This is a genomic window from Serratia sp. YC16 (assembly GCF_009707615.1).
In the GTDB taxonomy this organism is placed as follows: domain Bacteria; phylum Pseudomonadota; class Gammaproteobacteria; order Enterobacterales; family Enterobacteriaceae; genus Serratia; species Serratia surfactantfaciens.
In genome coordinates this window covers 1,078,193-1,134,891 of record NZ_WLYN01000001.1, presented here as the reverse complement: position 1 = coordinate 1,134,891, position 56,699 = coordinate 1,078,193, and the positions used below count along the sequence as shown (strand labels likewise).

52 protein-coding genes, 3 tRNA genes, 1 pseudogene and 1 riboswitch (2 of these 57 running past the window's edge) are annotated in these 56,699 nt (G+C 57.5%); of the genes and pseudogenes, 38 read left to right on the top strand and 18 right to left on the bottom strand.

The window, feature by feature from the left end:
• From GKN89_RS05340 to GKN89_RS05330, 3 genes are all read left to right on the top strand, one after another.
• On the top strand, positions 1-167 hold the 3' portion of the coding sequence (locus tag GKN89_RS05340) for a LysR substrate-binding domain-containing protein (protein WP_154746480.1). It extends 730 nt beyond the left edge of the window; only the last 167 of its 897 coding nucleotides appear in the window; the start codon falls outside the window, past its left edge; its stop codon occupies positions 165-167.
• Between the two features lie 69 nt (positions 168-236).
• Positions 237-824 carry a nitroreductase family protein gene (locus GKN89_RS05335; RefSeq protein ID WP_063917901.1) on the top strand — a complete coding sequence of 196 codons (588 nt, stop codon included), beginning with the start codon at positions 237-239 and terminating at the stop codon, positions 822-824.
• A gap of 130 nt (positions 825-954) precedes the next feature.
• The gene (locus tag GKN89_RS05330; RefSeq protein ID WP_063917902.1) at positions 955-1,248 is read left to right on the top strand and encodes a DUF2623 family protein; all 294 of its coding nucleotides are present in this window, start codon (positions 955-957) and stop codon (positions 1,246-1,248) included.
• 13 nt (positions 1,249-1,261) lie between these two features.
• On the opposite strand, the gene GKN89_RS05325 is transcribed toward GKN89_RS05330, so the two are convergent.
• Positions 1,262-1,831 (bottom strand): XRE family transcriptional regulator, encoded by a 570-nt coding sequence (locus GKN89_RS05325; protein WP_154746478.1) that lies wholly within the window; start codon positions 1,829-1,831, stop codon positions 1,262-1,264.
• Positions 1,832-1,869: 38 nt separating this feature from the next.
• Between GKN89_RS05325 and GKN89_RS05320 the strand changes: the two genes are divergently transcribed.
• Genes GKN89_RS05320 through GKN89_RS24385 form a run of 3 tightly spaced genes read left to right on the top strand, consistent with a single transcriptional unit; the run spans position 1,870 to position 3,027 of the window.
• The gene (locus GKN89_RS05320; protein WP_019452493.1) at positions 1,870-2,388 is read left to right on the top strand and encodes a GNAT family N-acetyltransferase; all 519 of its coding nucleotides are present in this window, start codon (positions 1,870-1,872) and stop codon (positions 2,386-2,388) included.
• Between the two features lie 17 nt (positions 2,389-2,405).
• A complete protein-coding gene (locus GKN89_RS05315; RefSeq protein WP_154746477.1) occupies positions 2,406-2,846 on the top strand; it encodes a DMT family transporter in 441 nt (146 codons plus the stop codon).
• Positions 2,740-3,027 (top strand): TIR domain-containing protein, encoded by a 288-nt coding sequence (locus tag GKN89_RS24385; protein ID WP_230328920.1) that lies wholly within the window; start codon positions 2,740-2,742, stop codon positions 3,025-3,027. The genes GKN89_RS05315 and GKN89_RS24385 overlap by 107 nt, the downstream gene beginning before the upstream one ends.
• Before the next feature lie 16 nt (positions 3,028-3,043).
• Here the strand turns inward: GKN89_RS24385 and GKN89_RS05305 are convergent, their stop codons facing one another.
• The 4 genes and pseudogenes from GKN89_RS05305 to GKN89_RS05290 all read right to left on the bottom strand — a co-directional run bounded on the left by GKN89_RS05305 (position 3,044) and on the right by GKN89_RS05290 (position 6,177).
• Positions 3,044-3,562 carry a shikimate kinase gene (locus GKN89_RS05305; protein ID WP_154746476.1) on the bottom strand — a complete coding sequence of 173 codons (519 nt, stop codon included), beginning with the start codon at positions 3,560-3,562 and terminating at the stop codon, positions 3,044-3,046.
• A gap of 147 nt (positions 3,563-3,709) precedes the next feature.
• Positions 3,710-4,585, bottom strand: coding sequence for a toll/interleukin-1 receptor domain-containing protein (locus GKN89_RS05300; RefSeq protein ID WP_154746475.1), 876 nt, complete (start codon positions 4,583-4,585; stop codon positions 3,710-3,712).
• A gap of 77 nt (positions 4,586-4,662) precedes the next feature.
• Positions 4,663-5,910 (bottom strand): annotated as a pseudogene (locus GKN89_RS05295) (tyrosine-type recombinase/integrase).
• A gap of 191 nt (positions 5,911-6,101) precedes the next feature.
• A tRNA-Asn gene (locus tag GKN89_RS05290) sits at positions 6,102-6,177 on the bottom strand.
• 338 nt (positions 6,178-6,515) lie between these two features.
• Between GKN89_RS05290 and nac the strand changes: the two genes are divergently transcribed.
• Positions 6,516-7,439, top strand: a complete 924-nt coding sequence (gene nac / locus GKN89_RS05285) for a nitrogen assimilation transcriptional regulator NAC (RefSeq protein WP_019452497.1) — start codon at positions 6,516-6,518, stop codon at positions 7,437-7,439.
• A gap of 36 nt (positions 7,440-7,475) precedes the next feature.
• Here the strand turns inward: nac and GKN89_RS05280 are convergent, their stop codons facing one another.
• Positions 7,476-8,939 (bottom strand): AMP nucleosidase, encoded by a 1,464-nt coding sequence (locus tag GKN89_RS05280; protein WP_019452498.1) that lies wholly within the window; start codon positions 8,937-8,939, stop codon positions 7,476-7,478.
• Positions 8,940-9,076: 137 nt separating this feature from the next.
• Entirely contained in the window at positions 9,077-11,380 is a 2,304-nt protein-coding gene (gene opgB, locus GKN89_RS05275; protein WP_154746474.1) for a phosphatidylglycerol--membrane-oligosaccharide glycerophosphotransferase, read from the bottom strand.
• Between the two features lie 284 nt (positions 11,381-11,664).
• On the opposite strand from opgB, the gene GKN89_RS05270 reads away from it, so the two are divergent.
• The gene (locus tag GKN89_RS05270) at positions 11,665-12,408 is read left to right on the top strand and encodes a transporter substrate-binding domain-containing protein (protein ID WP_154746473.1); all 744 of its coding nucleotides are present in this window, start codon (positions 11,665-11,667) and stop codon (positions 12,406-12,408) included.
• On the opposite strand, the gene GKN89_RS05265 is transcribed toward GKN89_RS05270, so the two are convergent.
• The 7 genes from GKN89_RS05265 to tenA form a co-directional block, all read right to left on the bottom strand.
• On the bottom strand, positions 12,401-13,225 hold the full coding sequence (locus GKN89_RS05265; protein ID WP_154746472.1) for an aldo/keto reductase: 825 nt from the start codon (positions 13,223-13,225) through the stop codon (positions 12,401-12,403). The genes GKN89_RS05270 and GKN89_RS05265 overlap by 8 nt on opposite strands.
• 5 nt (positions 13,226-13,230) lie before the next feature.
• On the bottom strand, positions 13,231-13,629 hold the full coding sequence (locus GKN89_RS05260; protein ID WP_049242564.1) for a cupin domain-containing protein: 399 nt from the start codon (positions 13,627-13,629) through the stop codon (positions 13,231-13,233).
• A 204-nt stretch (positions 13,630-13,833) separates the two neighbouring features.
• Positions 13,834-14,745, bottom strand: a complete 912-nt coding sequence (locus GKN89_RS05255) for a LysR family transcriptional regulator (protein ID WP_049242366.1) — start codon at positions 14,743-14,745, stop codon at positions 13,834-13,836.
• Between the two features lie 109 nt (positions 14,746-14,854).
• The gene (locus GKN89_RS05250; RefSeq protein ID WP_154746471.1) at positions 14,855-15,790 is read right to left on the bottom strand and encodes an ABC transporter substrate-binding protein; all 936 of its coding nucleotides are present in this window, start codon (positions 15,788-15,790) and stop codon (positions 14,855-14,857) included.
• Positions 15,791-15,825: 35 nt separating this feature from the next.
• Positions 15,826-16,593 carry an ABC transporter permease gene (locus tag GKN89_RS05245; protein ID WP_019452502.1) on the bottom strand — a complete coding sequence of 256 codons (768 nt, stop codon included), beginning with the start codon at positions 16,591-16,593 and terminating at the stop codon, positions 15,826-15,828.
• Positions 16,590-17,330, bottom strand: coding sequence for an ABC transporter ATP-binding protein (locus tag GKN89_RS05240; RefSeq protein WP_154746470.1), 741 nt, complete (start codon positions 17,328-17,330; stop codon positions 16,590-16,592). The genes GKN89_RS05245 and GKN89_RS05240 overlap by 4 nt, the downstream gene beginning before the upstream one ends.
• Positions 17,327-18,010 carry a thiaminase II gene (gene tenA / locus GKN89_RS05235; protein WP_154746469.1) on the bottom strand — a complete coding sequence of 228 codons (684 nt, stop codon included), beginning with the start codon at positions 18,008-18,010 and terminating at the stop codon, positions 17,327-17,329. Before tenA ends, GKN89_RS05240 begins: the two co-directional genes overlap by 4 nt.
• Positions 18,011-18,072: 62 nt before the next feature.
• Positions 18,073-18,175: riboswitch (TPP riboswitch) on the bottom strand.
• A gap of 149 nt (positions 18,176-18,324) precedes the next feature.
• On the opposite strand from tenA, the gene GKN89_RS05230 reads away from it, so the two are divergent.
• The 4 genes from GKN89_RS05230 to gap all read left to right on the top strand — a co-directional run bounded on the left by GKN89_RS05230 (position 18,325) and on the right by gap (position 22,284).
• Positions 18,325-19,347 carry an LLM class flavin-dependent oxidoreductase gene (locus GKN89_RS05230; protein ID WP_063917911.1) on the top strand — a complete coding sequence of 341 codons (1,023 nt, stop codon included), beginning with the start codon at positions 18,325-18,327 and terminating at the stop codon, positions 19,345-19,347.
• A gap of 13 nt (positions 19,348-19,360) precedes the next feature.
• Positions 19,361-20,095, top strand: coding sequence for an SDR family NAD(P)-dependent oxidoreductase (locus GKN89_RS05225; protein ID WP_154746468.1), 735 nt, complete (start codon positions 19,361-19,363; stop codon positions 20,093-20,095).
• A 126-nt stretch (positions 20,096-20,221) separates the two neighbouring features.
• Positions 20,222-21,196: a GlxA family transcriptional regulator gene (locus tag GKN89_RS05220; RefSeq protein WP_154746467.1), complete on the top strand. Its 975-nt coding sequence runs from the start codon at positions 20,222-20,224 to the stop codon at positions 21,194-21,196.
• Between the two features lie 77 nt (positions 21,197-21,273).
• Entirely contained in the window at positions 21,274-22,284 is a 1,011-nt protein-coding gene (gene gap, locus GKN89_RS05215) for a type I glyceraldehyde-3-phosphate dehydrogenase (protein WP_154746466.1), read from the top strand.
• 54 nt (positions 22,285-22,338) lie between these two features.
• Here the strand turns inward: gap and GKN89_RS05210 are convergent.
• Positions 22,339-22,414: transfer RNA gene (locus GKN89_RS05210), tRNA-Asn, on the bottom strand.
• Between the two features lie 99 nt (positions 22,415-22,513).
• Entirely contained in the window at positions 22,514-23,314 is an 801-nt protein-coding gene (mtfA, locus tag GKN89_RS05205; RefSeq protein WP_154746465.1) for a DgsA anti-repressor MtfA, read from the bottom strand.
• Between the two features lie 92 nt (positions 23,315-23,406).
• Here mtfA and GKN89_RS05200 point away from each other — a divergent pair.
• From GKN89_RS05200 to GKN89_RS05180, 5 genes are all read left to right on the top strand, one after another.
• Positions 23,407-23,496, top strand: a tRNA-Ser gene (locus tag GKN89_RS05200).
• Between the two features lie 440 nt (positions 23,497-23,936).
• Positions 23,937-25,424 carry a UbiD family decarboxylase gene (locus tag GKN89_RS05195; RefSeq protein ID WP_154746464.1) on the top strand — a complete coding sequence of 496 codons (1,488 nt, stop codon included), beginning with the start codon at positions 23,937-23,939 and terminating at the stop codon, positions 25,422-25,424.
• On the top strand, positions 25,414-25,884 hold the full coding sequence (locus GKN89_RS05190) for a MarR family winged helix-turn-helix transcriptional regulator (RefSeq protein ID WP_063918632.1): 471 nt from the start codon (positions 25,414-25,416) through the stop codon (positions 25,882-25,884). The genes GKN89_RS05195 and GKN89_RS05190 overlap by 11 nt, the downstream gene beginning before the upstream one ends.
• A gap of 119 nt (positions 25,885-26,003) precedes the next feature.
• Positions 26,004-26,636, top strand: a complete 633-nt coding sequence (locus GKN89_RS05185) for a helix-turn-helix domain-containing protein (RefSeq protein ID WP_154746463.1) — start codon at positions 26,004-26,006, stop codon at positions 26,634-26,636.
• Positions 26,637-26,918: 282 nt separating this feature from the next.
• The gene (locus GKN89_RS05180) at positions 26,919-27,881 is read left to right on the top strand and encodes a hypothetical protein (RefSeq protein ID WP_025160317.1); all 963 of its coding nucleotides are present in this window, start codon (positions 26,919-26,921) and stop codon (positions 27,879-27,881) included.
• A 49-nt stretch (positions 27,882-27,930) separates the two neighbouring features.
• Here GKN89_RS05180 and GKN89_RS05175 read toward each other — a convergent pair whose 3' ends face one another.
• Positions 27,931-28,365, bottom strand: coding sequence for a DoxX family protein (locus GKN89_RS05175; RefSeq protein ID WP_019452514.1), 435 nt, complete (start codon positions 28,363-28,365; stop codon positions 27,931-27,933).
• Between the two features lie 1,678 nt (positions 28,366-30,043).
• Here GKN89_RS05175 and GKN89_RS05170 point away from each other — a divergent pair.
• From GKN89_RS05170 to GKN89_RS05085, 18 genes are all read left to right on the top strand, one after another.
• Positions 30,044-31,009: an ImpA family type VI secretion system protein gene (locus GKN89_RS05170; protein ID WP_074053768.1), complete on the top strand. Its 966-nt coding sequence runs from the start codon at positions 30,044-30,046 to the stop codon at positions 31,007-31,009.
• 24 nt (positions 31,010-31,033) lie between these two features.
• Positions 31,034-31,591 (top strand): type VI secretion system contractile sheath small subunit, encoded by a 558-nt coding sequence (tssB, locus tag GKN89_RS05165; protein ID WP_019456176.1) that lies wholly within the window; start codon positions 31,034-31,036, stop codon positions 31,589-31,591.
• Complete coding sequence (tssC, locus tag GKN89_RS05160) at positions 31,588-33,114, top strand: type VI secretion system contractile sheath large subunit (RefSeq protein WP_019456177.1); 1,527 nt, start codon at positions 31,588-31,590, stop codon at positions 33,112-33,114. The genes tssB and tssC overlap by 4 nt, the downstream gene beginning before the upstream one ends.
• A 231-nt stretch (positions 33,115-33,345) precedes the next feature.
• Positions 33,346-33,870: an Hcp family type VI secretion system effector gene (locus GKN89_RS05155; RefSeq protein WP_004935369.1), complete on the top strand. Its 525-nt coding sequence runs from the start codon at positions 33,346-33,348 to the stop codon at positions 33,868-33,870.
• An 82-nt stretch (positions 33,871-33,952) separates the two neighbouring features.
• A complete protein-coding gene (locus GKN89_RS05150) occupies positions 33,953-34,399 on the top strand; it encodes a type VI secretion system baseplate subunit TssE (protein ID WP_071532884.1) in 447 nt (148 codons plus the stop codon).
• 11 nt (positions 34,400-34,410) lie between these two features.
• Positions 34,411-36,252, top strand: a complete 1,842-nt coding sequence (tssF, locus tag GKN89_RS05145; protein ID WP_025160410.1) for a type VI secretion system baseplate subunit TssF — start codon at positions 34,411-34,413, stop codon at positions 36,250-36,252.
• Positions 36,245-37,273 (top strand): type VI secretion system baseplate subunit TssG, encoded by a 1,029-nt coding sequence (tssG, locus tag GKN89_RS05140; protein WP_025160409.1) that lies wholly within the window; start codon positions 36,245-36,247, stop codon positions 37,271-37,273. Before tssF ends, tssG begins: the two co-directional genes overlap by 8 nt.
• Positions 37,274-37,289: 16 nt before the next feature.
• Positions 37,290-39,875, top strand: a complete 2,586-nt coding sequence (tssH, locus tag GKN89_RS05135) for a type VI secretion system ATPase TssH (protein WP_370520161.1) — start codon at positions 37,290-37,292, stop codon at positions 39,873-39,875.
• A 64-nt stretch (positions 39,876-39,939) separates the two neighbouring features.
• Complete coding sequence (gene vgrG, locus GKN89_RS05130; RefSeq protein WP_154746462.1) at positions 39,940-42,201, top strand: type VI secretion system tip protein VgrG; 2,262 nt, start codon at positions 39,940-39,942, stop codon at positions 42,199-42,201.
• Between the two features lie 12 nt (positions 42,202-42,213).
• On the top strand, positions 42,214-44,439 hold the full coding sequence (locus GKN89_RS05125) for a DUF2169 domain-containing protein (RefSeq protein WP_195933986.1): 2,226 nt from the start codon (positions 42,214-42,216) through the stop codon (positions 44,437-44,439).
• Positions 44,429-45,583 (top strand): pentapeptide repeat-containing protein, encoded by a 1,155-nt coding sequence (locus GKN89_RS05120; RefSeq protein ID WP_230328919.1) that lies wholly within the window; start codon positions 44,429-44,431, stop codon positions 45,581-45,583. The genes GKN89_RS05125 and GKN89_RS05120 overlap by 11 nt, the downstream gene beginning before the upstream one ends.
• Positions 45,576-46,190: a DUF3540 domain-containing protein gene (locus GKN89_RS05115; protein ID WP_019456420.1), complete on the top strand. Its 615-nt coding sequence runs from the start codon at positions 45,576-45,578 to the stop codon at positions 46,188-46,190. The genes GKN89_RS05120 and GKN89_RS05115 overlap by 8 nt, the downstream gene beginning before the upstream one ends.
• Positions 46,191-46,195: 5 nt before the next feature.
• Positions 46,196-46,561 (top strand): PAAR-like domain-containing protein, encoded by a 366-nt coding sequence (locus GKN89_RS05110; protein ID WP_025159873.1) that lies wholly within the window; start codon positions 46,196-46,198, stop codon positions 46,559-46,561.
• A gap of 9 nt (positions 46,562-46,570) precedes the next feature.
• Complete coding sequence (locus tag GKN89_RS05105; RefSeq protein WP_019456422.1) at positions 46,571-47,077, top strand: type VI secretion lipoprotein TssJ; 507 nt, start codon at positions 46,571-46,573, stop codon at positions 47,075-47,077.
• A gap of 1 nt (position 47,078) precedes the next feature.
• A complete protein-coding gene (gene tssK / locus GKN89_RS05100; RefSeq protein WP_019456423.1) occupies positions 47,079-48,437 on the top strand; it encodes a type VI secretion system baseplate subunit TssK in 1,359 nt (452 codons plus the stop codon).
• The gene (gene icmH / locus GKN89_RS05095; RefSeq protein ID WP_019456424.1) at positions 48,434-49,945 is read left to right on the top strand and encodes a type IVB secretion system protein IcmH/DotU; all 1,512 of its coding nucleotides are present in this window, start codon (positions 48,434-48,436) and stop codon (positions 49,943-49,945) included. Before tssK ends, icmH begins: the two co-directional genes overlap by 4 nt.
• Positions 49,946-49,980: 35 nt before the next feature.
• Positions 49,981-53,460 (top strand): type VI secretion system membrane subunit TssM, encoded by a 3,480-nt coding sequence (gene tssM, locus GKN89_RS05090; protein ID WP_025159872.1) that lies wholly within the window; start codon positions 49,981-49,983, stop codon positions 53,458-53,460.
• 25 nt (positions 53,461-53,485) lie between these two features.
• Positions 53,486-53,839: a DUF6277 family protein gene (locus GKN89_RS05085; RefSeq protein ID WP_004935323.1), complete on the top strand. Its 354-nt coding sequence runs from the start codon at positions 53,486-53,488 to the stop codon at positions 53,837-53,839.
• 266 nt (positions 53,840-54,105) lie between these two features.
• Here the strand turns inward: GKN89_RS05085 and GKN89_RS05080 are convergent, their stop codons facing one another.
• Entirely contained in the window at positions 54,106-54,333 is a 228-nt protein-coding gene (locus GKN89_RS05080) for a hypothetical protein (protein WP_019453435.1), read from the bottom strand.
• A gap of 246 nt (positions 54,334-54,579) precedes the next feature.
• Here GKN89_RS05080 and GKN89_RS05075 point away from each other — a divergent pair, with 246 nt between their 5' ends.
• The 3 genes from GKN89_RS05075 to GKN89_RS05065 all read left to right on the top strand — a co-directional run.
• Positions 54,580-54,870, top strand: a complete 291-nt coding sequence (locus tag GKN89_RS05075) for a hypothetical protein (protein ID WP_019453436.1) — start codon at positions 54,580-54,582, stop codon at positions 54,868-54,870.
• A 700-nt stretch (positions 54,871-55,570) separates the two neighbouring features.
• The gene (locus GKN89_RS05070; protein WP_019453437.1) at positions 55,571-56,146 is read left to right on the top strand and encodes a LuxR family transcriptional regulator; all 576 of its coding nucleotides are present in this window, start codon (positions 55,571-55,573) and stop codon (positions 56,144-56,146) included.
• Positions 56,147-56,255: 109 nt separating this feature from the next.
• On the top strand, positions 56,256-56,699 hold the 5' portion of the coding sequence (locus GKN89_RS05065; RefSeq protein WP_154746460.1) for a hypothetical protein. The gene runs 426 nt beyond the window's last position; 444 of the gene's 870 nt are visible here — the first part of the coding sequence; it begins with the start codon at positions 56,256-56,258; the stop codon falls past the right edge of the window.

Genomic DNA, 56,699 nt, shown 5'->3' with positions numbered 1-56,699 from the left:
CCGATATGGTGGACAACGGTCTGTTGGTGGCGTACCGGCCGGAGGTGAGCGTACCGGGCGCCGCGTACAGCGTGTTGTGCGCACCGGGGCGCGAACGGCATCCGCCGGTCAGGGCATTCCTCGCCTGGCTGCAGCAGGAACTGCCGCAGGGCAATGGCACGAAATAAAAGTTTTATCGTCCTAAGCTGTGGGAATATCAGCGAACTTTTGTTTTTACTTCACTGCGAGAACCTACCATGAGCCAGCCAAGAACTTCCGATTACCCGATTGATGCACAATTTATTGAACGCTGGTCGCCGCGTGCCATAGCCAACGACGCCATCGACGATCAGACGCTGCTCAGCTTCTTTGAAGCGGCGCGCTGGTCGCCTTCGGCCTACAACATTCAGCCGTGGCGCTTCGCCTACAGCAAGCACGGTTCCGACAGCTGGGAGAGCTATCTGGAGTTTCTGATCGACTTCAACCGCGGCTGGGCGCAGCACGCCTCGGCGCTGGTGGTGATCGTCTCCAAAACCACCAGCCTGAACGGCGAGCGGCTGGTGGACAATCCGACTCATGCGTTTGATACCGGCGCCGCCTGGGCCAACCTGGCGCATCAGGCGCACCTGAAAGGCTGGCTGACCCACTGCATGAGCGGCATCCACCACGATAAGATCAAAGCGGCGCTGCAGCTGCCGGACGACTATGCGGTGCACGCCATGGTGGCGATCGGCAAACCGGGCGACAAAGCTCGCCTGCCGGATTTTCTGCAGGAAAAAGAAACGCCGTCGGGTCGTCTGCCGCTCGGCAAGACCGTCAGCGAAGGGCTGAACTTCACGCTGTGATCGCTTGCGCTCGCCGAGGCCCGCCTGGCGGGCCTTTTTTATGCGGCGAGTAAAACTTTGGGAGTATATTCTCGCTCGCCTATTCGCTGTATATTTCGTTATATAGCGATTGCATGATGAGGAGGAAACCGTGGGGGATCATTTTGGCAAAGGGCTGTTGGCGGGGTTAAAGGCGGAGAATCTGCAGCCGGAGGCGGAGCTGTCGCGCTTTTGCTCCGACTACAAGCGCGGTTTCGTGCTCGGCTATGCGCACCATTTGGCGCAGCGCTGCGGCGACGAGAACCGGGCGGCGTTTGAGGCCGGGCAGCTCAGCCGCGCCTATGGCCTCGGCAGCGAGCCGATGAGCGAGTTCTTCTCTGGCGGCGATAACCGGCTGGCGGAGAAGTTTTTCCGCGCCGGCTATAACCGACCGATGCAAAGTTAACGCAGGCAAGCCGTCAGGCGGCGCTCAGCACCGCCACCATATACACGCACGGTTGGTCGCTACGGTTTTCAAAGCGGCAGTCCGCCGGTGGGCCGAGCTCCAGGCAGTCTCCCTCGGCCATTTGGTGGCGCACCTCACCCTCGACAAACAGCAGCTCACCGGATAACACCCAGATCAGTTGACGCTTGAACGCATACACCGAAGCCGGCATCGGGATCGCCGCGCCGGCCGGCAGTTCGATGCGCACCAGATCGAGCGGCAGATCGGTGCGCGGCGAAACGTGGCGCCGCACGTAGCCGCTCTCCGGATCGACCCACACCGGTTGTTCTTCCCGGCGCAGCAGTCGGCCTTCCTGCGTTTCCGCCCGGGCGATCAGCTTGGACATGCTGAGACCGAACGCGCCCGCCAGTCTGCCCAGCAGCATCGCCGTCGGGCTGCTCTCGCCGCGTTCGATCTTATGAACCATCGCCCGCGATACGCCCGCCCGTTCGGCCAGATCGGACAGCGACCAGTGGCGCGCCTCGCGTTCAATGCGAATGCGCGCGCCGATCAGCTGATTTAGATTGTCTAATTTAATATTCATATCGTAGTATTATAGTGGACAATTGGCCGGGGTAAACCATGATTATACGAAATGCGACGCTCAACGACAGCGCGGCGATTGCCGCTATCTATAACGACGCGGTGTTGAACAGCACCGCCATCTGGAATGAACAAACCGTGGATGCGGCCAACCGCGCAACCTGGATCGGCGAACGCCAGGCGGCGGACTACCCGGTGCTGGTGGCGGTGAACGCCGCGGACGAGGCGATCGGCTATGCGTCGTTCGGCGACTGGCGCGCCTGGGACGGCTATCGGCATACCGTGGAACATTCGGTGTATGTCCATCAGGCGCATCGCGGAGAGGGGATTGGCAAAGCGCTGTTGATCGCCCTGATCGCACGGGCGCGGGAGATCGGCAAGCACGTGATGGTGGCCGGCATTGAATCCGGCAACCAGGCCTCCATCAAACTGCATCTGGCGCAGGGATTCCATGAGGTGGGGCGTATGGAGCAGGTGGGCGCCAAATTCGGCCAATGGCTGGATCTGACCTTCCTGCAGCTGAAGCTGGACGAGCGGGCCACGCCGCCCGCGCGCTGATCCCGGGAGACAGAGCGATGAATATGCTGTTGCTGCTGGTGGCGGCGGGGATGGGGCTGGTGGTGCAGAATCTGCTGATGGTGCGCATTACCGAAAGCGTCTCGACCATCCTTATCACGCTGGTGATCAACTCCAGCGTCGGTTTGCTGCTGCTGATGGGGCTGCTGCTGGCCAAAAACGGTCTCGGCGCTGTGGCGGAAGTGACCGGCGCCGCCAGGTGGTGGATGCTGTTGCCGGGGCTGTTGGGATCGCTGTTCGTGTTCGCCGGCATTTTGGGTTACCAAAAGCTGGGGGCGGCGGCCACCATCTCGATCCTGGTCGCCAGCCAGCTGTGCATGGGGCTGTTGGCCGATGCCTATCGCGCCGGTCCGGCGGCGCTGCGTGAGAATCTGCCGGCGCTGGTCGGCGCCTTATTGCTGGTGGCGGGCGCCTATCTGGTGGCGAAACGCAGCTTTTGACGGAACGGTTTGCCGCCGCCGGGATTTGGTTTTGTATACTGCTTGTGATTTAGGTCGTTCTATTGATGAACCTAACCCTCCGCATAACCGTGCTTGGCAAAATGTGGTATTTGAGCATGGATATTTAATGGCTAAGTTAGGTAGGGAAAATGTTTTCGCCTTAGTTAACCCCCACGCATGAGTATGTATTATATACGTTAGATATTTTCTTCCAATCGTTCGAAAACAATATCTGCATTATGTTGAGGACTCATTTCCAAAATATATCGATAATCACTTGCATGAGGTTCAGGGATGTTATCTATGTCAATAACTCTCTCCTTAAGATCCTCTAATGTATTTTCTTCTATCCATTGATATGATGTTCTTGATACGTATTTTATGTAAATGAATATTGATTCTTCAGATATTTTAGCTAATGTTAATATTTTTCTAAGACATATGCCAGCAATAATCTTTTTACCTTTTTCTTCAATTAGTTCTTTTGATAGTTTTGCAATGTCCAGCATATCTTCATATGTGTTAATAACATCTGAAGTCGGATCTTTAATTATATAGCTATCTGTATCGAAAAACTTGGCTCCAAACTTTTCTGCTATTTTCTTTCCAGCAGTTGTTTTCCCAGAGCCAGTATGTCCCTCGATGCAAATCGTTTTAGGTTCAGATAAGATTTCAAATAAACATGTTGCATCTTCACCTCTAATGGTAATACTCATTTAATATACCTCGTCGTTATTGCATTAAAAAATAATTCCAATGATACATTATATCCAATCTATAGTTCATAAGGTATAAGAATTTCAACATTTCTTTGTAAATATAATGGCATCCAATTATAACATTGAATGCCTACATGCAAAATATTACATGCCGTAATATTTAGAGCTAAACGATACGGTTATTGGTGCTTCATCATATAGACAACTTACAGTTATTTTTAATTTCCGCCGGTGATCATAATATGCATGACTATGTGATTTCTTGCCAACTAGATCTAGCTCTGATAAGCCTATGCTCAACGCTCCAAGGAAAATTTCTGAATCGAATTCTTTGTTTTGGTAATGTAGGGCGGTTTTTTTGAAATCAACTTCTATATAACTAATGAAATTACCTTCTGCCTCAAGGTACATACGACAATCATCGTCTTCAACAATAATGCTTCCAATTTCATTGCCTTTACACTCAAGAATTTTTTCTGCTTGTGGGACTTGCATTCCCATGTATTGAAATGGTCTGTGAAATGGTTTACACATCATGGGGATACTTGCATGAGATGCTTTATCTAAAGCTGTGCCAAGATTATCAAATGTTTTATCGTTGCTCATGACGTTTTTATTAAAAACTATCCCTATGCTTTGAATTAACCGTTTAAACGCCTCTACATAGTTATCTTCATTTCTAAAATCCGCATACAGTTTACCGATGAGAAAACCCGGAAGCTCACATTCTTTCAGCATAATAGGTAATACTTTTGTTTTTTTACCGCTTATTTGATAATTCATTGCTACATCAAGTTCATTGACTACCCAAGGTGCATTTATTGAATCGGGTGATAGAACAACAGCAAAGTAATCAACACTATCAATACCCTCCCTAATTTTTTGAATTAGAGAATCGCCAATTTTCATTTCTGCCTCATCAAGCCAATAACGGATGCCGTGATTTTCAAGGTCTCTTGCTAACTTTCTGACAAACGGTTTGTCATTATGATTATGGCTTAAAAAAACTCTAATATTCATAGGTCCCTCAACAAGCAGTTATGTAATGACTTACAACTCTGTAATAATATCAGTAAAATACTTCCTTGTGTCTTAAATTAGTGAATCTTTTTCTGAGCGAACTCAAACGACCTGACCATCCTATCCCTATTTGCATCAAGAAAACCAGCCCACCACTGAAACATTAACCTTCGCTGATCAATGTGTTTGGCCTTATGGGTATAAACAGCGCGAACGCTGTTGCTTTCCTTATGGCTCATTTGAAGCTCTACAGCATCTTCTGACCATAGAACAGACTCAATTAAGGCACTACACGCTAGTGTTCGGAAACCATGGCCGCAGATGTCTTGTGTGGCGTCATAACCCATCTTACCCAGTGCCTTGTTGATGGTGTTTTCAGTCATGGGTTTGCATGAGTCATAACAATCCGTAAAAACTAATCCCGCCCATTACCTTCTTCATAGGTAAGCTGACGGATCTCTTTCAGTATCGTAATGGTCTGTTGGCAGAGGGAACGAAGTGATGGCGTTTCATTTTTGCGCCACGAGTGGAATGTTTGGCATTCTCAACCGCTTCCCGCTGTTCGGGGATCACCCATAACTTACTTTTGAAGTGGATTTCCGGCCACTGAGCGAAAAGAAGTTTGCTGGAACGAATGAAGATCAGCAGATTGAGTTTAATCGCCAGCGTAGTCAGTTAACGACCTTTGTAGGCATCAATACGATCAAGCAGTAGTGGGAGCTCTTCCTGCTCCAGTGCAGGGCGGTGTTCAGTCTCAGGCTTTTGGACTGTACCTTCCATATCATAGGAGGGGTTATGGCGCATAAGCTTTTGCTAAACAGCGTGACGCAGGATCACGGTGATGTATTTCTTAATCCGTATGGCAATTTCAAGGTAGCCAAGTGGTTCCGCTTTTTTGACCGGCACAAGCAGGTCACCCGTACCCAGATCTAAAATGTTGTTGCCGCCAATATCCGGGAAGAAATAAGTTTCCATACGGTGTCAGCGTAATCTACTGACCATTTTGTTTTAGTGGCAAACCAGCTTTTTGCGACGACACGGAACGAACGGGTTTTATCGCGCTTTTCTTGACGGACTTTTTCACCAGCCTGTTTTTTAGCATTCGGATCAATCCCTTTAACCAACAGTCTTTTAGCCTCGTCACGACGTCGTCTGGCATAGGCAAGCGATACAACAGGATAAACCCCAATGGAAAACACCTTCTGTTTGCCATCAAAGCGGTAGCCTAACTGCCGGTATTTAGAACCGTTGGGATGCACCAGCAGATAGAGGCCAAACCCGTCAGTGAGCTTGACGACCTTTTCCGATGATCTGGCATTTTTTATTTTGGTATCAGTAAATTAAATGACGGTTCTCTCCGCGTGCTGGTAAAACGCAAATAGAACCAGCTTTACCAGCAAAAGGGTATAGCTTCGAGTGGTTTTTAGTGAACGAGGGTGAATCTGAGGAAGGGGTAACCAATTTATAGAAAGGCAAAAAGCCCGCTCGGGTTTCCCTGAGCGGGCTTCTCTAAATATGGCTCCTCTGACTGGACTCGAACCAGTGACATACGGATTAACAGTCCGCCGTTCTACCGACTGAACTACAGAGGAATCGTGTGAACGGGGCGAATAATAGCGGGGCGGTTGCGGCTTGTAAAGCCTGAAAGCGCCCGATGCGTTCGTTTGCTGCAAGATTGCCCAACCTGCTGCTTTTTCTCGCTTTTGTCGCTTATCCCGCGCGCAGTGCCGGCGGATTGCCCGTTGTTCGGGGCCGTTGCCTGCCGATGGTGCAACGCCTGCCCTGCGTTGTGGCGCGTGCCGCCCGGCGAACGGCCGTTTGCCGCCGCGTATCCCGCTTCTCGGGGCATTTACCGACTCTGGCCCGGATCTTGCTGCGATTGAATAACCGGATTTCGGCATTCTCAATTTAGCGGCTCGCTGGAGGCACTATGAATTTCAGACGTCTGAAGTACTTCGTGAAAATCGTCGATATTGGCAGCCTGACCCAGGCGGCGGAGGTGTTGCATATCGCCCAGCCGGCGCTCAGCCAGCAATTGGCAACGCTGGAAGGGGAGTTGAAACAGCAACTGCTGATCCGCACCAAGCGCGGTGTGCAGCCGACCGAGGCCGGCAATATTCTCTATGCCCACGCGCAGACCATCCTGCGCCAGTGCGAACAGGCGCAGAGCGCGGTCAACAGCGCCGGGCAGGCGATGAGCGGCCAGGTGTCTCTCGGGCTGGCGTCGGGCAGCACTGCGGCGCAGCTGGCGCTGCCGCTGCTGCAGACCCTGCGCGATCAGCAGCCGGGCATTCTGCTCAGCCTGCATGAAAACAGCGGCGCGGCATTGGCCGGGCAGGTAGCCAATCAGACGCTGGATATGGCGATGATCTACGGCGCCAAAATGCCCGCCGGTCAGCACGCTATCGCGCTGATGCGGGAAGATCTCTATCTGGTGGCGACGCGTGCGGTGCCGCATCCCGGCAACAGCGTCGAGCTGCTGGACGTGGCGCGGCTGAACCTGTTTCTGCCGCGCGAGGGGGATGCGGTGCGCAACCAGCTGGAAGAGGCGATGGCGCTGCGCAAACTGGCGATCAACGTGGTGGGAGAGATTGAATCCTCGGGCGCGCTGAGCGCCGCGATCGCCAGCGGGTTGGGGGCGACCGTGCTGCCGGAATCGGTGGCGCGCGCGATGATCGGCCCGGCCAAGGCCTGGATGGCGCGCATCAATGCGCCGACGATGTCGGTGCCGCTGTCGCTGTGCATGTCGGGCCAACAGGCGCTGTCCGCCCCGGCATTGCTGGTGAAAGACCTGCTGTTGTCGATCGCCGGCGGCCGCAGCCAGGAGAAGCGCGCGCTGGCGCTGGTGCGTTGAGGAAAAAACGGCCCGCCGCAGCGGGCCTGTGCACCGTTAGCGGAACGGTGGTTCGTTGAAGGTGCGCAGCTTGCGCGAATGCAGGCGATCGCCCTCGGCGCGCAGCAGATCGATGGCGCAGATGCCAATCTGCAGGTGCTCGGAGATCGCCCCTTCGTAGAAGCGGTTGGCCTGGCCCGGCAGTTTGATCTCGCCGTGCAGCGGTTTGTCGGAGACGCACAGCAGTGTACCGTACGGCACCCGGAAGCGGTAACCCTGGGCGGCGATGGTGGCGCTCTCCATGTCGACCGCCACCGCGCGGCTGAGGTTGAAGCGGCGCGCCGAAGCGGAGTAGCGCAGCTCCCAGTTGCGGTCGTCGGTGGTGACCACGGTGCCGGTGCGCAGGCGCTGTTTGACCTCTTCGCCAGGCATGCCGCTGACCATTTTGGTGGCGTCATACAGGGCGCGCTGCACCTCGGCGATGCTCGGGATCGGGATATCCGGCGGCAGCACCGCGTCCAGCACGTGATCGTCGCGCAGATAGGCGTGGGCCAGCACATAGTCGCCGATCGCCTGGCTTTCGCGCAGGCCGCCGCAGTGGCCGATCATTAGCCAGGCGCTCGGGCGCAGCACCGCCAGGTGATCGCAGATGGTCTTGGCGTTGGACGGGCCGACGCCGATGTTGATCAGCGTGATGCCCTGACCGGTGCGCGAGATCAGGTGATAGGCCGGCATCTGGTTGTTTTTCCAGGCCAGATCGGACACCGTCTGCTCGGGCGCGCTGGTTTCGGGCGTGATGTAGGCGCCGCCGGCGCTGGAGAGCGCGATATATGGGCTGGCCGGATCGGCGATCTGCGCGCAGGCCCAGCGTACGAACTCGTCCACATAGCGGGTGTAGTTGGTGAACAGCACGAACGGTTGGAAATGCTCCACCGGCGTGCCGGTGTAGTGCCGCAGGCGCGCCAGCGAGAAGTCCGCGCGCAGCGCATCGAAATGCGACAGCGGGAAATGATTGTCGGTGGCGTGGTACAGGCCATCGGCGGTTTCGTCACCGATCTGCGCCAGCTCGGTGGTCGGGAAATGCTGGGCGATGCCGGCGCTCATTGAGCGGTCGAGCGCCAGGCTGGAGCCGTCGATGACATAAGGGAACGGGATCTCCTGCTGTGACGGCGCTACTTCGATATGGGCGGCGTAATCGTGTTCCAGCATCGCCAGCTGTTCGGCCAGATAGTGGCGGAACAGCTGCGGCCGGGTCACGGTGGTACTGTAGCTGCCGGGATGGGTAAAGCGGCCGAAGGCGCGGGTTTTGCTCGGGCCGGATTGCTGCCCGTCCCAGCTGACGCGCAGCTCGGGGTACACGAACAGCCCGGCGGCGCGCGCCTGCGGATCCGGCAGCGTGCCGTGGCTGATAAAGTCGCTGACCGCCTGACGCAGCGCGTCTACCGCGGCGTCATACAGGGCTTCCAGTTGATCGAGTGCCTGATCGGCGCTGAGGCCACTGCGAGGTGGGGCATAGCTCATACTTTCTCCTTGGATGTCCCGGCTCTGTGGCGGGGCTGCGGCGTTTCACCGTCACAGGTTAGCCGAAGAAAGGCGTAAAAGCTTGGTCGAAATGACGGGCGCGGCAAAGAAAATACCGCGCCCGCGGCGCAGGGGGATCAGGAAGCGGGGTCGGCCGTTTCGACCTTCAGCGACACCAGGCCGATGCCCAGTTTCTTCGGCGTGAAGCCGCCGCTGGCGCTCTCTTTCGGCTCGGTCGGCGCCGGCGGTGTAATGCTGATGTTTTGCGCGCCGCGCGGGTTATCGAAGTGCAGGGTGACGGTGCTGTCCTGTTCGCCGAGCGACACGAAATGCTCTTCGTCGCCGACGCGCACCGAAATCGGTTCGCCGACGTTGTTGCCGTAGGCGCGGGCGCGCAGCACCAGATCGAAGGTTTTAGGCAGCGGATCGACGTAATCGATGTTCACCGCCGGCGCCAGATTGGCGTCGGACCAGCGGCCCCATTCCTCGACGGCGGAGACGCCGGTGATGGCCTTCACCTGTTCCGGCATGCCGGGCAGCATGAACTCGATGGCGTCCGCCCGGTATTTCACCGCCGCGTCGTCCACCTGCAGGCGGGCGACGGCGTTTTGGTAGTCGGCGACGCTGTCCGCCGTCGGGGCACCAAAGTTTACCTTGCCGCGAAAGCGCTCGCCGCTGGCCTGCGCGATCTGCGGCGGCGAGGCCAGGGTACCTGAGGCCACGCAGATGTCGGTGCTCAGCGCCAACTGCGGCGCCCAGACCCGGCCGATCTCGTAGCATTTATCGACCCAGACGAATTTCTCCCCCGCCCCCAGCTCGGCCAGCTGCTTGCGCAGCGGGGTGGAGAGATAGACGTTGAACATCGGTTCGATGCGGTTATCGCCCACCCGCAGGATGAACGGCACCTTATAGGTGACGCCGGAGAAGCTGAAGCTGCGCTGGCGTGTATCCACGCTGTAGTCGCTGATGCGGTTCGGCAGACCCCACTGGTTGATCACCGCCGGTTTCCAGCCGTTGATCTTCTCTTCGATGTTCAGGAACACCGTAGACAGCGACGGCGCCGACAGGCTGCTGCGGCCGAGGCCGATGTAGTTGTCGCCGCCCATCACGTCCAGCACCGTGGCGCCGTTGTCCAGTGTGCTGCGCTTTTCGTGGCGCTGCTCCGCCTGCGGCCGGGTGCCGTCGATGATGAAGAACAGGTTGCGGCGCTTCTGCTTGGTCAGAATGTCGTAGGCGGTGTTGTTCATCGCCAGGTGGTCGGAAGACACCACGATCACGGTATTGCTGAAGTACGGCGAGCGTTTGATCTTGTCGATCAGCGCAGCGATGTGCTGCTGACTGCAGGCCACCGCGCTCAGCGAGCGGTTGTCCTTATTCTGCCAGGCGTAACTTTGCTTGCTGCAGCCGGCGGAGATAAAACCGTCCGGGTGATGGGTGTCGACGGTCAGGGTAAACAGCGAGAACGGTTGGCGCTGTTCGGACAGTTCGACAAACTTGCCGTACACCACGTCCAGCACGGTGTCGTCGTACCAGCCCCAGTCGTTTTTATAGCTTGGATCGGCGACCCGATCGCGCAGCTCTTTGAAGCCGTAAACGTGATCGAAGCCGTGGGATTTCAGGAAGGTGTCTTTACCGGCGAACGCCAGCTCGGCGCCCTGGTAGAAATAGTTGCTGTAGCCGGCGGCCTTCAGCACATCGCCCAGGCAGACGTTCTCCGGGTAGAAGGTGGAGACCGCGCTGGAGGCGTTACCGTCGAAGGGCGCGAACAGCGGAATGCCGCACTGCGAGGCGACCATGCCGGCGATGGTGTAACCGGTACCCGGCAGCTGCTGGGTGTTGCTGAAGTCGATGCTGTCGGCGCGCAGGGCATTCAGTTCGTCGGCCAAACCGGGAAACAGCTCGGTGTCGAAGTAGGTGCGCTCCAGGCTCTCGGCATAGATATACACCAGGTTCGGCCGCTTGCCCTGCACGGTCTTTTTCGGCGCCTTGTAGTAGGTGGTGAAATCGGCGGTATCGCCGACGATCTGGCTCTTGACCAGCAGCGAAATGTCCTGAAACGCCGGGGTGGTGCCGACCGAAAACAACGCCAGCAGCACGGCGACGACGCTGTAGGCCACGCTGCTGCCTTTGGCCTTGCGGCGCAGCAGGCTGCGGGCCAGCACGGCGAAAATTCCCCCCAGCGCCGCCAGCAGGCCGATAAACGGCAGCACGTATTTGCTGACGCCGGCGCCCTTGAGGCTACTGGTGACGGTGTAGATCACCGCATCGGTGATGCCGTCGCCGGTAAAGTAGTTGCTGGCGATCAGGATGACGTTCAGCACCAGATAGCTGCCGAGCAGCGTCAGCAAAATGGCGAACCACCAGCGGTTGGCGGCGGCCCGGGTGCGATAAATCAAAATCGACGCCAAAAAGAGAACAAACGAAACGACTGCTAAAACCATCCGCCAAACCCTGTCTGATTGGAAAAAACGTTGCTGCCCTGGTCTGCGCCGCCGGCCGTGCCGCGGCGCGAAAAGTGAAGGGTATAGCCTATTGCCGGCGGCGGAACAACGCGCGATCTCCCGCTACGGCCGACGAGCGGCGGCTATTGTACATTTTTATGACGATAGTGTGACGTTAATCACGCCAGCGGCGGCCACGGCGGCGAAAGCTTGCTGGTCGGAGGTTTCGCTCTACGCTTAATGAGCGCCACGACGGCGCGCCCATCAGCCATTCAGGAGGAAGTATGCAGACGATTTCCGCAGCGGTACTCGAGGATTTGGCCCCGCAAGGCGTGTTGCGCGCGGCGATCAACTACGGCAATCCGGTGCTGGCGCAGGCGGGGGCCGGCGGCAAACCGCAGGGGGCTTCGGTGGAGCTGGCCACCGCGCTGGCTCAGGAACTGGGCGTGACGCTCGAGCTGGTGACCTATGACGCGGCGGGCAAGGTGTTCGCCGATCTGGACAGCGGCGCCTGGAACCTGGCGTTTATGGCCATCGAGCCGGTGCGCGCGGCGCAGATTGCGTTCAGCGAACCCTACGTGATCATCGAGGGGACTTACCTGGTGGCGAACGACGCGCCTTACTTTGAGGTGGCGCAGCTCGACAGGCCGGAAGTGCGCATTGCGGTCGGCCAGGGGGCGGCGTATGACCTGTTTTTATCGCGCACGCTGCAGCAGGCGCAACTGGTGCGGGCGGCAACCTCTGCCGAGGCGATCGCGCTGTTTTTCGAACGGGGGCTGGAGGCGGCGGCCGGCGTGCGTCAGCCGCTGCTGGCCGCCGCGGCCGCCCATCCGGGCTACCGGGTGCTGGAGGAGCATTTCACCGCCATCCGTCAGGCGATGGCGGTGCCGCGGCAAAAAACGCAGGGCGCCGCCTATGTGAACGGCTTTATTGAACGCTGCAAGGCCAACGGGTTGGTGAAGGCGGCATTGCAGCGCAGCGGCCAGGGCGAGGTGACGGTGGCGCCGCCGGCCGCCTCGACTACCTGAACGCGTCGGGATCGTTGCCGACATTGAGGCCGCGATCCAGTTCGTTTATTGCCGAAAGTTCGGATGTCGATAGGTTAAAGTCGAAGATATCAATATTTTCCCGTATTCTTTGCGGCGTGCTGGACTTCGGCAGCGCAATGATTTGGTTTTCATACAGCCAGCGTAATACGATCTGGGCCGGCGTTTTATGCTGCTGTTCGGCAATTTTCAAGATGACGGGGTGGGTCAATATATTCTGGTTGCCGTGGCCGAGCGGGCTCCAGGCTTGAGTAACAATCCCGTGGGCGTGTAACCAATCAACGCATTCTCGTTGCTGATTAAACGGGTGAATTTGCAGTTGATTGACGGCAGGCAGAACACCGGTTTCAGTTTCCAGGCGGCATATCTGCTCGATGGAAAAGTTGCTTACCCCGATATTTTTGACTCGCCCGCTGTCACGGAGTTTTATCATGGCATTCCAGGCAGAAACGAACTGGTTTTGCCCGGATACCGGCCAGTGAATCAAATACAGATCGACATAGTCGCAACCGAGCTTGGTCAAGCTTTCGTTGAAAGCGTTCTCAACGTCGTCATGCCGATCGTTCCATAACTTGGTGGTGACGAAGATATCCTCCCGGCGCACGTCTGCAGCTTTTATTGCGGTGCCCACTTCAGATTCGTTGCCATAGATTGCGGCCGTATCGACGAGGCGGTAGCCCGCATCAAGCGCGCATTGAACGGCGCCGATCAATTCATCTCCTCGCGACTGCCAGACGCCGAATCCGATGGCAGGTATCGCGTTACCGTCATTGGTGAACAGGTGTTGTGAATTACGCATATTCATTACCCAATATGGCTGATGAATTTTAAATGTTCATGAGCAGGATTAATAAAGTGCACGTCAGAGGCTTCCCGACGAGGTGTATCGATAGATAAAAAATAAACGGGCTTGCCGTTAAAAGGTTTGATGCTGTGAACGGTGTTTCGCTTAAATATCACCATTTGGTTTTCGGCTAAAACTCTTTTTGCATCGTTGCCGGCCTGAAACTCCAGCGCACCTTCCACGATGATCAAGATTTCATCACATTGTTTGTGGTAGTGTGCGGGAACCTCGGCATAGACGCGGAACAGGCGGACGCTGCCCTGTGGCGAATCTTCAAGGTACATATCGACGATCAGAGAGTCGGCGGTGTCAGGAAAGTGTTTTTTCCTTTCTTCCAGGTCAAAATATAATGCGTTCATACGGCACTCACTGTAAATGATGGGCGTGATTAACCGGTCACTGAAATAAAACATTCATGGCTCAAGCGGTGGTGTGGCTATGTTTTATCCCAGGCAGGATAATATTGCATGCGGACGAACATCATTATTCCGACATTCCCGCATATCACTGACAGAATACTATACAAAGCGTTGAATGTTTTTTGACGGAGCGTTGAGCCGATATCAACCAAGGGAGCGATGCTGCGCTTTTATCAGCGCAATCAAAGGCCGCAATCCAGGTTGCAACTGGCGACGGCTGGGGTAGTACATCATAAAGGGGGCGCTGAGATGCGACCAATGGGGCATGACGCATTGCAATTCACCAGTGCGCAAGTGTTCATCGATTTGCATTTCCAGACAGTAGGCCAACCCCAGCCCGGCGAGCGCCGCTTTGATGATCATTGAGGTTTCACTGAAAGTATATTGCCCGTTCACCGACAACCGGCAATACGTTTCATCGTTGCCCAATTCCCATTGATAAACCGCACCGTCTCCCAATCGCATATTGATGCAACTGTGATCTTTCAACTCCGACGGCGAACCTGGCGCGCCATGCTTTGCCAGATAGGCTGGCGCTGCGGCGACAACCCATTTCAGACTGCCGGTCAAAGGAACGGCAATCATGTCCTTGGGGATGATCTCGCCATACCTGATGCCGGCGTCGAAACCTTCTTTGATGATGTCTACCTGATGGTTATTGACGGCCACTTCCAGCGCTATTTTAGGATGTGTTTGGGCGTAGCTTTCCATGACAGGGGCGATGAGCAAATCGAGCGCATCATGCGGAATATTCAAGCGAAGGTGGCCAATGGGTTCATCGCGATACTGTTCCAGCGTCGATAGGGCGGATTTGATGTAGTCGAATCCCCGATCGAGTTCGGTTACCAGTGCCATGCCTGCCGGGGTAGGGACGACCGAGCGGTTGGTTCTGTTCAACAGCTTTACGCCGAGGCGCTCTTCAAGCGAACGCATGGTGTGGCTGAGCGCCGAAGTGCTGACGCCGAGTTCCGCCGCCGCCAGCCGGAAACTTTTCTTTCGGCAAATGGTAGAGAACACATTGAGTTCGGCGAGTTCTGCCCGGGTGAACGTGGCCATTTTCGTCCCACTGTTTCTGTTCGAAAGGGTTTGATGATAAGCCCGGCGTACAGGGTATCGCAACCGAAGCGAACAGCCGCAGCATGCCTGCAGCGGCTGTTGCTGCTCGTTAGTCCAGCTCCACCGCGTACTGTTCTACCGGGGTGATTTTCTTGATCAGCTTGTTGTCGAACAGGAACTGCTCGTAAGCCTGGTAGCGCGCGCGATCCAGCTTGGCCGGATCGCGCGCAAACAGCGGCAGGCTGGCTTGCCAGGCCTGCTTGTTCAGCTCGGTATTCAGCTCCGGGTGCGCCTTGGCAAACGCCAGCCAGGTGTCCTGCGGGTGCGCGTGCAGGTAGTCGCTGCCTTGCTTCAGCGCGGCGAGGAATTTGCGAATTTTCGGCTCGTTCACCGCATCGCGGTTGGCGACGATGATCAGCTCGTCGTAGGCCGGCACGCCGTAATCTTCGACGTTGAACACCACCGGTTCTTTACCCTGCAGCTTGAGCTCCAGCGCTTCGATGTTGCGGTAGCCGCCGATCACCGCATCGACCTGGCCCGCCAGCAGGGCGCTGGTCAGCTGGAAGTTGACGTTGATGAGCTTGATATCCTGCGGTTTGAGATGCTCGTGTTCAACCATGGTGGCCAGCGTCGCCTGTTCGATGCCGCTGACCGAGTAACCCACCGTTTTGCCCTTGAGATCCGCCGGCGAGGCGATGTTCTTGTCCAGCGCGATCACCGTATTCAGCGGCGTGTTGATCAGCGTGCCGACGCGCATCAGCGGCAGGCCCTGATCGGCGAAGAAGTGCAGCTGCGGCTGATAGGTGATGGCGAGATCGGCCTGTTTAGCGGCCACCAGCCGCGGCGGCAGCGCCGGATCGGACGGCGGCACGATCTTGACGTCCAGCCCTGCGGCCTTGAAGGCGCCGATCTGCTCGGCCACCATAATCGGCGCGTGATCGGGGTTGATGTACCAGTCGAGCACCAGCGTCAATTTCTCGGCCGCGCCGGCCTGGCCGGTGATGGCGGCGCCGAGCAACAGCCCGCAGAGGGTATGTTTAATCATGGTCGTTCCTTTATCCCTGGTTATGTTTGCAATCATCAGTCGTTTTCCGGCGCCCAGGCGATCAGGCGCCGCAGCAGCGCATCCACCGCGGCCCACAGCAACACGGTCATCAGCACTAGAATAAACAGCGCGGCGAAGCAGACGTCGGTCTGCATGCGCGCGTTGGCGTTCAGCATCACGTAGCCCAGCCCTTCGGCCGAGCCGACCCATTCGCCGATGATGGCGCCGATCGGCGCGACCGCAGCGGCCATGCGCAGGCCGGAGCCGAAGGCCGGCAGCGCCGCCATCAGCCGCACGTGCCGCAGTTGCGCCCAGCGCGAAGCGCGCATCGTGCGTGCCAGATCGAGATAGTCGTTGTTGACTCGGCGCAGCCCGTCGAAGAAGGCCGACACCACCGGGAAGAAGATCACCAGCACCGCCATCGCCACCTTGGCGCTCATGCCGAAGCCGAACCACAGCACCAGCAGCGGGGCCAGGGCAAACACCGGTATCGCCTGGCTGGTGAGCACCAGCGGCATCAGCCAACGCTGCAGGCGCGGTGAGAAGATCATGCACAGCGCCAGCGCCGCACCGAGCAACACGCCCAGAACCAGCCCGCTGACGATCTCCGAAGCGGTGACCAGCGTGTGCCAGGCGAGGTAGCCGCGCCCGTCCCACAGCGCCTGCGCCACCGCGCCCGGCGTGGGCAGCAGAAAGGCCGGGATGCCGCTTTGCCCTGCCAGCCACCACAGCAGCAGCAGGCCGGCGAACACCGTCAGCCCGCGCCGCAGGCGGGTAAGCCCGCGTTCTTTGGCGATATTCATTGCGCCGCCCTCACCATCTGCTGCAGCAGTTCGGCCTGACTTTTCAGCAGGTCGGCGTCATCCGGCGCGCGCGGCGGCTGCCCTTTGATGCAGTGGCTATCGTCGAGACCGAGCGGCCAGGGCGACAGCACCAGCAGGCGGTGGCTCAGGCGGCAGGCCTCCATCGGATCGTGGGTGATCAGCAGCACGGTGTTTTGCGCCAGCAGCTCGGCGGCCAGGCTCTGGATCTCGGCGCGGGTGATGGCGTCCAGCGCGGAAAAGGGCTCGTCCATCAGTACGATCGGCTGGCGTTCGTAGAGCGTGCGGGCGATGGCGGCGCGCTGGCGCATGCCGCCGGACAGCGCGGCGGGCAGGCTGCGGCCATGCGCGGCCAGGCCTACGCGTTCAAGCAGGTGCGCCGCCCACGCCCGATCCGGCGCTTCGCCGCGCAGCCGCGAGCCGAGGGCGACGTTCTCCTCGATAGTCAGCCAGGGGTAGAGCAGGTCTTTCTGCCCCATGTAGGCGATGCGCCCGGCGATCGGCAGGCCGTCGCTGCCGCTCACCGTGCCTGAGCTGGCCTGCGCCAGCCCGGCGATGATCTTCAGCAAACTGGTTTTGCCGGCACCGCTGGCGCCGAGCAGGGCGACGAAGCTGCCGCCGGCGATATCGAAGCTCAGCCGGTCGAAGACTATGTGCTGACCGAAACGCAGGCTGAGATCCCGCACCTGGATACCGGGCGGGAGAAGCGGGGAGGTCATGAGGCGTTCAGCCCCATCTGCCAAAATGCCGACTCCAGCTGGGTGGCGGTGGTGAAAATCTGCGCCAGCTCGGTGAAGCGATCCTGTGCGCCGCGCTGCTGACCAACGGTTTCCAGCAGTTCGATGGCGGCGCGTACGCCGGCCAGATAGCCCTCGTCGCCGTAGTTGCGGATCCAGGAGGCGTAAGGATTGCCCTCCATCTGGGTGGCGGGATCGTGCAGCAGCCGCAGGCCGATTTCGGCATAGCCGGCCACGCAGGGCAGCAGGCCGGCCAGCAGATCGAGGGCGTCGCCGGCATGGCCGATATCCAGCACGTAACGGGTGTAGTTCATGGTTTCCGCCGCTTCCGGCTGGGCGGCGATCTGCGCTTCGTTCAGCCCCCATTCGGCGCAGTAGGCCACGTGCAGCGGCAGTTCGGCGACGATGCCGTTGAGCGAGGCGGTGGCGGCGCGCATCTCCGGCAGGGTGCGCAGCTTGCTGACCAGCAGCGCGTAGGCGCGGGCGAAGTGCAGCAGGAACAAATAGTCCTGGGTCAGGTAGCGGCGAAAAGCGCGTTCAGGCAAGGTGCCGGCAGCCAGCTGCTGCAGAAACGGGTGATCGACGTAGTCCTGCCAGTGGCTGCCGGCTTGTTGCCGCAGCCGGCCGTAAAGACCGCTTTCGAACAGGGTGGTGATGGACATGGGACCTCCTTGAGTCAGTGGAGATCCGGGCACGCTGAGGTATGAACAGGCAACGGGTGATTGCGTTGTTGCCTAACCGTCCCTTCGCTGGCATGACCCAGATCAGGTTCAAAGGGTTCGGCTTACGCCATCTCAGCCCGTAACAGGACACCCCTCGGAGCTGCTTGTTATACGACATTTGTTTTTTGATTACAATCGTCGGGCGGCGGCGCGGCAATCGGTTCGTTTAGTGCGATCGGGGGCGATTTTGCTGGCGCAGAGCGCGCGGTTTTTGTCACTGTAGGCCTATGTTTTGCCTTTGAGGACGATTCCTGATGAAAAAGATTGGTTTTCTCTCGTTTGGCCACTGGTCGCCTTCCGCTCAGTCCGGCACCCGTTCAGCGGCGGATGCGCTGCTGCAGTCTATCGATCTGGCGGTCGCCGCCGAAGATCTGGGGGCGGACGGCGCCTATTTTCGTGTGCACCACTTCGCGCGCCAGCTGGGATCGCCATTCCCGTTGCTGGCCGCCATCGGCGCCAAAACCCAACGCATCGAGATCGGCACCGGCGTGATCGACATGCGCTATGAAAACCCGCTGTATATGGTGGAGGACGCCGGCGCGGCGGATCTGATCGCCGGCGGGCGTTTGCAGCTCGGCATCAGCCGCGGCTCGCCGGAGCAGGTGATCGACGGCTGGCGCTATTTCGGCTATGCCCCGGCCGAGGGGGAAACCGACGCGGACATGGCCCGCCGCCATACCGAAGTCTTTCTGGAAGCGCTGCGCGGCGAAGGGTTCGCTGAACCCAATCCGCAGCCGATGTTCCCCAATCCGCCCGGGCTGCTGCGGCCGGAGCCGTTTTCCGCCGGGCTGCGCGATCGCATCTGGTGGGGTGCCGGTTCGAACGCGACCGCCGTCTGGGCGGCGAAGCTGGGTATGAACCTGCAAAGCTCGACGCTCAAGAACGACGAGACCGGCGAACCCTTCCATATCCAGCAGGCCAAGCAGATCCGCGCCTATCGCGCCGCCTGGCAAGAGGCCGGCCATGCGCGCGAGCCGCGGGTTTCCGTGAGCCGCAGTATCTTTGCGCTGGTGGATCAGCGGGATCGCAATTACTTCGGCGGCGGTGGCAAAGAGGGCGATCAGCTGGGGTATATCGACGCGCAGACCCGGGCGATCTTCGGCCGCAGCTATGCTGCCGAGCCGGACGCGCTGATCGAGCAGCTGGCGCAGGACGAGGCCATCGCCGAAGCGGATACGCTGCTGCTGACCGTGCCTAACCAGCTGGGCGTGGATTACAACGCCCACGTTATCGAATCGATTCTAACCCATGTCGCGCCGGCGCTCGGCTGGCGCTAAACGGAGGACTGGCATGTCACGTATTTTCATTACCGGCTCGGTGGACGGGCTGGGCCGCGCTGCCGCGCAAACGCTGTTGGACGAAGGGCATCAGGTTATCCTGCATGCGCGCGCCCCCGGCCGTCTGGAGGCAGTGCGCGATCTGTTGGATCAGGGCGCGCAGGCGGTGATTGGCGACCTGTCCGAGGTGCAGCAGATCCGGCAGGTCGCCGAGCAGGTGAATCGCCTCGGCCGCCCGAATGCGGTGATCCACAACGCCGGCATGTTCACCGGGCCGCAGGTGATGCCGGTGAACGTGATAGCGCCCTATCTGCTGACGGCCCTGATCGAACGCCCCGATCGCATCGTCTACCTGAGCAGCAGCATGCACTTTGACGGCGTAGCGGAACTGAACGGCGTGGATTGGCTTGGCGGCGCAGCCGGCTCCTATTCGGACAGCAAGCTGTTCGTCACCGCGCTGGCCGCCGCCGTGGCGCGCCTGTGGCCCGGCGTCATCAGCAGCGCAGTCGATCCCGGCTGGGTGCCGACCAAAATGGGCGGCGCGGACGCGCCCGACGATCTGGCGCTGGGACACGTGACGCAGGCGTGGCTGGTGAGCAGTGATGAGCCGCAGGCCCTGGTTTCCGGCGGTTATTGGCACCATCAGCAGCGGTTGGATCCTCATGCGGCGGTGCACGACGAGGCGTTTCAAACGGCGCTGCTGGCGCAGTTGGCGCGCGTGAGCGAGGTGAGTTTGCCTCAGGCCTGATGGCCGCGTTCTCCTGGCCCGTCGGTGGTTATCGGCGGGCTTTTTTATGCCCGCAGGGTGAACCGACGGGGCTTTTCTTATACAGTGGTTGCCTGGCCTGTTTTGATTGTTATTTATATTATCGCCATGCACACATTTCTGATTATCGTCCCCGAAGGGGGCATGCTGTTCGAAGCGGCGGGCATCGCCGATATTCTGATGCAGGCCAATCGCCTGAGCCCTGCCGAGGCGCCGCTGTATCAGATCGCGGTCGCCACCACGCAATCCCATCGGGTGGTACACGGCCTGTCCGGTCTGAGCCTGCTGGCCGATCATCGCCTGGCGGATCTCGACCCGGCCCTGCCGCGCGATACCGTCATCGTCGCCGGCAAAGGGGCGACCGAAGAAGAGGGCGCCCTGGTGGCGGATTGGCTGCGCCGCGCGGCCCCGCAGGCGCGCCGTATCGCCTCGGTCTGCGGCGGGGCTCTGCTGCTGGCCGAGGCCGGCTTGCTGGACGGACGACGGGCGACCACCCACTGGCGGCTGGCGGAAACGCTGCAGGCGCGCTTCCCGCAGGTGCAGGTCAAAAACGGCCCGATCTACGTGCAGGACGGGCCGATTTGGACCTCCGGCGGCGTCAGTTCCGGCTTCGATCTGACGCTGGCGCTGGTGGAGGACGACTATGGCTTCGTACAGGCCCGCGAAGTGGCACAGGACCTGGTGATGTTTCTGCGCCGCCCCGGCGGGCAGGCGCAGTTCAGCCGCTACCCGCTCAACCAGGCCAAATCGCCGGGCCCGATCCGCGACCTGCAGTCCTGGATCCTGGAGAACCTCGCCGACGATCTCAGCGTCGATCGGTTGGCCGAGCGCGTGGCGATGAGCCCGCGCAACTTTACCCGGGTGTTCACCCGCGAGACGGGCATTTCTCCCGCCAAATTCGTCGAAGAGGGGCGGTTGCATACCGCCAGGCAGCGCCTCGAGCAGAGTGCGGAAGGCATCGAACAGGTCGCCCTGGCCACCGGCTTCGGCAACGGCCTTAACCTGCGGCGCGTGTTTGAACGCAAACTGCAGTTGACCCCGAGCGAATACCGTGAGCGCTTCCATGCGCGCAATTTGGCGTAAATTGATTGGTAAACGTCATTTACGCCGCCTCGGGGCAGGGCTAGATTTGAGGCAAAGCCCAAAACGAGGAGATCATCATGGTGAGAGTAGGCATTAATGGCTTCGGCAGGATCGGACGCAACGTGCTGCGCGCGGCGCTGGGGCGCAGCGATTTCGAAGTGGTGGCGATCAACGATCTGACGGACAGCAAAACGCTGGCGCACCTGCTGAAATACGACACGCTTTCCGGCACGCTGGCGGCCAGGGTGGAAGCCGGCGACAACCAGCTGCTGCTGGACGGCCGGCCGATTCAGGTATTTTCGCAGCGCGATCCCGCCGAGATCCCCTGGAGCAGCGTGGGCGTGGACGTGGTTATCGAAGCGACGGGCTTCTTTACCGACAAGACCAAAGCGGAAGTGCACATTACGCACGGCGGCGCCAAGCGGGTGATTATCTCGGCGCCGGCCAAGAACGACGACATCACCATCGTCATGGGCGTTAACGACTCGCTCTACGATCCGGCGCTGCATAAGGTGGTCAGCAACGGTAGCTGCACCACCAACGGGCTGGCGCCCGCCGCGCAGGTGCTGCATCAGGCGTTCGGTATCGAATACGGGCTGATGAACACCACTCACGCCTATACCAACAGCCAGGCGCTGCACGATCAGCCGGAAAAAGATCTGCGCGGCGCGCGGGCGGCGGCGGAGTCGATCGTGCCTTATTCCAGCGGCGCGGCCAAGGCGCTCGGCAAGGTGATCCCGGATCTGGACGGCCGGTTGACCGGTTACTCGCTGCGGGTGCCGGTGCCGGTGGTTTCGATCGTCGATCTGACGGTGACGCTGAAACGCCCGGCGACGGTGGAGGAGATCAACGCCGCTTTCCGCGCGGCGGCGGCGTCCGGCCCGCTGCAAGGGATCCTGGGGTACAGCGATGAACCGCTGGTGTCGAGCGACTACCGGGGCGATGCGCGCTCATCGATTATCGATGGTTTGTCCACGCTGGTCATCGGCGGCAACCTGGTGAAAGTGCTTGCCTGGTATGACAACGAGTGGGGCTTCTCCAATCGGTTGGTCGATCTGGCGCTGCTGATGGAAAAACGCGGGCTGTAAACGCCCAATAGCAAAAAGCCCGCTTAAGTTTCCTTAAGCGGGCTTCTCTAAATATGGCTCCTCTGACTGGACTCGAACCAGTGACATACGGATTAACAGTCCGCCGTTCTACCGACTGAACTACAGAGGAATCGTGTGAACGGGGCGCATGATATCCAGCAGCCCCGGGTGTGTCAACGCTAAATTGCCTTGAGCGGTTCGACTGCTCGGTATCTGAGCAATGCGCTCGTCAATCAGCCCATTGCGCGTCGTTTTCCGCCTGGGTGCGCAGCAGACGCGCCAGCGGATCCTGGCGGTAGAAGCGGCAAAAGTGCTGATACAGCGCCGGGAAACGTTCGGCCAGCAGCTCGGGGGCGCTGAAAAAATACTCCGACAGCACGGCGAAGCACTCGGCCGCATCGGTGGCGGCGTAGGCGTCCATGCTGGCTGCCTCTTCGCCGACCATGTCGATCTCGTCCTGCAGGCTTTCCATCGCGGCGTGCAGATCGTGTTCCCAGGCAGCCACCTCGCGCAGCGGGATCGGCGGCACGCCGGTGGCGACGCCGCCGTTGCGCATATCCAGCTTGTGCACCGCTTCGTGGATCACCAGGTTAAAACCGGAAAGATCGAAAGAGTCCTGCACGTCTTGCCAATTGAGCACGATCGGCCCCTGTTCCCAGCTTTGGCCAGACTGCACCACCGGCCCCGAGTGCACCAGGCCGATCTCGTCCTGCCATTCGTCTTCCACCACGAACGGGGTGGGGTAGAGCAGGATTTCGTTGAAGCCGTCGAGGCACTCCGCGCCGAGCTCCAGCACCGGCAAGGCGAACAGCAGGGCGATGCGCGCCTGCATTTGTGAAGTGAGCTGCAGCCCCTGCAGCGGCACGATGCGCTTTTGCTGCAAAATCTGCCCGGCGACGGCCACCAGCCGCTGCCGCTCCTGCTCATCCAGCGGCGAGAGCAGCGGGATCGCCAGCGCGTCCTGCCACTGGGCCTGAATGTCTGCCTGGGGGTGAGAGGGTTGAGTCGCTTTCCACGGCCATTTAATCATCAGGTTGCTCGTAAAGTCATCACTTGAACGTTCGGCTGCATGCTAGTGCTGTAAAAATGCCGCAAAAGCGGGCATGATAGCAAGCGTTGTCAGGAGAGATGCCGGAGCGGCTGAACGGACCAGTCTCGAAAACTGGAGTAGGGGCAACTCTACCGGGGGTTCAAATCCCCCTCTCTCCGCCACTTCCCCCCGCGTTATTACCCATCGATTCAAATTCCTTTTCATTTTCTTCTGTCTAATGCGCTGTAACCGTTCGATTTGCAACGTGTTTGCGTTGGTCGGCATCCCGTTTCGCATTATAACCCGTGCATTATCAACGAATAGCATTTTACGATTATGTTCTTCATTTTGTGAGCTATGTTGCGCTCAAATACGATGCGGCGCTTGAGACAAGAACGTGGCTGCGGCCTGTCAATCAGGCTGAGCGTATGAAACGGCTACGGTGATCATGCCTGCCGGCCAAAGCCAGTCTACTAACAGGTCCAATCTTGCCAAAATGGTGTTTATTTACACGCGATTTCTCGCGCGCTAATATGTGTGCGCATGCACATAAATGATCAGTCTCCTGCCCGAAACGAGGGCGATAGAAGGGGCTGACCGCCTGGAGACTGGAGGACTTGACATGAGTTTGCTCGATTGCGCACTGGATTTTCGCCACTTCATTGAGGAGCTGCGTCGCCGAAAAGATTTGGTCGACGTGCATCAGGAAGTCTCCGCCGATCTGGAGATAGCGGCTGTCTGCCGCCGGGTTTACGAGCAACGGCTCTCGGCTCCGCTATTTCATCATGTGGCGGGCGCGATGCCGGGAGCCCGCATCCTCGGCGCGCCGGCCGGCATGCTCGCTTCGCCGGAATACGCCTATTCTCGTCTAGCCCTGCATTTCGGGCTGCCGCCGGAGAGCACTCCGCGGGATATCGTGGCGGCGATTCGCCGGGCGGTGAAGGCGGAACCGCTAGCCCCCGATTACTGCTCGACCGGGCCGGTGAAAGAGAATATTTGGCGAGGCGACGAGGTTGATCTGGAACGCTTCCCGGTACCGCTGCTGCATGAACGGGATGGCGGGCGCTACTTCGGCACTTACGGATTCCATGTCGTGCAATCCCCGGACGGGCAGTGGCACAGTTGGGGCGTCGGCAGGCTCATGATGCTCGATCGCAATCGTCTCACCGGCCCGGCAATCCCCACCCAACACATCGGCATGATCCGTGAAATGTGGCGCCGAGAGGGGAAACCTACGCCGTGGGCGATGGTGCTCGGGGCGCCGCCTGCCGCGGTGGCGGTGGCGGGGATGCCGTTGCCGGCCGGCGTCAGTGAGCCGGACTATGTCGGCGCGCTGCTCGGTAAAAGCGTCACGCTCACCCAAGCGGAAACCAACGATCTCTGGGTGCCGGCCAATGCGGAAATTGTGCTGGAAGGTGAAATCAGCCTGACGGAGACGGCGTTGGAAGGGCCGATGGGGGAGTATCACGGCTATCAACATCAGCAAGGCCACGAACAGCCGGTGTTCCATGTGCACGCGGTGACATTTCGCGATGACCCCATTTTGCCTATTTGCGTCGCAGGCACGCCGCCGGAGGAAAATCATACGATCTGGGGTACCATGATCTCGGCTCAGCTGCTGGAGACCCTGCAGAGCGCGGCATTGCCCGTCGACTTTGTCTGGTGTTCCTATGAGGCGGCAACCTGTTGGGCGGTGCTCTCCATCGATATTGAAAAACTGGCCGGCATGAAGACCAACGCTGCTGATTTTGCCGATAAGGTCGCGGAGATCGTCTTCGGTTCGCATGCGGGCTACCTGATCCCCAAACTGATTCTGGTCGGCAATGACATTGATATTGTCGATATCGATCAGGTGGTTTGGGCGCTGGCCACGCGTTCACATCCGGCGCGCGATCATTTTCTTTTCCCTGGCGTGCGCGAGTTCCCGATGGTGCCGTACCTGACGGAAGAGGACAAGGCGCGCGGCAGCGGCGGCAAAGCCATCATCAACTGTCTGTTCCCTGAGCAGTTCAGCGGAGTAACGCGTGCGGGCACGGCCTCTTTCAGACATGCTTATCCGGAACAGGTCAGGGCAAAAGTCGAAGCTAATTGGAAACAGTATGGATTCTGAAAAGAAAGGCGCACATAGTGGCCGACGGGGGATGGGATTGCCCAACGGCGCGCTTTATAAGATGACGGAAGTGGTGCGTCACCGTGAAAAACGGCTGTCTGCGTTACTGGCTTTACAAGGGCTCAGCCTCCATGAGTGGCGCGCGTTGCGCATTCTCTACAGCTTTCCGGGCGATGTGTCCATGAGCGATGTGATAGCGCATTCGCAGACCGATCGCACTGCGCTTGGACGCACGCTCACCCAACTGGTTAACCGGGGATGGGTTGCGCGTTTCCCCGATCCGGAAGATAAGCGGGCGGTATATCTGCGCGTGATGCCGGCGTCTCGCCCTATTTTTGACCAGGCGAGACAGCGGGTGGCGGATTATGACGCACGGCTGATGGCCTGTCTGGATGACGTCGGGCTCAGTGCCCTGGATGACGCACTGCAACGCATGATGCTGTTCATCGAGAGCGCGTAGTCCGTTCCGGCGAAGCCAGCGCCGTATTTCCCGAGTGACCTCATCGCGGTGTTGTACTGTTGCCCGTGGGTAAGGTAATTTGCTGATGGCATTGACGACTGACGCAGGGGCCAACGGACATGAATGAAAGGATCGACTACCACATCGAGAAATACCACTTCGCGCCGCTGGATGAAACCTCGCGGCTTGCGCACCAGTGGAGCGAGGTGCTGAACGAGTGTCGCCAGACGCAGGCTGGGGCGGAAGAGCGCCTGCGCATTGCACTGCTCAACGTGGACTATGTGACCAGTTTTGAATTGCCTTTCCGTTTATTGCTGGTCAGGGCGCCGCAGCTGATCGCCGGCCTGCGTGATGAGCTGGCGCTCAGTCAAAAAAATGTGGTGTTCAACGGCAAACGCTTTGGTTGCGTTTACAGCTTAAAAAGCGATTTAAGCGGCGTGCCCGAGGCCTTCCAATACGGCCTGTCGACCCGTATTCATCGAACCTCTGCGTCGGGCGTGGACGCGCTGCCTTACCGGGAAATCGCCAAAACGCTCAAGGCGCCGCGTGAGCGGCTCAAGCTGGCGCTGGATCAAGGACTGCAGGTCACGGCGCTGGACGGCCTGTTCTGGTTCGGCATACAGCGCATCGCCGCCGAAGTGCGCAGGCTAAGAAAAGCCGGCATGGCGATCGCGACGGCGGAAACGGAGATCTTCGATACCCTGACCGGTACGACGCGCAAGGTGCCGGTGTACCGGTTGGTCGATCATTAAGCGCCGATGGCAGGCGCGCAGTCTGATATTTATGCTTGATTCTCGTTGAGTGCAGTTTGGCTCCTTGCGCGCAGCCCTCGTTTTCTACTTGCATCGCCTCGTCGATCGTTAAGAAAATCAACGCGATATCTTCCAAAAAGCTACTCATCGTTTGTTCTACCGCAGCACAACGCAAACGGCGGGTCATCGCCGATGGCGCGTGCCACGATGGTGTCTCTGGCCGGCGGCGCCGTTTGCCGCTCGCCGTTGGTTAACATCGATGAGGGTTTGAAGGAGAAGAATATGTTGAAACGTTTTGCGTTGCTGTGCTGGTGCCTGATCGGCGCCAATGCGCTGGCGGCGGGCCCCAACGCCAATATCAAGTATTACGGCTATGACTGGCTGGACTTTTATGAAACCGCCACGCCGTCTTTCAGCGCCACAGAAGCGCTTAAGGTGATTACCGACACCGGCTTCAGTATGACCAATCTGAATGTGGTGCACACTATGGAAAGTCTTAATCTGCCTGTTTGCGCCGGTGGCACCTGCGCCGTGAATATTCAGGCTGGATCGGGGGCGGTATCGGGATCGCCGTTTATCGATATCTGCCCTGGGGCGGTCTCGAACAGCAACTGCCAGGCCGCAGGTTCCTGGAACGCCATCTGGACGGTAGTCAAGAAGATCGCCGAAGCTAAATATAAGCCTGGTGCCATTTATTTTATCGATGAGCCGTTCGACGTTCCTGCCTTACAGACCGCGGGGAAATATGACGCTTTCCAATATTCCAGCTATGTATGCACCCTACGGCAGGCCATGCAGCAGTACGGGGTCGCGATCCCCGTCTACACTATCTTGTCCTATCGGCAGGCCAACAACGCCGAATGGATCCGTGAAATACAGCAGGGCGCACCCGTGACTGCGTGCCCGGCCAACGTCAAAAGCACGCCCGATTGGGTTGGGGTGGATAACTACAACTGGTCGGTGGCGGATATGTGGAGTACCTACAATCGCCTGGCGCCGATAAGCGCAGCCGGGCAAAAGTGGGTGCTGGTGCCGCCTTCTACGGCCTCGTTAGGAATGAATGACCAGCAGCTGCACGCGCAAATTCAATTGTATTGGGATTTTATTAACCAATATCCGCATGCACCCGTGGTTTACATCATGAACTGGCGGTTTGATCGCGCGGTCACCGAGAACCGCGCGGTTTACCCTAAAGCGACCGCCTTACTGTCGTTCATGGCGAACACGCTGCTCGCCAAACCTTAAGTACGCAGAGAGGAGGTTCGCTTCAGAACCTCCTTATTGATTGCACGGCTTATCGATAGGCTTCATTCCGCGCGATCGCGTATTTCCCGCTGCCCAGCAGCAGGATGGCGAGCCCGCCCATAAAGAACACCAGTTCGTTTTCAATCCCCCAGGCACCGACGTCGGTGACGGTGAATACCTTGCCGGTGCCCACCATCAGAAATGCCACCACCAGCGTAAAGGCGTAAACCAGCGCGGCGGGGCGGGTAAACAGCCCCAGGATGATCAGGATCGGCGCCAGGATCTCGCCGACATACACGCCATAAGCGATGAAGGCGGGCAGCCCTTGCTCCTGCAACGCGCCGGCGATCCAGCCGACGCCATGCTGAACTTTTGCCACGCCGTGAAACAGCATCAGCCCGCCGAAGGTCAGTCTGAGCGCCAGTTTGCCCGCATCCGGGCGATCAAAAAGACGAGTGAATGCCGCATTCAGTGACTTAACCATGGCCTTTTCTCCTGAATAGGAATGATTTTCAATCAATATATCAATTGGGTGAATGCGAAAGATGTTCTGGATCAGTAAAAGGGTGGGCTTCGCATCGAATTTGCGCCTGGAAGCCAGGGGGAAAGGAGGGGGCCATCCCGGCGTGCGCCTTGCTTAAGGGGACGAGGGCGGCTGTTGCGTTCAGGTTTATTACACGGAATAACATTTCCACACAGGCTGAACGTGAGGTAAAAAAAGTCTCTGCGCCGTTTCCGGTATCACCTTATTATGATGCTGCGCATTCCTTTCATATCTGTTTTTGCCCTCAGGAGTGACGCCTGTGTCAATGCGTGAGGATAGCCGACAACATAAAGATTAATAAGGTTTTTCTTCATGAATAAACGGCTTTGGCGCGCACTCGATATAACTCTATAGGGTTAATCATGCTTTTATTTTGAACGACTAACTAATTAGCGGTTCTTTTTCGCAATTTTATTGGGAATTATCTTGCTTATTTTGTTTTGCGAAAGTTGATTCTGTGGGGTGAAATGCTTCGCGCTGAGTTTATTTCTGGATTTTTTCTTTTTTTTTGATGGGAATTCAACGCTGAAGAGAATCCGACTGATTCCATGATTGGCATTATGAGCGGCTGTAAACTTTGGTGAACTATTTTTATCAGCCTAAAAATAATAGAATTACCATTTTTTTAAGTTATTGAATTGTTTAATTAATGTATATTCATTTGTTAATTTTTTATTAAAAAAATAATATTTTCCCTTGATATTGGTTTCGGCTTTGCTAGTATCAAATTAGTGGTCTTATCAGTTGGGAAAACATCTCTTGAGCATGGAGCGGATCACGGGTCTTAACAGAAGTGTCGCCGTTGCAAGGGCTGGGTGGTTATTTAGCTGTCAGGTTAAATGACATTGTTTATACCACTTTAGCAAAGTAGGCGCTTTTATCGCGTGATGCTTCGGTGTTGGCCTGCTGCAAAAGAACATGCAGGTGAAAGAGCATTGAATCTTAAGTTGCTCTGATCATTACCGTGGGTTAACTATAAAAAATGTTGCTTTATCAACCCCGCTGTTTGCGTGCTAAAACCGTGTTCGGTGCGCCACGGCGTAATGTTAACCTTGTACCAAAGCGTTAAAATTAATAATCAAAACTCTCGCCAAATTGTTTATTTTCACACCAGGTTTCGTATGGGTAAGTACTGAGTGCTGGAAATGAAAGTCACACTGTCATCGTCTCTGCTGATCATTGCGTGCTGCTCGATCGCAAGAAACGAATGGCTGTCATGGTTTTATGAAAAAATTTCACTATTTACTGTGGTTATCATTTGTTTATTAAATTATTTGTATTCTGGTGTTTTATTGGAATTGTCCTACCAACAGGGAAACGTTGTTTTTAGGGCATTTTTTGATTTTTTTCCTATTATTAGCTTGCATAATTATTGATTGCAACTTATTGATTTTAAAATGAAAAAATAAATATGTAAATGTAAAATAGTTTAAACCGATCACTGAGTTTTTATTGATAGGTTTAATCTATTATTGTTGTTAATATTAATACATCTAAACAATTTGCGGGCTTGGTGACGACTAATTAGGCTAAAAGGACTCTGGGAAAGACTGGCGAATGTAAAAGCCCATTTTTATAGGCTTTATGTTTGTAGTGCTGATGAAAAGGATATCAGGCCATGAATGAAGTCATCTCAACAGCAGTTAACGGCGTCGAATTTGACCCTCGATACAGTGAAATTGAATTTACGTTATCGGAATTCGACAGCCAAACCGATCCGCTGAATGCCGTGGACAATGCACGCGATATCAATTGGCATGCTATTCGCGAGCAATCTGCCGCCTTGCTTGAGCAGTGCTTCGATTTGCATGTCGTGCTGTGGTTTATGCGCGCCAATCTTCATATCGATGGTTTTTCGGCTGTCTATCAGGGCATCACCACTATCGACGGCAAATATGCCGAAGAGGGGAGCACCATTTTCCCTCAGGCCGATATGGAGCCGGCGACGGACAGCTTTCATGCGGCCGCATTAGGCTGGCTCGCTACCTCGTCCTGCCTGCACGAAATCAAGAACAGCAAGATTTTCCCCGACACGCCGTTAACCACTGATGAACTGCTCAATATGCGAATTGACGAGCAGGAAGGCAAAAGCCTGCATTTCTCGGAAGTGGTGAAAGTGTTGGGGCAGGCTGACAGCTATTTTGCCGGCAGAAACATGCCGCCATTAAAGGAACAGCTGTCTCGGGGAATAGATGCCCTGGAGCGCGTGGAAAACTACGCCAACCTGCAGGCCGAAGATTATCGGCTGGACTGCCGGCAGGTGCGTGACTATTTGACGCTGTTCAGCCGTCAATTGCTTTCTCTTGAACAACAGGAGTTGCCGGAGGATATCGGCGCTGCGCCGGCCGACGCGGAAGCGGCGGAGACGCCGGCCACCCTGCCTGGCAAATATATCCGTTCCCGGCAGGATGTCATCTTGCTGTTGGATCAGGTTTTGGACTACTTCCAAAACTATGAGCCCAGCCATCCGGCCCCCATTCTTATTCGACGTTCGCAAAAAATGATCGGTATGGACTTCGCGACGATTGTTGAGGAGCTTTTGCCGGAATCTCTGGCCTCGTTAAATCAATTGTCCGGGAAGTAATTTTTCTCACAAAGGAGTTTTCCAATGGCTAAGGACTCAAGCTCTCAGAAATTTATCGGTAAAAATAACGCGCCCCGCGTGCAAATTGAATATGACGTAGAGCTCTACGGTTCGCAAAAGAAAGTAGAGTTACCTTTCGTCACGGGGGTCATGTCCGATCTCTCTGGGCATCGGAAAAAACCTTTGCTGCCGATCGAAGAGCGGAAATTCCTGACGTTCGATCAGGACAATTTCAACGATCGCATGCGCGCCATTAAACCTCGTCTTCAATTTTACGTGGAGAATACCCTGAGCGAAGACGATGCGCTGCTGGATGTGGAATTAGAGTTTGAATCGATGGAGGATTTTACGCCTGGCGCCATCGCCAAACGGGTTCCGCAAATGCAACGTCTGCTGGAAGCCCGGGAACATCTCACGGAGCTCATCACGTATATGGATGGTAAATCCAGCGCGGAAGAGGTGGTGAAGAATCTGCTGGAGAAGCCCGATTTTCTGCATCGCTTGGTGACGGATGCACGCAAAACGGTCGCGGATGCGGAACAGGATGTGCAGGATTCGGGCAATAAAGGAGATGAGGAATGAGAGCGAGGCAACGACGCTATTCAGCTAAACAGCAGGCAACGGCGGTCGCTGAAGTTGAAACGCAGGAAACGGAAAATGAGCTTGACGGTCTGCTCAAGCGTTCATTCCGGCCGAGAACGAACGAGGCCTCAGAAGCGGTTCGTCGGGCCATCGGCACGCTGTCCGAATATGCCAACCAAGGCAAGGTAAAGGTCAGCCAGGATGTCGTATTGACCATTGAATCGTTGATCGCCCAGATCGATGAGCAGCTGTCGCAGCAGATGAACAATATCTTGCACCATAAGGAGTTCCAGAAGCTGGAGTCCGCCTGGCAAGGTCTGAGTTATCTGGTCGATAACACCAACGTCAGCGAAACGCTGAAGATTCGGGTATTGAATATCAGCCAGGATGAGTTGACGCGCAATCTGCGGCGCTATCGAGGATCGGCCTGGGATCAAAGCCCGGTGTTCAAACAAATTTACGAACAAGAGTATGGTCAGTTCGGTGGCGAGCCGTTCGGTTGCATCATCGGCGATTTTGAGTTCGATCACAGCCCGATGAGCGTGACGCTGCTGACGGAGCTGGCGAAAATTTCCGCCGCCTCGCACTGTCCGTTTATTTCCGCCGCTTCGCCGTCGCTGTTGCAGATGAGCAAGTGGAACGAACTGGGCAACCCGCGGGATATCGGCAAGATTTTCACCACGCCGGAGTATGCCTCCTGGCGCCGCCTGCGCGAAAGCAACGATTCGCGTTATCTGGTGCTGACCATGCCGCGCTTCCTGTCGCGTTTGCCTTACGGTGCCAAGACCAACCCGATCGAAGAGTTCGCTTTCGAGGAGGCCGTCCGGCCGGATATGGATGATGATTTCTCCTGGGCCAACTCGGCGTATGCGATGGGCGTGAACATCAACCGCGCCTTCCATGAGTACGGTTGGTGCTCGAAAATCCGCGGCATCGAATCCGGCGGCTCGGTAGAAGAACTGCCCGCCTACGCGTTTCCTTCTGATGAGGGCGGTTATGAGTTGACGTGTCCGACGGAGGTCGCCATTTCCGATCGGCGTGAACAGGAGCTGTCAGACGCCGGGTTCTTGCCTTTGGTTTATCGCAAGCATTCTGATTTCGCTGCCTTTATCGGTTCTTGCACCATGCATGCCCCGGCGAAATACGAAGATCCGGATGCGACGGCCAACGCCAAGCTTTCCTCCCGGCTGCCGTACATTTTCGCCACGTGCCGCTTTGCGCACTATTTGAAATGCATCGTACGCGACAAAATCGGTTCTTTCCGTTCCAGAGACGATATGCAGCTGTGGCTGAATGACTGGCTGATGAATTACGTCGATGGCGATCCTTCCGTGTCGACGGAGGCGACGAAAGCGCGTCGTCCATTGGCCGCCGCCGAAGTTCGCGTTGAGGATGTTGAAGACGATCCGGGTTATTACCGCGCACATTTCTATTTGCGCCCGCATTACCAGTTGGAAGGCATGACCGTGTCCTTGCGACTTGTATCAAAACTTCCGTCAGCCAAAAAAGATGGGAGCAGATAAGTTACGGCTGGTCATTGGTTTGGATATTGCCGACGCCTATTATTAAATGGCGTGAGTGTGAATTGATATTTCGTTGAAATTTAGCGGCGTTATTCTCTGCGTCATGGCTATTTATTGATGGCTGATGGATTCCCATTTCCGCTATTTCAATGATTGCGTTGGCAATATAACGACTTATCTGAGTGGATATTTCAATTAACGTAGTAGGACCTATCAGTCAAGGAGACAAAAATGAGCACTAAAGCATTAGTAGACTATTTTTTGAAGATTGAGGGTGTAGACGGCGAATCCCCTGACCAAACCTATCCGGGATGGATTCAGCTGCAAGCCTGGCAATGGGCGGAGGAAAATGCCGGGCGCTGGGGATTCGGCAGCGGCGGTGGGTCCGGCAAAGTCGAAATGAAAGACTTTGAGTTTCGCATGGTAAGTAATAAGGCTTCGCCCAAGCTGTTTCTGATGTGCGCCACCGGCGAACATATTCCTCAGGCAAAACTTGTTTGCCGTAAATCAGGCCAGGGTCAGCAAGATTTTATTGCCGTGACCTTCAGTAACTGCCTGGTTTCCTCATTCAAGACCGTGGGCAATATGCCGCTGAACTCCACCATCGGTACTGAAATCGATACCGTGCTGCCAACCGATGTTATCAAGCTGAATTTCGCACGTATCGAAGTTGAGTACAAAGAGCAAAACAACGATGGCTCCATGGGTGCGGTGATTAAGACGGGGTATGACCTCAAGCTTAATGCCCGTATCTGATCATTGATGTCATAACACTTATTGCAGGCCGTCTGCCCGCAGAACCTTGCGGGCAGACACAATCATTACCGCGAGGTGTTAAATGAAAGCGTCATTGCCCATGCTATTCGATAAGCTCAGCGTGAGAAATCAAAGCGGCAGCGCCGATAATTGGCGGCGCGTCCTGGTGCGTGATATCGAATTTTTACTGAATGACGCATCGCGCAGCGCAGATTTAAAACTTCACGATTATGCGCATAGCGAAAGCTCGGTATTGAATTATGGTCTGCCGTCGCTGAGCCAACGAATACCCATTAATACCGATCCGCTAACGTTGGCGAGGCATATACAAAGAATTATTACTTCTTTTGAGCCGAGATTGGATCCGAAAACGATTCGCGTGGTGCCGGTCGTGAATGAACGTCAATCGTATGTATTGGCAATCTTATTTGATATCTATGGCACTTGCTCATTACCTGGCGACGAAATGCTGGTTAATTTGCGCATAGCTCTTGATTATTCCTGTGGCGCCGTACACGTATTTGATTAATAGAGGTGACTATGTTCAGTGAGCGCTTTCTCCAATTATATAATGATGAGCTGCGTTATTTTCGCGAGGCCGGTCGTCAATTTGCCTCTTCTCATCCTCAGGTCGCTCAGCATTTGGGCATGCATATCGACGGCGTGCTGGATCCCTTCGTCGAGCGTCTGTTGGAGGGCTCCGCTTTTCTTTGCACCCGCATCCAGGAAAAACTGAACAACGAGCAGCCAGAATTCGCCTTGCAAATGCTTTCTCGCCTGGCGCCCTTGTGGTACACGCCCGTTCCCGCGATCGCCACCGTCGCGATTAAGCCCGATCTCTCTTTCCCCCAGTGGCACAGCCAGGTCGATCTGCCGCGGGGAAGCCGAATGACCCTCAACGATATCTCGCTGAACAACAAACCCGCCACCTTCACCACGGCGCGGCATATTAAAGTGCAGCCCGTTGAGATTTCATTGGCGGAATGTGAAATTTTGCCGCCTCACCATCTGCCTGACGGCGCCGCCAGGCATATGCAAGATTGTTCAGCCTACGTCAGAATCGGCCTGACCACGCACGGCGTGTTGCCCGTCTCGGAACTGGACCTCGAACCCTTGCACCTGACGTTGGCGGAAGATACGGTGCGGGCCAATCAGCTGATGGCCGCGCTGCTTAATCGCACCTTGCGCATCGTGCTATGGGCGAAAAACGATGACCGGCCGATCGTCAAAGTCTTGCAACCGGAAAGCCTGCGCCTGGGCGGCGTCGGCGACGAAGAGGCATTGTTGCCCACTGCAGTAGGGGAATTGCCCGGCAACCGGCTGATGCGCGAATACTTTGCGGCACCGAGCCGCTTTTTCAGCCTCGAGCTGCATGGCGTACAGGATTTTCTGCGTCAATGCGAACGCGTCCATGAGTTCGAGATCTTGTTTGCTCTTGAGCAACGCCCACTGACTCTGATCGGTCGCGTCAACGCCAGGGATTTTCATCTGTTCGCGACCCCGGTCATCAACCTGTATCGCCGCCATTGCTCGCCGGTGCTGTTGACGGGTGAGCGCACCGAGCACCAGCTGGTGGTCGACCGTTTGAACACCTCGCTGTATGAGATACATAGCGTTAAACAGGTGAAAGGCATGTTGCCGGACGGCAACCCGGTGATTTTCTCTTCGCTGCAGGCCGATGTGCATTACGACTGTGAACGGGAGCCTGCGGGTTATACGCTGCAGCGTCGTCGCGAGCCGTCGCCATCCAAATACAACAACCCGCACCTGCCCAACGAAGATACTTTCATCGCCATTTCGCCGGGCAAAAGCGGTATCGACATCGACGACATCACGTCGCTCAGCGTCGAGGCGCTGGTCTGCGAACGGCATCTGGTGCCTGCGCACCTTCAGCAACCGCATTTCCAACTGGAAACGGCGATGCCGATCCACCAGGTGGAGATCGTCCGCTACCCGAGCAACCCTGTCGCGGTGCCCAACATCAGCCAGGCGTGGCAAGCGATTCAGATGCTGGCCTCCAATCCTTTGCGCCATGCGCGCCCGGACGTTCAGGATTGTTCGGCGCTGTTGCGCGATTGGCTGTCGTTGTTCTGCCATCAGGATGACTCCAGCCAGCGCAAACGCATCGCCAGCATCAAAAATGCCTGGGTGGAGCACCACTTCGAACGCAATCAGGGGCCGGGGCCGCTCGCCTGGATCCGCGGGGCCGAGATCGCCGTCAACTTGAGCGCCAACCATCATGCCGACCACGGCGCCTATCTGTTCGGCAAAATATTGCACCACGCGCTCAGCCAATACGGCGATTTGAACCAAACGTTGAGCATGAAGCTGTTGCTGGATGGGGAAACCCACGCCGACTGGGGGGCGCTCTACTATGGCTGATATGTCGTTGATGCGCGAAACTGCGCTGTCGTTGGAGCCGGCGACGGCGACGGGGGCGCAAGGCGAGAGCCTGGGCCAGGCCGAAATCCGCGGGCTGTCCAATCGGCAGGATTTTTTCGAGTTGCTGCGGCGTATCGAACGCGCGCAGCCGGATGCGCCGCGGCTCGGCGTCTCCAACGATCGCAGCCGCGAAAGGCTCTGCATCACCCAGCCGGCGGATATGGCGTTTGCCTCGCGCGAAATCGCCTCCATCGTGCAACGCCCGACGCAGGTGCTGATTCAGGCGCGGCATTTCGGCATGTTCGCCCCTTACGGCCCGCTGCCAATCCATGTGACCGAGCACGCGCGCACCGAAGTCATCGCCCGGCGCAATCAGGCGTTCCAGCAGTTCGTCGGCATCGTCAGCCAGCGCTTCGCCGTCTTGCACTACCGGGCCTGGGCGCAGTTGAAGGCGATGATCGGCCATGATCACGACGATGACAAAAACCCGTTCTTGCATCATTTGCGTCAGACGGTGGGCGTCGATACGGCGTTGACGGTAAACCCGCATATCCAGCGCCTGCGCGAAGCCTATCCCGGCACTTACCTGCCGGGGCGTCGTTCGCTGCGGCAGTTGACCAAGATGCTGACGGCCTATTTCGCCGTTCCCATCACCATTACGCCGCGCTACGCCAAGTGGATCGACGACGGCAAAAAAAGCGGCAGTCAAAAGCTGGGCAAGTTGGGTCGCACGCGCATCGGCAGCCGCTTTTTCGATGCCCAATACGGCGCGCATATTCAAATCGGGCCGCTGGGGGCCCCGCATTACCAGCAGTATCAGCGCGGCAGCCGGCGGCTGCAGGCGCTGGTGAGTATCTGTCATGACTTCACGAGCCATCAGCTGATGCTGGACGTCAGCCTGCTGATCGCCACGGAGCCGGGCATGGCGGCGCAGCTGGGCGGCAAGTCGCTGAGTAAAGACAGCTGGCTGAAACCTAAGACAGGGACGTTTAGGCAGCTGGTTTATCAATCAACAACTTAATATAAGGAAATTTAAGGTGTATCAACGAGAACGTCTTTTTTCGCGATTGGGCCACTTTGCTTATCAGTCCTTCGTTGAAGCGACCAAGCTGTGCCGGACCTTCAGGCACGAATACGTGGAGCTTGAACACTGGCTGAAAGTCCTGGTGGACAAGGAGCGCGGCGACCTGCCGCTGATCCTGGCGCACTACGCCATCAATAGTCAGCGCATCAGCGATGCGTTGGATCGCATTCTGCATACCTTGCCGAACCGCACGAATGCGGTGGTGGATCTGTCGACGCAATTGGAAACGGTGGTGGAAAGGGGCCTGCTGATGAGCCAGCTCGCCGAAACGCCGTCCGGCGGCGTGCGCACCATCCATATCCTGGTCGGCATTCTGCAGGATCCCACGCTGCAGCGCAGTCTGTACCGGCTGAGCGACGAATTCAAAAAACTGCCGATCCCGCAGCTGTTCGACGATTATCCGGCGATTCTGGCGGAGTCCGTCGAGCATGAGGAAGAAGAAGAGGAAGTCTACAGCGCCCACGGCGATGCGCCGGATGCGTCCGAGACGGTCGAGATACTCGATAAATGGTGCGCCGACCTGACTCGCCAGGCGCGCGACGGTGAAATCGATCCGGTGATTGGCCGCGAGGCGGAGCTGCGTCAGGTGATCGACATTTTGCTGCGCCGTCGGCAGAACAACCCGATTTTGGTGGGCGAAGCCGGGGTCGGCAAAACGGCGGTGGCGGAAGCGCTGGCCTGCAAGATAGCGCAAGGACAGGTGCCGCCGCTGCTGCAGGGCGCCCGGCTGCTGTCTTTGGATCTGGGGCGCATGCAGGCCGGGGCGAGCATGCGCGGGGAGTTCGAATCACGTCTGAAAGCGCTGATCGACGCCATTGCGCATTCGGCCGTGCCGGTGATCCTGTTCTGCGATGAGGCGCATACGCTGGTGGGCGCCGGCGGGCAGGCCGGCACCGGCGACGCCGTCAACCTGCTGAAACCCATGCTGGCCAGGGGAGCGCTGCGCATGGTGGCGGCGACCACCTGGTCGGAATACAAACAGTTCATCGAGCCGGATGCCGCGTTGACGCGCCGCTTCCAGTACGTGTTGGTTTCAGAGCCGGACGAAGAGAATGCGGTGAACATGATGCGCGCCATCGCCCCGCATTTCGCACAGCACCACAGCGTCAAAATCCGCGAATCGGCGCTGCAGGCGGCGGTGCATTTGTCGCTGCGCCATCTGCCGTCGCGGCAGCTGCCGGACAAGGCCATCAGCCTGCTGGATACCGCCTGCGCGCGGGTGGCGCTGAGCCAGCATGCGCAGCCTGAAAAAATCGAGTCGCTCGAGGCCGGGCTGGCGGTGAAGCGCACCGAATTGAACGGCCTGCAGGAAGAAAGCCGATTCGACAGTCTGGCGCCCACTCGCATCAGCGAATTGCAGCAGACGCTCAGCGAGATGGAGGGAGAGCTGGACGCCCTGCGTCGGCGACAAGCACAGGAGCAGCAGGCGGTTACCACCTTGCTCGAGGCGGAGCGGCAGTCGCCGGAGCGTCTGCCGCAACTGGCCACCGAGTTGGGCGAGCTGCAAGACGGCGGCCTGCCGTTGGTGTATCCGTGGGTGGACGATCGCGTCGTGGCGGAGGTGCTGTCGGATTGGACCGGCATTCCCACCGGCCGCATGCTGCAAAGCGATCTGGACAATGCGCTCAACCTTAACCAGCTGCTGAGCCGCCAGATTTTCGGCCAGCAGACGGCGATCGATGAAATCGCGCAGGCGGTGAGGATCTCCCGCGCCGGCATTCAGGCGCACGATCGGCCATTGGGCGTTTTCATGCTGTCCGGCCCGAGCGGCGTCGGTAAAACGGAGACCGCGTTCGCCCTGGCGGAGGCGATGTACGGCGGCGCGCACAACCTGATCGTCTTCAATATGAGCGAATTTCAGGAATCGCACACCGTCTCCACGCTGAAGGGAGCGCCGCCGGGCTATGTCGGCTACGGCAAGGGCGGCAAATTGACGGAGGCGGTGCGCCGCAAACCTTATTCCATCGTGCTGCTCGACGAATTCGACAAGGCACATCCCGACATCCATGAGGCGTTCTATCAAGTCTTTGACAAGGGTGTGATGGAGGACGGCGAAGGCCGCATGATCAGCTTCCGCCAGTGCTTTATTTTGATGACCAGCAACATCGGCGCCGGCGAAATAGAAGCGACGCTGGCGGAAACGCCGGAGCTGAAAACCGAGGCGCTGCGCCCGATGCTGCACGATGTCCTGGCGCGCTTTTTCCCGGCGGCGCTGTTGGCGCGCATGAATGTCATTCCTTACGTGCCGCTTTCCACCGAAGCGATAACCCATATCGCCATCAAACAGATTTCACGTTTACAGCAACGTTTGCACAAAGAAGTGGGCGTGTCGCTGGTGCTGGAAGGCGACATTCCCGGCTGGATAGCCAAACGCATCAGCGCCCATCCTTCGCGCGGTAGAGCGGTCGAGTCGCTGCTGCAGCAGGCGATTTTGCCGCCAATCAGCAATGAAGTGCTGCAGCGCAAACGGGCGGGACAGGAACTGCAGAATATCCAACTCATGGTCGAGAACGATAGTTTAAGTGTTTATTTCGACTGATTTTTAATTTACCGCCGGCCCGCAAACGCGGGGCGGGGTTCGATATCGGATCAGAGAGGTTGTTATGCCTTTAATCGAAATTGATAACCCGGTGTTAGCCGAATTAAATGCGTTTCCACTCAGCTTTACCACCAAAGAAGGGTTGTCGAGCAACTCGCAATATTCGCTCGAATTCGAATGCGCTCAGGCGGATGTGGATTATGAGTCTTTGCTGGGTGAAGGGATCAGCATTCAAATAGAAAGGCCGGATTTCGGCTCGCGGCCTTTTTACGCTTACGTGATCGGCGCCTCCGATGCGGGGCAGCACCAGGATAAGTTCGTTTATAAGCTGGAGCTGAGCACCTGGCTGTGGTTTTTGATGCAGAACCGCAACAGCCGTATATTCCAGGATCTGAACGTGCTCGATATCATCGAGCAAATCTTCTCTCGCTACGGCTTTGCCGACTACCGTCTGGATATTCAAGGTACCTATCCGACGCGTGAGTATTGCGTGCAATTTTCCGAAACGGATTTCGCGTTTATCAGCCGCCTGCTGGAAGATGAAGGCATCTGGTATTACTTCGAGCACGCCGAGGATAAGCACACGCTGGTGATCACCGACCGGCAGAACTTCGACGATCTGGATTTCGGTTACGCCGTGTTGCCGTTCATGCCGGACAGCGAAGAAAACCGCGCTATTCGCGAAGGGATCCAGCGCATCCAGCGTTCCCGCAAAGTACGCCCGAATGAAATCGTGCTGCGCGACTTCGACTTTCAGAACCCGCGCAAGAACCTGCAAACCAAGGTGGAAGAGAGCCGCCTCGGCCTGCAGAACACGCCGCTGGAATGGTACGACTACGCGGCGGGTTATATAGATACCGAGCGCGGTGAGAACCTGGCGCGGTTGCGCCTGGAAGAAATGCAAAGCGACGGTCACCTGCTGTTTGGCGAGAGCAACGCCGTCGGGCTGATGGCCGGCAAGGACTTCTCCTTGATTTTGCACCCGGACGCCAACCGCAACCGCCGCTTCAAACTGACCCGTTGCGACTATGTGTTCGTGCAAGACGGCCCCGACAGCAGCAGCGACGGCCGCAACGTGACCTGCCGTTTCAATGCGCTCAACGACGATGTGGCGTTCCGCCCGCTGCGCGAAACGCCCAAGCCGCAGATGCCGGGCATCCAGAGCGCCACCGTGGTCGGCGCGCCCAATTCCGAAGTGCATACCGACAAGTTTGCGCGCATTCGCGTGCATTTCCACTGGGATCGCTACAAAACCACCGAGGAGGACAGCTCTTGCTGGATCCGCGTCGTGCAGGCCTGGGCGGGGAAAGGCTGGGGCGTGATCGCCATGCCGCGCGTCGGCCAGGAAGTGCTGGTGACCTATGTCGACGGCGATCTCGACCGTCCGATGGTGACAGGGATTGTTTATAACGGCGATAACCCGCCGCCTTACCAACTGCCTGAATACATCAACTACTCGGGGATGGTGTCGCGTTCGCTGCGCTTCGGCAAGCCGCAGCACGCCAGCCAGTTGACCTTCGATGACAACCGCAACAACGAACGCGTCATGCTGCACGCCGAGCGCGATCTGCAAACCACGGTGGAGCGCAATCAGGCCACCGAGGTGGGGATGGACAAGTTCGACATCATCCGCCGCACCTTTACGGACTGGTTCACCAACCACGTCTCTTACAAGGATTACGTCTTCAGCATTACCGGATTTAACGCGTCGATCACCGGCGTCAGCGCCTCACTGACCGGCGTCAGCCTTAGCGCCACCGGGGTCAGCACCTCGTTTACCGGCGTCAGCACCTCGTTCACCGGCGTGAGCACGTCGTTTACCGGCGTGAGTACCTCGTTCACCGGGTTGAGCACGTCGTTTACCGGGCAGAGCACCAGCTGCACCGGCGTCTCGAACTCGATGACCGGCGAAAGCAACTCCTTCACCAGCATCAGCAACAGCATGACCGGCGAGAGCAACAGCTATACCACGGTCAGCACCAGCCAGACCGGCAGCAGCACCAGCTTTACCGGCGTGAGCGTGAGCACCACCGGCTCATCGACCAGCACCACCGGCTGCAGTATCAGCACCACCGGTTCGTCGACCAGCACCACCGGTTGCAGCATCAGCACCACCGGCAGCAGCGTGAGCACCACCGGCAGCAGCGTCGGCACCACCGGCAGCAGCGTCAGCAGCACCGGCAGCAGCGTCAGCAATACCGGTAGCAGCGTCAGCAATACCGGCAGCAGCACCAGCACGACGGGGGTGTCCATCAGCTACACCGGCGCGTCACTGTCCGAGACCGGCGTCGATTTGAAAAAAGTCGGGATGCAAAGCAAAAACTAACGAGGCGCGGCAATGAGAATCATACGGCCACAGCAATTGGTGGCGATTAAAGGAAGTTACCAGATCGGTACAGACAGCCGGCTCGGCATCAGCGTCGTGGCCGGATGCTACCTGTCCCGACCGGAACACTTCGTGAACGAAGCCGAAATCTGGGAGGCGTGGAAACGCGCGCCGCTCAGCCTGCCGGTGCTGGATGTGGCCGAGCCGAAGCCGTTCGCCGAATACCTGATCGCCGGCCATGCCGGCATCGGTCAGCCGGTAAAAACGCTGGACGTCAGCGCCGACATCGGCGGGCTTAAGCGCCGTTGGCGGGTCGAGGGCGAGGGCCGACGCGGCGCGATGGGGGCGGAACCTTTCCTCAGCGTGCCGCTGGATCACACCTCGGCCTGGGGCGGGAAAGACAACAAGGAGAATCCGTTGGGGCGCGGTGGCAATGATGGACTGCGGCCGCTGCTGATGACCTTGTCCGCCGAGGGCTCCGCACAGGAACGCTCCCCGTTGGCGGCGCCGGCGCCGGTGCCGCACGAGTTTTTGCTGCGTAAGGCGCACATCGACAAGGTGGCGGGCCAGATCGCCAGCAAAGCGTATCTGGAAACGGCTTTCCCCGGATTGCCGGCCGATATCGATCGGCGCTACTACCAGATGGCGTCGCCGGCGCAGTGGCTGCCGGAAGCGGCGTGGCCGGATAGGGTGCCCTTTGAACTGCAGGGCGTCGGCGCGCAAAGCCAGGCGATACGCGGCGAGCTGCCGGCGGTGCGTGGGCGGGCGTTCATACGCCGCCACGATAGCGAGAGCCTCGAGGAAATTGAACTGCTGCGCAAAACGCTGTGGTTCCTGCCCGACAGCGACATCGCGCTGATCGTGTTCACCGGCGATGCGCCGCTGACGCATCTTCTGGACGAGTCCATCGAGTCCCTGATGCTGGCGTTGGATCGCTGCGATGCGCCGCGGCCGTTCGATTATTTCCGGCAGGTGCATCACAAGCGCAGCGACGATGAGGCTTCCCCCTTTGAGTTCCTGTTTGATCCGGATCTGATGCCGGCGGAGATGGGCCTGAATGTCATCCAGGCGGTGTCGGATCACCCCAGCGATTTGCGTTACGACCCGTCGCCCACCTCGTTGGGCGACTCCGCCGTTTTCTATCAACGTATCCGCGAGGCGATTGCCTTGCACCAGCAACAGACGACGGCGGATCCCGCTTCCGTGACGCTGCCCGATTTGCCGGATCTGCCCGCCGAAGACGGCAATGATGCGTTTTTTCCCGCTAGCGCAACCGTGGAAGGGAAGACTTTCAGCGGATTGCGCAGCCATGCGCTGTCAGACAAGCATTTTCTGCAATGCCGCTTTGAGCGCTGCGATTTTTCCCAGGCGATCCTGGAGAACTGCACCTTCGAAAACTGTGTTTTTGATGCGGTCAACCTGACGCAGGCGACGCTGCGTCGGATCCGCATGGTTTCGTGCACCTTGCAAAAGCCATCGATGGCGGAAAGCGCGTGGCAGGAGGCGGTCCTCGAACGGGTAACGCTGGAGGCACCGCAGGGGCAAGGCATGCGGGCCGAGGGGATGAAGCTGGATTACTGCGTCTTCGAGCGGGGGGATTTCACGGCGATGCGCTTTGAGCGCGGGGCGATTGGCAACGGCATGTTCAACGGCTCGACGCTGATCCGCGCGCAATTTCTGCAAGGGGAACTGGATGCCTGCGTGTTCAACCGCTGCCTGGCCGAAGGCGCGGTGGCGCTGGATATGACGTTAACCAAAAACTCGTTCCTCGGCGGCAATTGGCGCGGCGTGCGCTTTGAACGCTGCGGCGTCGAGAGCTTGACGGCGGGCATGCAGGTGAATTTTTCCCACGGCGTGTTCAGCGATTGCTGTTTCACCAAAGTGGGGCTGAAAGCGGCGCGCCTGGAGAGGTGCCAACTGCTGTACAGCGTTTTCACCGAATGCAATTTCGACGAGGCCGATTTGACGGCTAGCACCATCGCCGGCTGCGACATGGCCGGCGTGCGGTTCAAAGACAGCGTGCTGACGCACGCTCGCTGGCAAAACAGCAGCGCCCAGCAAGGACTGTTTTACAACGCCGACTTGCGCGATGCGGGATTTGACCAGTGCAACCTGGCGGCGGCGAATCTGGCGATGAGCTGGCAGGACGCCGGTACCCGTTTCAGCGGGTGTTTGCTTGAACGGGCGTGCTGGGTGCCGCGCAGAATTATTCAGGGGGACTATGCGCATGAAAACTGAGAGCCGCGTCATCCAACAGGCCCTGCCTGACACCGGGGTGATTGAGCTGGAGGTCGCTCAGGCGGTGGCGCAGACGCCGGCCATGCCGCGCACCTTCAAAAAGCGACGTTTCCACGATCGTGAGCTGAAAGGGTTGACGCTGAGCGACTGTTTTTTCATCGACTGCCATTTCGAACGCGTCACGTTTGAAGGATGCGATTTGCGAGCGGTGCGCTTTGAGGGCTGCACCCTGCAGCAGGTCAACGTGGTCGGCGGCAGCTTGATGCGCCTGGCGTTCAACGAATGCCGGTTTGACAACCTGACGTTGCAGCAGGGGCTGCTGTGCAATGTGGCGTGCAACGACACCACGCTGCAGGGGTGCTACGTCGGCGATTGTCTGCTGGACGACTGCAGTTTGATCCGGTGCGAGGTCAACGGGGCGGAAGTTGAACGCAGCAGCCTGGGGCATCTGGCCGTGCAGGCCAGCACCCTGACCAACCTGATGTTTCACCAGGACGTGATACAGGATGCCAACTGGTATGCCTGCCAACTCACACAGTGCCTGTGGCAGGCGTCGACCCTCGAGCGCCACATCATGGGGGGCTGTCAGTTGGAGAAGTGCAGCTGGCAAACGATCGCCGGACAGGCGCGCATCTGGTTCACCTGCCGCCTGTCGGGCTGCAATTTGGCGCAGCTGCAACTACAGGGCGCCAGTTTTCACCGCAGCGAGCTGGAGGGGTGTTCGTTCGCCGACAGCGATCTGACCTCGGCGATCTTCGCCGAAGCGCAGGCGCTGCGCTGCGATTTCGAGCGCGCGACGCTGACCCTGGCGCAGGGGCAAAAAGCCCGGTTCAGCGAGTGCGCGATGGGCGGCGCCAACTGGGGGCGCGCCATGCTGATGCAAGCGGAATTCAGGGCGTGCGATCTGGCGCTGGCCAATCTGGAGCAGGCCGAGCTGCGGGAAGCGAATCTGATCGAACAGCCGTTGACCGCCGCCCAGCAACAGAGCGCTCGTCTGCATGGCGCGCAGCGTCATCGCGCCGAAAATGTGCCGCTTACCGCCGATCCGTTCTTGAGTGCGATCGACGCCTGGTATGCGCATCAACAACCGGGACCGCGGCAACCGTCGTATCAACGGCCAACAGGAGTAAGCAGATATGTATAAGTCCAGAAGAGAGCATCAGAAGGTCTATGCCAACGCCAGGGTGACGCCTTTGCAGTTGGTGCGCAGCGCTCCGCTTGCCGAACAAGGGGGGCGCAAGGTGGTGACGCTGGCGGCCGACGCCAATGGCGGCCTGTATGTCGACGGCATGCGCGCCCATTGTCTGGCGGTCGCCACCAGCTGCCTGGTTCAGCCGCTGGCGGGCGATCGCGTTTGCGTCATCGTCGACGGCGACAAATTGGTCATTACCGAGATCCTGTCGCGGCAACAGGCGCACGCCGTCATGACGCTGGACAGCCGCAGCGCCAACTTGCGCATCGTGGCGCCGGAGATCGAACTGCAGGGCGGCAAGCGGCTGACGTTGCGCAGCCCGCACTTCACGCTGCTGACGCGCAGCAGCCGTTGGGTGGCCGAAACGCTGCACCAAATCTCTCAACGCCTGTTTGTGCGCAGCAAGCACGCAAGCCGGCGGGTGGAGGAAACCGACGAGGTATTGGCGAAACACATCATTCAGGATGCGCGGCAATCCCTGGTCATCAACAGTGAAATTGGTTCCCTGAAGTCTTCGGCGGTGCTGAAGATCGACGGCGGCCAGATACATATGGGGTAACCACCATGACTGCAGCCAATACCAACATGGGCGGGATCGGCTTGGCCGGCTGTGACCCGATGATACCGGCGCCGGGTCCGAATACTTCGCCCAACAACACCGGCATACCGAACGTGCCTAACTATTTCATTTGCGGCGGCAATGAACAGAACCTCGGCACCATTCGCGTGGCCACCATCGATTCGGGCGGGGTGATCGGCGCCGCCTCGGGAACGCATTCGGCCCAGGCGCAGCCGGTGCAGGGATCGGGCAAGTATTTCTCCGGCGGCATGCCGGTCACGCGATTAGGTGATTCCAGCACGACGAACAACAACAACATGGTCGCTACTCAGGTCGCGCCCAGCCAGACCAAATGTTTCGTTAATGCATAGGAGTTCAGCATGGTGAAAACGCTCCGGGGGATCGCGGCAGGGGCTCTGTTGGCGGTGGGGACGCTGAGCGGATGCAGCTGGTTTTCTCACGACGAAGCGGCGGATGCGGGGCGTCGGTTGCGGTTTATCGACGTCGAAGTGACCGCCAACGACAACGTGAACCCGAATGCGGCCGGGGAGGCGCAGCCGGTCAAGGTGTGCGTCATAGAAACCAATCGCTCGGGGTGGATGCCCGAAGGGATTGGCGATGGCGCCCCTTGCCGCGAGACGGCGCCGTCGGAAGGGGCGCTGAGCCGGCACCAGAGCATTTTGCAACCGAGGGAAACGCTGCGTTATCGCTTCGAGGTGCCGGCAGGGCAAGAGCGGTGGGTCGTCGTCGGGGCGGAATTTCAGCAAATCAGCGGCGTCTTGCCGCTCGCCGAGAAAAAGTCCCCCGCGCAGGCTGATTCGCAAATGAAGGTGATGGTGGGGATGACGTCACTCAGCATAGTGACTAACGACAAAATGGATGAATGACATGTTACCTAAACAACGCGTCGCCTGGGTAGAAGGCATGTTGATGGAACCGCAGCATTTCCAGCAGCAGGAACGTTTTTTCGAGCACTTGATTGAAGCGCGCTTGCGCAGCGTCGAAACCTTCACCTGGGGGTTCCTGGCGCTGGAGATCGACAACGGGCTATTGGAGCAGGGCAAGTTTGCGCTGAAGAAAGCCAAGGGCGTTTTCCCCGACGGCACGGCGTTCAGCATGCCTGAGGATATTCCGCTGCCGCCGCCGCTGGTGCTGGGAGAAGGCTGCCAGGGGAAAGTGGTGTGCCTGTCCGTGCTGATGGACATTGCCGGCAATGCCCAGATCGATCTTATCCAGGATGAGCGGAAAAGCAGCCGCTTTCGCACCATGGACGCCGATGTGCCGGATCGCAACCACGGCGTCAGTCTGGAAGGGACACCGCGCGTATGCACGATGCAGCTGGGGAGCCTGGTGACGCGGCTAAGCCTGGAGGATGCGGTCAGCAGCGCGGAAAGCGTTTTGCCGGTCGGCTTCGTGCGCGAGCTCACCAGCGATCGTCGGGTGCTGCTGGATGAGCGCGCCTTGCCGCCGATGCTGGATTTCCGCGCCATCGGCTGGCTGCCCGCGTTCACCACCGAACTGCTTGGGCTGATCAGCCAACGTCTGGAATCGGTCTTCCGTCCGGACGTGCACATGACGATCGGCGGGCTTTCCGAGCTGCTGGAGTTGCTGTTGCTGCAAACCTTGAGCGAGTTCAATTTGCGCATCAGCCAACTGTTGGCCAGCCCGCAGGTGCACCCTGAAACCCTGTTCGACACGCTGCTGAGCCTGTTGGGGCGGCTCAGCATCATTCCCGGCGGCGAACGTCTCTGGGATCGCGCCGATTTGGTGTATCTGCACGATGAGCCGCACAACTGCTATTTCCAGCTGTTCGCCTCGATCCGTCGCGCGCTGTCGCTGGTGATCGAAGCGCCGGCGGTGGCGCTGCCGTTTATCGATCGCGGCGACAGCATTTATCTGTGCCCGAACGACTCGCAGCTGCGTCTGGAAAAACTGGTGTTTGCCGTCAGCTGCGGGTTGTCCATCGAGCATCTGCGCTCGTATTTCCCCGCGCAGGTCAAACTGGGGCCGGTCGAGAAAATCATTCAGCTGATCGATCTTCAATTACCGGGCGCTCGCTTGCTGCCTATGGCTTCGCCGCCGCGGCACATACCGTATTACCCGAACAGCATCTATTTCGAGGTTGATCATGCTGACCCGATTTACAAGGAGATGATGGGCGGCTCGGCGATGGCGCTCAGCATCGTGGGGGATTTCCCGGACTTGCGCTTTGACGTCTGGGGATTAAGGCAAGGGAGGGTGGGATGAACGAATTCGAGAGAAAAATACGCGAGGCGATGGCGGTAACGCGCAACAACGCGACGCCGCGCCTCCCCGCGTCCGGCACGGTAGGCAAAACGACGGCGGAAATCGCCGCGCTGTCCTTCGGCGCGCGGGCGTTGGCCGCCAAGCTGCGGCCGGGGAGCGCCGGGGTGGCGGCGCCCACCGAACCCAAGCCTTATGAAGCGGAAAGCGCCGCGCCGGAAAACAGCGATCCCGCCCCTGGCGACCGCCAGGGGGACACGGCGACGGCCTCGAACGGCTTGTTTGGCCGCGCCGCGCTGAGCAAGCCCGGGGTGATGATGGGCCACTGGGACAATCCACTGATCGCCGCCGCCATTCCGGTCTTGCTGCAGGTGGAGCGGGTACGCGATCAGAAACAGCTGAATCCGGGCGCGGTGCGCGCGCAGATCGTGCGCGAGATCCAACAGTTCCAGCAGACGCTGTTGGCGGATCACGTCGCGCCGAGCGATGTCGACAAGCTGGCCTATCTGCTGTGCTCCTACGTGGACGAGTGCTGCATGGGCACGCTGGAGTCGGGCGAACTGAATCTCAGCCTGCTGGTGGAGTTTTATCGCGACGCCTGGGGCGGGGAAAAGTGCTTCGAGCACCTGCAAGAGTATCTGGCCGCCTCGCCGCGCAATAAGGAGATCCTGGCGTTCTACGATCTGATCCTGTCGCTGGGCTTCGAAGGGCAATACCACGTGATGGAGCGCGGCGCGGTGCTGCTGGCCGACGTGCGCAACCGTCTTGACGGTTATCTGTACAGCCAGAACCCGACGCAGACGCTGGCCGATGCCGAACCGAGCAGCGTGGTGCGCAAGGCCACCCGCATCACGCCGCTCAAGCTGCTGTGCTACGGCCTGGCGATAGCGCTGCTGGCGTACGCCTCGGCCGCCTGGTATCTGCACGATCAGTCGCGCGCGCTGCGCAACGCCATTCTGGCCTGGACGCCACCGCAGCCGCGCAAAATCAACATCATGGAGACGCTGCCGCAGCCGCTGCCGCAAATCCTCAGCGAAGGGTGGTTGGAGGTGCGCGCCGATCCGCGCGGCTGGCTGTTGATCTTCACCTCCGACGGCGCTTTCGCCACCGGGCAGTCGAAGCTGTCGGAAGAGTTTAAAAAGAAACGCAACATTGAGCGTTTGGGGGAGGCGCTGGCGCCGTGGCCGGGCGATCTGGAGGTGATCGGGCATACCGACAACAAACCGTATCGCAACACCTCCAACAACTCCAACCTGAAACTCTCGGAAGCTCGCGCGCAGACGGTGGCCGACAAGCTGCGAGAATCCTTGGCCAACAGTAAATACAACCGCACCGTGACATCGGTCGGCAAGGGCGATCAGGAGCCGCTGGACGACAACGCGACGGAAGAAGGGCGCCGCCGCAACCGCCGGGTGGACATCCTTTGGAAAATCGGCGAGAGGGAGATGGCTTCACCGTCTGCCACGTTGAATCAGGCAGGGGTAGCCGCCGAGGTCCCCGAGGATAACTAAGACATCCGTCGGCGTAGAGATAATAAGGAAATTATATGATACGTAGATCATTCATATTGGTGATTGCCTTGCTGCTGTGTGCGGTGGTGTGGTGGATTGGGCCGCTGATCGCCATCGGCACCTACCGCCCGCTGCTGTCGGTCTGGGTCAGAGGCATCATTATCGCTCTGATCCTGTGCTGGGCGCTGTGGCCGTTCGTGGCGACGTTTTTGTCCTGGGTGTTCCGCCACGCGCGGGCCCCCGCCCCGGCCAAAAGAAAAACCGCGCAGCGAGATCGCGTCACCTCGCGTTTTTACGACGCCTTGCGCACCTTGCAGTACGTCGGCACGTCGAAGCAGCGCACCCCCTGGCAGCGCTTCAAGTACCGCCTGACGCGCCGTTACATCAGCGAAAAACCCTGGTTTTTGGTCATCGGGCCGCCGGGCAGCGGCAAAACCTCGTTGATCGGCGAAAGCGGCGAACGCTTCTTGCTGGCCGAACACTATGGGCTGCAACAGACGGTGGATGTCGGGCCAACCCAGGATTGCAACTGGTGGCTGGCGGAGAATTCGGTGTATGTGGACACCTCCGGTGAATGGCTGCAGCTGAACGGCCTCGGCGATGAGGGTGCCAGGGCGCGCGATACTCTGTTCAAGCTGATCAGGCGCCACCGCCGCCATCCGGGCATCGACGGCATCATGCTGTGTCTGGATGCGCGTTGGTTGCTGCACGCTTCGCTGACCGAAAGAAAGTCGGTCGCCGACGCGCTGCGCGTGCGTCTGCTGGAAATGGCTTCGTGGTTCCGCAGCGAGCTGCCGGTCTATCTCACCATCAGTCACCTCGATCAGCTGGTCGGCGGCGAGACCTTCCTGTCCATGCTGGGCGACGATCTGCTGCAAAACGGGATGGGGTTCAGCCTGAACCGCGCCGCCCAGGGCGAAACGCCCTTCGAACAGTATGAAACCCTCTACCGGGAGATGGTGGCGCGCGTCAGCCATCACGTGCTCGAACTGCTGCACGATGCGCCGGATGGGCAAAACCGCCAACAGCTGCTGTTCTTCACCGAGTCGCTGGGATCGCTGGGCAACCCGCTGTATTCCCTGTTAGAGCAGATCTTCCCGCAAACACCGGTGGGCTACGCCTGCCATTTGCAGCAGGTCTGGCTGGGCAGCACCATCGCCCTGCCGCCGCAGGGCGCGATTTACAACGCGGAAGCGGCGGATATCTATGAAGCTCGCCCGACCGGGCGCATTTATCACCCGGAGCTGAATTACGCCCGGCAAGAGCGTGGGGTGATGCAGCAGTCTTCTCACGCCAGGCCGCTCGGCAGCCGCATGAGCTCCCTGGGCCGCTATGTGCTGGTGCTCATTCTGTTGGCGGTCTCTTTTAACCTGCTGGCGATGCGTTACCTGTGGGAGAGTGATTACATCTCCTACATTGCGGCGCGCTTTGACGAAACGAAGCGCATCGTGCGTGAAATACCGGTCACTAACCGCGTCAGCGACGATGTCATTTCCGCCTATGAGCAGTTGGGCTATATGAACGCGCAGCTGGGCGGTGAGGTTTCACCGGTGCCGAATCCCTATTTCGAGCACAAGCTGATCAACAGCGCGGCGCAAAAGACTTATCAGCGCCATTTGCTGCAGATCTTCTGGCCGGCGGTGGAAAACTATATCGCGGACGAACTCAAGAATGACGTATCGGCGTCCAACAAGGACGTCTACGGCACGCTGAAAGTGTATCTGATGATGGGCGAGCCTTCGCACCGTTCCGCCGAGGCGCTGGTCGACTGGTTCATGACGCGTTGGGATAGCTTCATGCCGCAAGGTTACACCGACATGAACAAAGGCATCTTCGCTTACCACCTGAGGGAAATGTTTTCCCTGCCGAATGCGCCGGTCATGAAAATGAACGGCGACTTGCTGCGCCTGGCGCGGGTGAAAGCGATGAATATTCCGATGCAGGTGCGGGTGGTGCGCCGCATCGAAGAGAAACCGCTGCCGGCGGCGATCAACGACATTTCGCTGGCCGACGCCGCCGGGCCGAACGTGTCCTTGATGCTGCGCCGCAAGAGCCAGGCGACGGTGACCGATACCGCCGTGCCGGGGTTCTATACCCGCGCCAGCTACCGCGATGTCTTCCTGGCGCAGCTCGATGACGCCGCCAGGGATATGATCGAAGAAGAGTCCTGGGTGCTGCGCGACAGCCCGGAAGGCAAAAACAAAGTGAACTCATTGGCCTCCGCACAAAAGTTGGCTGATGAAGCGAGAAAGCTTTATCTCATCGAATACGCGGACAAATGGGATGCGTTCATGCGCGACGTGCGCGCCCGGCCGGTCAACGGGCTGGAGGATGCGGCGATATTGGCGCGTCAGCTGTCCGATCCTTCGTCTCCGTTGGCCAACCTGGTGCGTTTCGCCGCGCGTGAAACCAGCATGACCGGCACCAACCAGGGCGATGCGGCGAGCTGGTTCGATCGCCAACGCAATCGCCTCGAACAGCAACGGCGTGACATCCTCGGCGAGATCTCCGGCGAACGTGCGCGTTTTCGTCTTACGCCGGAACGCGCGGTGGAAGATCGTTTCGAGTTGCTTCGCCGCTTGGGGTATCAGCTGTTGCAGACCACCAATGCCAGCAACGATCCGCTGAGCCGCAGTTTCGAAGCGCTGTACAGCCAGTTGACCACGCTATCCACCTCATTGCGCGGTGGCCAGGTGGTACCGGCCGGCGGCACGCTGAAACGGCTGCAGCTGGATGCGGCGCGTCAGCCGGAACCGGTGCGCAGCGTCATGATGGATCTGTTGCAGGTTGGGGACAGTCAAACGATCCAGCAGAGCCAGAAGAACCTGAGCAAAGGGGCTTCGTCGCTGGCTTCCGGGTTGTGCAAGGGCAGCATCAGCGGGCGCTATCCGTTCTCGCGCAACGCCAGAGCGGAGGTCGGCATCGAGGACTTCTCGCGCATGTTTGGGCAGAACGGCGCAATGCAGCAGTTCTTCGATGAAAACCTGGCCGCTTACGTGGATGTCAACGCGCAGAAATGGAATGCCAAACCGGGGTCGGAGGGGATCGTCAATGCGAGCACGCTGGGCGCGTTTGAAAATGCCCGCTTGATTCGCGATACCTTCTTCAGCGCCGGCGACAAACTTTCATTCTCCATGTTCATCAGACCGCTGTCTCTGACCCCGACCATCACCGAAGCGACCCTGGACATCGATGGGCAGGTGATTAACTACAGCCATGGTTATAGCCAGCCTACCCGCATCGATTGGCCGGGCCCGAAAGGCGGTAGCTATGTTCGACTGACCTTCCGCACCGGCACCGGCCAGATCCAGGTCGCCAGTTTCGACGGGCCCTGGGCCTTATTCCGGATGTTCGACGCCAGCAATCCGGTGCCGCTCGCCAGCGACAGGCGAGAGCTGACGATGTCGATGTCGTCGGTGGTTGGCGTGCTCAAACTGGAGTTGCGCTCGACGATGAAAGATTTCCCACTTTGGTCACGGGCGTTGCGAGGATTCTCGTGCCCGAAAGCGATGTAAACACAACCGTAACGAGGTGATAAACATGTTAGATCCAGCCAAAATTTTAGAAACCATGAAAGCCGGCGGCAATTTGGGCACCAACTCCCAATCGTCGCTGAGCCAACCCTTTATGCAAGGCGTCAGCAATATTCAAATGTCGGGGCCCGACGCGGCCAAGTCGGTCATGAGTAACGTGACAAAATCTTGCGATGATATGTTCGGTAATATGAAGGGCATTTTTAATGGTCTGCAATCGAATGTGAACGCACACCAAAAAATGCAAACGGGCGAGCAGCCGAAAGATTTTAATGTTTCCATGGACGATCTTCGTCCGGCGATTGCGAAAGGGTTCCCGCACGAAATGGCGGACTTCTTTTCCAAAGTGCCGAAACTGTAATCAACAACTCGATGGATAAAATACCGGGAGGTGGAAATGCCTCCTGGTATTCACAAGGAGTGGTGCGATGATCTATGACTGGATGCTTAAAAACGCCAATAAACGCATGGGTTTTTTCATCATGGTGATACCCAGCTTGTTTTTCTGGATAATGGTTTTTCTGACCTTTTATATTTTTTGATTCTTTGATGTAAAAAAAAGCACCCGCAAAGGTGCTTAAAATGAAACGAATTAAAAAAATAGTAAGGGATGATTATGAGTTTTTATTACAGTTTCGAGATGATCTGCAACCCGCTGGAAATCAGCGCATCGACGGCCAGACCAATACCTTTACCGATGGTGCCGACAACGGTTTTGGCATCAGGGTTAACACCGGCAATCGCGGAAATGGTATCAATACCGGTTCCCACTGCACTGCCAATCAGTGTACCTACGTCACCAAAAAAACCAGCACCGTTAACTTGTTCAATTTCAATTGCGGATAGTTCTTTCATGATTGAAACTCCTTTTTCAGTTAGCCCTTTACTTCAGGCAATTTCATTATTGCAAATCAGGTCTTTTTTTCAACAAAAGTGTTGTCATTTTTTATACTATTCTGTTGTTTGTTATTTTAATTTGGCATCGTTAAATTATATGTTATTGGATCCTGATTTTTCATATCGCATTTACCCTCAGCGTTCACTGCGCAATAACGCTTGTTATTTAAAAATCTGAATGACATCTACCCGAAGGGAGACCGTATGAAGATATTGACGACGCCGGAAAGACCTTTCCGCTATGATGAGCTTGCGGAAAAAATTGTCGTAGAGGCCAGAAGCCGCTTAGGGTGCGCCGCTCTGCGGTTTTTAGACTGCATGATCCAGGGGTATGGCCCGCCGGTGATTGTATTTGATATCTATAATAATCACGGTAAGTTGCAAACGGTTAAAGTCATTCTGCCCATTGGCAGTCATAAACAGTTAAAAAAAGATCACCTCGGGCTGATTGCCTGTCTGGAGGCTAAAAAACTGACGCGATTAAAAAAAATATAAAAATTACTCAGATCGACACTATTTATTACCTCTGTTTGCTCTGCGTCACGCCGGTAAAAACGCTTTCCCAGCCTGGACGTTCTTGCTCCGGCCGCCGATGAGTTCATCTTTTCTCAATCAATCGCCATGAAAGTTTTGCAGTCACTTGCAACCGTAAAGTGTAGCTTTTTTTTATGCATTTTTTTTACAATAAGATTAATATGGTTATAGACAGTTTTTTAATATGGCTTGCCAGGGGAACGGCACGCTTCGAGATAAAGCATTATCCCGCCTTTCTTCTAAGTAAAATCCTAATACATAATCGGATGCTCTTAACAATCAATTCAGCACGGCGTTATGTTCCATATTATGTTTTTTTTCGATATTTATCTGGATATATTGCGCTCTTGGAGTAAAATTAACTTATCGGAGAAAATTCTTGGCACCGTACCACGGATGGCAATGATGCACTATAAATATATCTTACGGTAACCCTTTACCTTGTAAAACGCGGTGTTTCCCCGCGTCTTGCTTTTGCGTGCTCTCCAGGGCTGATGAGCTTATATCGTTATATATAAAATACACCTTTGCGAGGCGAAGACGTTTCCGTATCGCATATAACGCTTTTTTATTAAAAAGCATCTCAAAAATAAAAAATAATCACAGCAAGCATATTGCAGTAAGGAGAGTGGGCAAGCGCAGTCAAAAGGGAGGTTTGTTAATGGAGCGCGTCAATATTGCTATCGTCGATCAAAATCAATTTTTCAAGCTTGGGTTAGGTCTGGCCTTGCAAGAAGGTTTTCTCACGAATGGTGTCAAGGCCAGGATCACGGGAGAGGAAAGGGCCAACATTATATTCAGGGCGCCGGATAAACGGGTGTCTATCAACTTTTGCCATACCCAGCTTTTGCAGGGCAATTTTTCTTCTATTCCGCTCTATTTTTCAATATTGGAGCATAAAACGATTTTTCCGAAAATTCATTGCAATTTAGAGGCCGGAAGCATTACGCGCAAAGACGGCGTGGCGGCGATCGTGGATAAGGTCATGTTGAGCTATCGCAAGAAAAACAGTTTAGTTTCAAGCTATTGCCCACGTTGCCGTACCCAACTGACCTTTAGCGAGGGAAAAGTGTGCCGCCTGATTCACCTGGGATATTCGCAAAATCAAACGGCGATGTTGCTCGGCATCAGCCCGAAAACGGTCAGCATCCATAAGCGCTCAGCGATGAGAAAACTAAACATCGATAATAATATTGAATTCTTGCGCTGGTTAAAAATGCACAGCGACTCTTGTTAATAGGATCGAGGGAAGAGACAGTCTGATTCCGTATTTTATACCGGAGCGGGGTGGCAATCGTTCATTGATTGCCTCCTGGCATGGAATAGGTTTTATAGGGAGATAAAACATGGCTGATTTCGTGAGGGAAACGGTTTCCCATAATCATTTCAAATTATTGCAAGAGCTTTACGGCAGAGATTTGGGCGGGGAGCGTTTCCTGCACTGGAAGCATCTGCTCGATCCGCATTGTGGGGCCCCAATGGAAAAAACTGGCATATTCTACAAGGAGCAGGAACGCTACCTCGGGATGTTCGTATCCAGCCTTTATCCCTTTAAAATCAATGGCGTTTCTTTCAATGTCAATATGCTTGGCGATCTTGGGATCCATCATCAGGTAAAATCCTCCACCGTATTGAAAGACTTTTTCCTGCAGGCCAGGCGGTCGGATGTGGCGGCGGATATCTGCTTTTCCGATGACCGTAAGATCCGGGTTTATGAAAAGATTTTTAGAAAGTATTTAACGTCTAATACGCAAATCTATCCCTATGTCGAATTAACCTTAAAGCCTGAC

Bases quoted from the DNA above. Each gene is read 5' to 3' on its own strand.
- GKN89_RS05180 (WP_025160317.1), top strand. From the start codon at position 26,919: ATGTTGAAACGTTTTGCGTTGCTGTGCTGGTGCCTGATCGGCGCCAAT.
- opgB (WP_154746474.1), bottom strand. From the start codon at position 11,380: ATGGTTTTAGCAGTCGTTTCGTTTGTTCTCTTTTTGGCGTCGATTTTG.
- tssC (WP_019456177.1), top strand. From the start codon at position 31,588: ATGAGAGCGAGGCAACGACGCTATTCAGCTAAACAGCAGGCAACGGCG.
- nac (WP_019452497.1), top strand. From the start codon at position 6,516: ATGAATTTCAGACGTCTGAAGTACTTCGTGAAAATCGTCGATATTGGC.
- GKN89_RS05300 (WP_154746475.1), bottom strand. From the start codon at position 4,585: ATGAATATTAGAGTTTTTTTAAGCCATAATCATAATGACAAACCGTTT.
- GKN89_RS05175 (WP_019452514.1), bottom strand. From the start codon at position 28,365: ATGGTTAAGTCACTGAATGCGGCATTCACTCGTCTTTTTGATCGCCCG.
- tenA (WP_154746469.1), bottom strand. From the start codon at position 18,010: ATGTCCATCACCACCCTGTTCGAAAGCGGTCTTTACGGCCGGCTGCGG.
- GKN89_RS05085 (WP_004935323.1), top strand. From the start codon at position 53,486: ATGTTAGATCCAGCCAAAATTTTAGAAACCATGAAAGCCGGCGGCAAT.
- gap (WP_154746466.1), top strand. From the start codon at position 21,274: ATGGTGAGAGTAGGCATTAATGGCTTCGGCAGGATCGGACGCAACGTG.
- GKN89_RS05125 (WP_195933986.1), top strand. From the start codon at position 42,214: ATGAGAATCATACGGCCACAGCAATTGGTGGCGATTAAAGGAAGTTAC.
- GKN89_RS05080 (WP_019453435.1), bottom strand. From the start codon at position 54,333: ATGAAAGAACTATCCGCAATTGAAATTGAACAAGTTAACGGTGCTGGT.
- GKN89_RS05155 (WP_004935369.1), top strand. From the start codon at position 33,346: ATGAGCACTAAAGCATTAGTAGACTATTTTTTGAAGATTGAGGGTGTA.
- GKN89_RS05250 (WP_154746471.1), bottom strand. From the start codon at position 15,790: ATGATTAAACATACCCTCTGCGGGCTGTTGCTCGGCGCCGCCATCACC.
- GKN89_RS05280 (WP_019452498.1), bottom strand. From the start codon at position 8,939: ATGAGCTATGCCCCACCTCGCAGTGGCCTCAGCGCCGATCAGGCACTC.
- GKN89_RS24385 (WP_230328920.1), top strand. From the start codon at position 2,740: ATGCCTATCGCGCCGGTCCGGCGGCGCTGCGTGAGAATCTGCCGGCGC.
- GKN89_RS05105 (WP_019456422.1), top strand. From the start codon at position 46,571: ATGGTGAAAACGCTCCGGGGGATCGCGGCAGGGGCTCTGTTGGCGGTG.
- GKN89_RS05150 (WP_071532884.1), top strand. From the start codon at position 33,953: ATGAAAGCGTCATTGCCCATGCTATTCGATAAGCTCAGCGTGAGAAAT.
- GKN89_RS05315 (WP_154746477.1), top strand. From the start codon at position 2,406: ATGAATATGCTGTTGCTGCTGGTGGCGGCGGGGATGGGGCTGGTGGTG.
- tssK (WP_019456423.1), top strand. From the start codon at position 47,079: ATGTTACCTAAACAACGCGTCGCCTGGGTAGAAGGCATGTTGATGGAA.
- tssF (WP_025160410.1), top strand. From the start codon at position 34,411: ATGTTCAGTGAGCGCTTTCTCCAATTATATAATGATGAGCTGCGTTAT.
- GKN89_RS05325 (WP_154746478.1), bottom strand. From the start codon at position 1,831: ATGAATATTAAATTAGACAATCTAAATCAGCTGATCGGCGCGCGCATT.
- tssM (WP_025159872.1), top strand. From the start codon at position 49,981: ATGATACGTAGATCATTCATATTGGTGATTGCCTTGCTGCTGTGTGCG.
- GKN89_RS05220 (WP_154746467.1), top strand. From the start codon at position 20,222: ATGCACACATTTCTGATTATCGTCCCCGAAGGGGGCATGCTGTTCGAA.
- tssB (WP_019456176.1), top strand. From the start codon at position 31,034: ATGGCTAAGGACTCAAGCTCTCAGAAATTTATCGGTAAAAATAACGCG.
- icmH (WP_019456424.1), top strand. From the start codon at position 48,434: ATGAACGAATTCGAGAGAAAAATACGCGAGGCGATGGCGGTAACGCGC.
- GKN89_RS05245 (WP_019452502.1), bottom strand. From the start codon at position 16,593: ATGAATATCGCCAAAGAACGCGGGCTTACCCGCCTGCGGCGCGGGCTG.
- GKN89_RS05190 (WP_063918632.1), top strand. From the start codon at position 25,414: ATGGATTCTGAAAAGAAAGGCGCACATAGTGGCCGACGGGGGATGGGA.
- GKN89_RS05305 (WP_154746476.1), bottom strand. From the start codon at position 3,562: ATGAGTATTACCATTAGAGGTGAAGATGCAACATGTTTATTTGAAATC.
- tssG (WP_025160409.1), top strand. From the start codon at position 36,245: ATGGCTGATATGTCGTTGATGCGCGAAACTGCGCTGTCGTTGGAGCCG.
- GKN89_RS05185 (WP_154746463.1), top strand. From the start codon at position 26,004: ATGAATGAAAGGATCGACTACCACATCGAGAAATACCACTTCGCGCCG.
- GKN89_RS05115 (WP_019456420.1), top strand. From the start codon at position 45,576: ATGTATAAGTCCAGAAGAGAGCATCAGAAGGTCTATGCCAACGCCAGG.
- GKN89_RS05075 (WP_019453436.1), top strand. From the start codon at position 54,580: ATGAAGATATTGACGACGCCGGAAAGACCTTTCCGCTATGATGAGCTT.
- GKN89_RS05230 (WP_063917911.1), top strand. From the start codon at position 18,325: ATGAAAAAGATTGGTTTTCTCTCGTTTGGCCACTGGTCGCCTTCCGCT.
- GKN89_RS05120 (WP_230328919.1), top strand. From the start codon at position 44,429: ATGAAAACTGAGAGCCGCGTCATCCAACAGGCCCTGCCTGACACCGGG.
- GKN89_RS05170 (WP_074053768.1), top strand. From the start codon at position 30,044: ATGAATGAAGTCATCTCAACAGCAGTTAACGGCGTCGAATTTGACCCT.
- GKN89_RS05270 (WP_154746473.1), top strand. From the start codon at position 11,665: ATGCAGACGATTTCCGCAGCGGTACTCGAGGATTTGGCCCCGCAAGGC.
- GKN89_RS05070 (WP_019453437.1), top strand. From the start codon at position 55,571: ATGGAGCGCGTCAATATTGCTATCGTCGATCAAAATCAATTTTTCAAG.
- GKN89_RS05195 (WP_154746464.1), top strand. From the start codon at position 23,937: ATGAGTTTGCTCGATTGCGCACTGGATTTTCGCCACTTCATTGAGGAG.
- GKN89_RS05320 (WP_019452493.1), top strand. From the start codon at position 1,870: ATGATTATACGAAATGCGACGCTCAACGACAGCGCGGCGATTGCCGCT.
- GKN89_RS05335 (WP_063917901.1), top strand. From the start codon at position 237: ATGAGCCAGCCAAGAACTTCCGATTACCCGATTGATGCACAATTTATT.
- mtfA (WP_154746465.1), bottom strand. From the start codon at position 23,314: ATGATTAAATGGCCGTGGAAAGCGACTCAACCCTCTCACCCCCAGGCA.
- GKN89_RS05240 (WP_154746470.1), bottom strand. From the start codon at position 17,330: ATGACCTCCCCGCTTCTCCCGCCCGGTATCCAGGTGCGGGATCTCAGC.
- GKN89_RS05260 (WP_049242564.1), bottom strand. From the start codon at position 13,629: ATGAACGCATTATATTTTGACCTGGAAGAAAGGAAAAAACACTTTCCT.
- GKN89_RS05110 (WP_025159873.1), top strand. From the start codon at position 46,196: ATGACTGCAGCCAATACCAACATGGGCGGGATCGGCTTGGCCGGCTGT.
- GKN89_RS05255 (WP_049242366.1), bottom strand. From the start codon at position 14,745: ATGGCCACGTTCACCCGGGCAGAACTCGCCGAACTCAATGTGTTCTCT.
- vgrG (WP_154746462.1), top strand. From the start codon at position 39,940: ATGCCTTTAATCGAAATTGATAACCCGGTGTTAGCCGAATTAAATGCG.
- GKN89_RS05265 (WP_154746472.1), bottom strand. From the start codon at position 13,225: ATGCGTAATTCACAACACCTGTTCACCAATGACGGTAACGCGATACCT.
- GKN89_RS05225 (WP_154746468.1), top strand. From the start codon at position 19,361: ATGTCACGTATTTTCATTACCGGCTCGGTGGACGGGCTGGGCCGCGCT.